A 57,671-nucleotide genomic window follows, 5' to 3' on the forward strand; every position below is an offset into this window, starting at 1 on the left:
TCACTGTCGTTCTCAAAATCGGTGGAGCTGCATGACAAGGTCATCGGGCATTATCTGAACATAAAACACTATCAGTAAGTTGGAGTCATTACCAAGGTAATGATGATTGCACTGCCACTTTATATGGCTTTGAGCAAAGCAAAGTTATGTATGGTGGCTGGAGTTATGAAGCGCACCGTGGTCTGTGGAAAATTAGACTCGGTCATGCAGAATAATTTCTGTTCGACGATACAGTCGAACCGCAGACATCTATTTTAATTCCCCCCTGGTTTCCGTACTGGGCAGTTTTAGCGCCATCCCTCCACGAAGAACGGCACAGTTGATCGCTGTGCCGATGACTGATAGCAGCATGTACCTTTTCTTTCCAGATAGAAATTTGGGTTAAGCAGATGATGATGCTGTAGGGCGAGCAAACGTGAGAAAATGCTGATAAATCACACTGCTCGCAAAACACCCTAAAAGGCGAAATTACAACCAGTGAATCCATAGCAAATGACATAATTCTCCCTGCGGCGAGGATCTTTTTTCCTAATCTGAGAAATATCGCCTAACGTCTGATAGTACAATGCGCTTACTTGTAGTAAAAAGAATGCCGGTAAATATTCCATTGCCTGGCATTCATTCGTTTACGTGAGATTATTCTCAGGTTAGCTGATACCTAAAGGCAGGGAAACCATCATGGCGGCAGTTTGCCTGGGGATAGTGAGATCGTGTTAACTACCATATCACTACTGCAGATGCTGTGAGTTGAGTATGTTTGTTACTGTTTATATAAAAAATTTAATGCACGCGTAAACAAAGTGTTAATGCAATTGTCTCAATGATGCACTACATTTTTTTAAGGGGCACCGCATCAGGAGATGCTTATGTTTCTTGCACTGCTAATAATCGGCATCATTATCATATTTGTCCTGCTAGTTGTACTGATTGTCCGATCAAGAATGAAAGATATGGATGATGATTATTGAGTCTCACGTTTCGTATAAGCAAACGGAGATCTTTAGCGAAGCGCTTATATAATACACAGGGTGCAAACACACTATGATGGTTGGTTATAAATCAAAATAGTAAACCACCAGATATCATGGTTAATGAGGCAAAAGTAAGTCGGAGCAAGTGCTAAATTGGGGCAACTCACGTTAATTGAGTGAAATTTGCGCACTACTGTAAAAAACGGGAACCCTTCGGTTCCCGTTGATGACTCCCCAAACGTGGGATGACATTGCAGGCTCTGCTACCCGTACACTATTATCTCGGCGATACCGGTTAGACTGCGTCGGCAGAAACGTTCATATAACAATAGTATCTGAACACCAGAACAAACTAATTCTCTGAGGACTCCACGGGGGTACTGATAATAACCTTATTTCTACCCGACCTTTTAGCTTCATACAGTGCCAGGTCCGCTTTACGTAGGACGGCATAAACATCATTATCGTTATCGCTGAATCCAGCCACCCCAAGGGAGATAGTCACCTTATCCGTATATGGGAAGTCAGCATGTTCAACACCATCCCTGATATGCTCAGCTATCGCAGCCGCATCTGACAATCCGGTATAAGGTAATAAAACGACGAACTCCTCGCCACCGAATCGACAAACGACGTGACCACTCAAGCAAAGATCGCGGAGTTTATCACTGAATGCAACGAGTACCGCATCCCCACCATCATGACCATATTTGTCATTTATTTTTTTAAAGTGGTCGATATCAATGGCAATAACGCAATGTTCATCAGAGTGACGATACTGTTTAAGTGAGGTACTGAATCCTTTACGATTATACAGCTTCGTCAACGGGTCTTTCATCGCTTCATCACTGAGCGCACTCACCCGGCGAGCCATAATTTGCAGATGCAAACTGAGTGCATCCTTAAGACGTTCTGCTTCTTTATACCAGACTTTGATATTTGCCAGCTTCTTCAGCGTCGACTCACCATCTTCGGCACGCGTACATTCGGCAAGTTTCTCCAGAGGAGTCGAGATCCTGGTAGCAAAAACGGTAACAACCGTGATTGTTAATACGATAATGGCCAGCGTAAACCAGAATGCGTTAATCACTGTTTCTAATAGAATTCTGGAAACACCCTCAGATGTGCCAGAAATAATAATTTTCCAGTCAGCCTGCTTTAGGCTAGCATAACCGACAAGACGGCCACCGCTCTTGCTATCACCAAAGAAATGCCCGCTCTGTTCTTTGATAATTTTCTCAAGATAATCAGGAATTGAGTTAAAGTTAGCGCCAATCAAGGTTGGTTCACGATTGAAAATCACCTTACCATCATCGTTGATGACACTCACATCGGTACCCTTCTCATAGAAGTGCATACTGAGTATATCACTCAGCATACTTTCTTTTTGAAGATAGATAGTCCCACCGATATAGCCGATATACTCCCCGGAATTGCCAAATAATGGTTGAGAAATAAAAACAACATAATTACCCGCCGCCGAAACAAACGGTTCTGAGATGAAACTTTTTTTCTCGTCAATGGCCTGAATACTGGCATCAGAATGCAGTTTCACGCCAACAAGATTTAGGCTCTCAGGAGATGCCGCTGCAATAATGGCATCTGAATTCACAATAACCACTGAGTTAAAAAAGCCTGACTGGAGCCGGAGGCGTTCCGCTTCATTCTTCAAGTGCTCAATATTAGTGAGTGTTTTTATTTGAGCAGCGCTATAGGCAAGTTCTCGTTGCGCGGTCACAAGATACCTGTCCGTCGTATCGGCCAATTTACGGGCATAGGCAAGATTGTTATCCAGCAGCCGGTCTTCGATATTTCCCTTCTGGAAGAGAGTCAACGCGCTCAGCAGCAGCATTGATGTAAACAGGATTCCGCCGACCGACAACATCAACATCAGAGTGCGCAGATGCAATTTATTCCTGAGCATAAATCCCCACGCTCGCGATAAAATACTTCATTCAACCATTCCTGGAGTCAGGCCACAAGCAGCTAAAGTATACCAGCCAACGACTTAGCATATTAAAGCTGCATAATACCCTTCTTACCACAGAAAAGTATGACCATAATAATAAAAAGCCATTGGTATTCGTTCTTCTGGCAAGTTTCTGCCAATATATTTCGATAACCGTTCGAATTCTAATAATAAAAAACGGGAACCATCAGGCTCCCGTTTATCACATAACCCAAATTATGGATTACATGTTTGCGATGATCGCGTCACCAAACTCTGAACATTTCAGCAGTTTAGCGCCTTCCATCAGACGTTCGAAGTCATAGGTCACGGTCTTAGCGGCGATGGCGCCTTCGGTGCCTTTAACAATCAGGTCTGCGGCTTCGAACCACTGCATATGGCGCAGCATCATCTCAGCGGACAGGATGATAGAACCTGGGTTCACTTTATCCTGACCTGCGTACTTCGGTGCAGTACCGTGGGTCGCTTCGAACAGCGCACACTCGTCACCAATGTTGGCGCCTGGTGCGATACCGATACCACCAACCTGAGCGGCCAGCGCATCGGAAATGTAGTCACCGTTCAGGTTCATACAAGCGATAACATCATATTCGGCTGGACGCAGCAGGATCTGCTGCAGGAACGCATCGGCGATCACATCTTTAATGATGATCTCTTTGCCGGTATTTGGGTTCTTGATTTTCTGCCATGGGCCGCCATCAATCAGCTCGCCGCCGAATTCGTCGCGAATCAACTGGTAGCCCCAGTCTTTGAACGCGCCTTCGGTGAACTTCATGATGTTGCCTTTGTGCACCAGAGTCAGAGAGTCACGGTCGTTGGTGATAGCGTATTCGATTGCCGCACGCACCAGACGCTTAGTCCCTTCTTCAGAACACGGTTTGATACCGATACCACAATGTTCAGGGAAGCGAATTTTCTTCACGCCCATCTCATCGCGCAGGAATTTGATCACTTTCTCAGCGTCAGCGGAGTCAGCTTTCCATTCGATACCTGCGTAGATGTCTTCAGAGTTTTCGCGGAAGATAACCATATCGGTCAGTTCTGGGTGTTTCACCGGGCTTGGGGTGCCCTGGTAGTAACGAACCGGACGCAGACAAACATACAGATCCAGCTCCTGACGCAGCGCAACGTTCAGAGAACGAATGCCGCCGCCAACTGGCGTGGTCAGAGGGCCTTTGATTGCAACGCGGTAGTCACGGATGAGATCCAGCGTTTCGGTTGGCAGCCAAACGTCTTGGCCATAAACTTGAGTAGATTTTTCCCCGGTGTAAATTTCCATCCAGGAAATTTTACGCTCGCCTTTGTAGGCTTTCTCAACAGCGGCATCAACCACTTTAAGCATTGCCGGAGTCACGTCAACGCCGATACCGTCGCCTTCAATAAATGGGATAATCGGATTGTGTGGCACATTCAGCTTGCCGTCTTTCAGGGTGATTTTTTGACCTTCCGCCGGAACAACTACTTTGCTTTCCATTCACCTCTCCTTCGAGCGCTACTGGTGTGCTCGTCATCCTTTACGCCACAGGTTCTTGCCGCTACTACGCCCACTCCACTTAGCCTGGAGATGCACTGTCTTACCGTCTTCCTGTAACACAAAGAGTTAGAGCATTTTTGTTAATGTTTTGTAATAAGCCTGTCAATACTACCTGATTGTTTGACGCCATGAAAGACTCTCGTTATTAGGCTATAATGCGCGAATCTATAAAGCCTGAAAATACTATGATTAAGACTTCATTTAGAAAAAACCAGCTTGAGCGATTCAGCTCACGACAAGCAACCAAACAACGTAAAGATAACCACGTAAAACGCGTTATCTTATTTAATAAACCCTATGATGTTTTGCCGCAATTTACCGATGAAGCGGGCCGCAGTACTTTGAAAGATTTTATTTCCGTGCAAAATGTGTACGCTGCGGGGCGTCTCGACAGGGATAGCGAAGGTCTGTTGGTGTTAACAAATGATGGCGCACTGCAGGCAAGACTGACGCAGCCGGGCAAACGGACGGGGAAAATCTACTACGTTCAGGTCGAGGGCGAACCTAGCGCCGAAGCGATGGATGCCCTGCGTAACGGCGTCACGTTAAACGACGGCCCGACTCTGCCAGCAGGGATTGAGCGCGTAGAGGAACCGGAATGGCTGTGGCCGCGTAATCCACCGATTCGTGAGCGCAAATCTATTCCCACCGCGTGGCTGAAAGTGACCTTGTACGAAGGCCGCAACCGTCAGGTCCGGCGTATGACCGCCCATGTCGGCTACCCTACTCTGCGCCTGATTCGTTACGCGATGGGTGACTACACGCTGGATAATCTGAAAAATGGCGAATGGCGTGATGCGGATTAATGAGCGTGGGTAACATCCACCCACGCTCATCGTGCATTAAGAGATGTCTGGCACAATGATGCTCTTATATTTTTCCAGTATCGGCGAGTTCGCATCCGATGGATTCTGCAATTGCCACAGGTTGCGGCTGAGTCCATCGTTAACCAGATAGATAACACCGGTTTCGATAGCTGACATCAAACAGAGCATGACCGGCTCGTTAACCGTGTAACCAACTTCGCCTTCCAGTAAACGCTGGTAGTCGATATAGCGGAATACCCCAGCCTGGAATTCATAGGAAAGAATCGTTTTGCTGGTGTTAACGGATGAAAGCACCTCGCCGGTACTGACGTTGACCACGCGCAGGTTCACCGCTATTTGATCGAGCTGGTACTGCGTGCTGGCCCCGATACCGAAGTAACGCGCGCCTGCCCCACCGGATTTGACGTTGCTTTCGTAACCAATAATCGAACCTTCAATCAGAATATTCGCCGCCACCAGTGAAGGGAGCTGCCCTCTGTTGTTATCCGAAACCGTGCCATTTTCCTGGGCCGCACGGATAATTTTTCGTTCATTCAGCAGGTTTTGCAGCCCCTGGCGTTCCAGCGGCGTAAACCAGTTTGAATCTTTTAACGCTGAAACCAACATCGCCGTGGCGCTTTGCGGGACTGAGGTTGAAAAGTTACTGGCGGGATAGGGCTTAAACTGCCCAGTCTCATCCTGAATGTTATAGACCGAAACGAACAGTTTCCCCTTCGGTGACGGAAGATGCGTTAAGTCCTGATAGCTCTGCGACCGAGGTAATAGCGTCGGCTTTGCTGCCTGTTTAGGGGGAGAGGTAATGCAGCCCGTGAGCATAAACAGGCTAACGAAAATGACCACTACGCCAGTTATATTTTTCATGTCCGCTTCTCGCCACTGATTAATTTGATGAAATACTGCTCAGGCCGCTGACCTGAATGGTGGACGATTTCCCTGTCGCTCGGTCAAGAATGTTCATCATCAATTGACCATCGGTATTGGTGATATCGACGATAAAATCTTTAGTCACCAGACGGCCAGGTTTACCGGTGGAAATATTGCCCATTAAACTGCCAAGAAGCTGCGACTGAATAGCCGAGGTAAAGTTGTCCAGCGCCGAGGTTGTCGAGGATCCGCTCCCCCAGTCATAGGCGTCAGGGTCTTTATATGAGTTTTGCGCATTGGCTTCCGAAAGCAGAAATGCACCGTTATTCGGGTTGCCGCCAAAATTCGGGTTAATAAACTGGAAAGTCATATTCCCAGCCTGAGCTGCGGTAGATAAAAAACCGATGCCAAGAATCAAAGAAAGCACTTTCATCGTACACTCCTAGAACTCATCGCTGGTTAAGTCGCCGGTATTTAATAACGCTTTGTTAATCACACGTTTTTGTAGCCCCTCGTATACAGACGCCAACGCGATATTAACCTGTTTATTAAAGTCATTTTTACTGGGGAATAAGAACGTTTGATACAATAAGTCCTGGTCGACTTTGATTGTTATCCAGCTCCCCCATCTTGCGCTGGGCCGTTCATTAATCGTAATTGAACCAGGGTATTCCTCCTCCCAGTGAGCAGTGAATGCTCGATAGAAGTCATGGCCAACGCGGGTGATGGTATTATCCGTCACGAGCCCTGGCACTTCTATTTCTGCTGAATAACTGGCGTGCGACGCCAGTAGCATCATTAATGACGCTATTACTACCTTCAGATATTTCATAATTATCGTCTAAGGTTATCGTTCGCCCAGGTCACCGCTTGGGTCCTGTTTTTTACTGCAATTTTTCGAAATAGATTATATAGATGGGTTTTTACTGTATTTTCACTAATAAATAGCAAGCGAGCTATTTCAATGTTTGACGCACCCATTCTGAGTTTATTGAGAATATCTTTTTCTCGTTGCGTCAGGCCGCTGGTATCATCGTGATAACGGTAACTACCGGACTGATTAATAAGGTAACTGGTGAGATCGTGTGGGAAATGACAACCGCCTACCCGGACGTTGCGGATACCTTCGATTAAGGTGTGTTCATCGACCGAAAGGTAAAATACTGCGCTAATGCCGGGCCAGGATTCAACTTCATGAAATTGATAGTCTTCCGGCATATTGATCAACAGAACCTTGACCCTATCGCGCAATCGCCTCAGTTCGGTTTGCCATAACATCGTTCTTTTTTTATCTGTTTCACTCAAATCAAAAAGCACCAAAATACGTTCTGCATTAACGTTATCCAGCGTTTTTTGAATATTTTGTACTTTTGTATTAATCGTCAAAGATGTTTTGAGTTGATGTACCAGCGCCGTCGCCTGCAATGACGGTCTGGATATTAACATCAGAATATCACTATTCACCGCTTCTATTTCTTTCGGCATTATGAAACTCCATCCCGCTTGCTGCCTGGAACACGGCCTCTTTCTGATATGCACAAAATAGGCATATCAGAAAGAGCCGCTATCCTGTGTAGTTGCTGATTAATAAGTATGACAATAAAGGTATGAAGGGCACGAGTTGTGCGCTTGTTTCCTAAGTGCTGCAATACTGTTCAATCTAGACATTGCCATTTTTATCGCAAGGGTTATTTGTGTTTCAAAATGTAACAAGAAAGTATCAGTATGTTTCAAGCTATTCTTTATTACCCTCTGTTTTTTATGGAAAATATCTTAAAAAGACTTTACGTAAAATTAGATATTAACTACGTATTTACTCCTAATTCTAATCAGAGTATGTCAACCACAGACAATCAGCTTCAGCTGTGTAAATTCTTTGTGCCAGAATTTTGCTTATGTCATACAAGTTTAACTTATGCTGTAAAGTTTCCGGTACTGACCATCTGAATGGCTTAGTTGCCTATTGAAGATCCTGCGAGCCCTGCATGCCGCCCACGCTCTCAACCCTGAACTCTCATACTTTTTGTTGAGAGGATATTTAAAAATACGCCATCCAGGCGAAAAACACCTTTACGCCCCTCAGACATACTCAATCCATAAATCAGATTCATGCCATGACCAACTAATTGGTTATAGCCTGGCTGATTTAACTCCTGACTTTAACCATCGGTTAAATCTAGGTGCGACTATGAAACAGTGTTTTTTAATATTATCCATATTGGGATACTCGTGTTTTGCTACCGCGGGTGGGGATTTAGCTGGTTCTGAATTTTCAGGACTGGATAAATTCAACAAGAGCTACGATATGATTGCTATTACTGGTCAACGGGGCAACGATAATACTGCATCCATTAATCAGTCTGGCACTCATATTTATGGCTCAATATCTCAAGTTGGTGGGCATAACTATGCGGCATTAAGCCAAAGTGGTTTTAATAATCGCGCAGATATTGCTCAGTACGGTGATGGTAATAGTGCAACGGTTAACCAAACGGGGATGAATAACTCCGCCACATTAGTGCAGGTGGGTACGGGCAACCAAACTGATATTAACCAAACCGGTTTTGAAAACTATGCGGAAATTGTGAATAAGGGTAAAGGCAATCTCACGCAGATTAATCAAACTGGCACAAACCGCGCAGCGGCTGTTGTGCAAAACTCGGCAGGAATGGCAATTCGTATTACCCAAAATTAGTGTTTTAACTGATTACCAATCTCTAAACCTATGGGGTATCTCATGAAAACGTGGAAAATTGTTATTTTGTCATCATTGTTAGTTTCTGGTTATGCCGCCGCAACTAATCCAGGCTCTTACCACCACACTACTGGTGTCGGTTTAACTGAATATCCATCGCTGAAAGACCCAAATAAGCCACTTATCCCACAACCCGGGGAGTGGGATGCAGCAGTGCATGTCTATCAGTCAGGTAACAGCAACGGCTCCAGTGTTGATCAGTTTCAATCTAAAGGTTCCGTAGTCCATGTTCACCAGTATGGCAATAACGGCGGTTCGACAGTAAACCAAGCTGCAACCAAGAGCCTTATCAAGCTCGATCAGCATGGTTCAGGCAACCAATCTGTCGCTGGGCAGACGGGTACCGAAAACTCCATTGCAATTACTCAATCTGGTGGACCTAACTGGTCAACGGCAAACCAGTCGGGTATGGATAATGCTATCACCGTGACACAAAGCGGTGACAACAATGGTTCAAACATTACCCAGTCCGGGAAAAATAGCTCTGTCGATGTGATTCAAACAGGTTATAGAAGCGGTTCAACCGTTAATCAGTACCAAACTGATGGTTCAATGGTACTGGTGAAACAGAGCGGCGGTTATAACAATAGTCTGGTGAATCAGAGCTACAATAACGCTCTCACCGTTGTGGAACAATCCGGCAACTCTAACTGGTCGAACGTTAATCAGCATTAATACTCTTATAGCCGGATGAGTCATCATCCGGCTTATTTTGCCCCTAATAAGAGATTTCCCACTATGCACCTGCTCCTTATTGCCGCCGCCCTCAGTAATCAACTGTGGTTTGAAGCCCAGCCGCAGGCCGACTCGGTTGTTATCACCCCGATGGCCTCACTCGCTGCCGATTGCGACTGTCAGTTAACCATCAACGTGGTGCATCAAGGCCAGTCCGGCACCAGCAACAGCAGCCAGAGCGGCAGCGTCAAACTTAAAGGCCAGCAGCCTCAGGCGCTCGCCAGCATGCGACTCGATATTCCCCAGGGCGAATGGGCGCAAATCACCGTCACGCTGAGCAACAGCAGCGGCGTCATTTTGCAGCAAAGCTGGAGTTCACCGACGCGAGTTTGATTTTCCCCTCTTCTTCTTTATATCCTTGTCACCTACTCGCCTGATAAGGATGCCGCATGTTTAAGCCGCACGTCACCGTCGCCTGCGTAGTTCACGCCGAAGGCAAATTTCTGGTTGTTGAAGAAACCATCAACGGCAAGGCCCTGTGGAACCAACCCGCAGGCCATTTAGAAGCCGATGAAACTCTCGTGCAGGCCGCCGAACGCGAGCTGTGGGAAGAGACCGGCATTCGCGCCACGCCGCAGCATTTCATTCGCCTGCATCAGTGGATTGCCCCGGACAAAACGCCGTTCCTGCGCTTCCTTTTTGTCATCGAGCTTGGCGAAATGTGCGCCACCGAGCCCCACGATAGCGATATCGATCGCTGCCTGTGGGTGAGCGCAGAAGAGATTCTCAACGCTGACAACCTGCGTTCAGCGCTGGTTGCCGAGAGCATTCGTTGCTATCAACACGAACCTCGCTACCCGCTGTCTCTACTCGGCGAATTTAACTGGCCGTTTACAGAGGGTGTCAAGTAAAAGGCTGCGTGATAGAATATGCCGCCTTGAAGTCCAATGTCGTGAGTATTCCAATGTCAGAAAGCCAGAAAAAAGTGATCGTCGGCATGTCCGGCGGTGTAGATTCCTCCGTTTCCGCCTACCTGTTACTGCAACAGGGCTATAAGGTGGAGGGCCTGTTCATGAAGAACTGGGAGGAAGACGACGGCGAGGAATACTGCACGGCTGCCGCTGACCTTGCCGATGCGCAGGCGGTGTGCGATAAGCTCGGCATTGAGCTGCACACGGTGAACTTTGCCGCCGAATACTGGGATAACGTGTTTGAACTCTTCCTTGAGGAGTACAAAGCAGGCCGTACGCCAAACCCGGATATCCTGTGTAATAAAGAGATCAAATTTAAAGCCTTCCTTGAATTTGCCGCTGAAGACCTGGGCGCTGACTACATCGCTACCGGCCACTACGTGCGCCGTGCCGATGTCAACGGTAAAAGCCAGCTTCTGCGTGGCCTCGACGGTAATAAAGACCAGAGTTACTTTCTTTATACCTTAGGCCACGATCAGGTCGCGCAAAGCCTGTTCCCGGTAGGCGAACTCGAAAAGCCGCAGGTGCGTAAAATCGCCGAAGAGCTGGATCTCATCACCGCGAAGAAAAAAGACTCCACCGGTATTTGTTTTATCGGTGAGCGTAAATTCCGCGAGTTCCTCGGCCGCTACCTGCCCGCGCAGCCCGGCAAGATTATGACCGTCGATGGTGAAGAGATCGGCACCCATCAGGGGCTGATGTACCATACTCTGGGCCAGCGTAAAGGTCTGGGCATCGGCGGAACGAAAGAAGGTAGCGAAGATCCATGGTACGTGGTGGATAAAGACGTTGAGAACAACATTCTGGTTGTCGCTCAGGGTCACGATCATCCGCGCCTGATGTCCGTTGGGCTGATTGCTCAGCAGCTACATTGGGTTGACCGCGTACCGGTAACGGGCACTTTCCGCTGCACCGTCAAAACCCGCTACCGTCAAACCGATATCCCGTGCACAGTTACCGCGCTGGATGCAGAACGTATTGAGGTTCGTTTTGACGAACCTGTTGCCGCCGTAACCCCAGGTCAATCCGCCGTGTTCTATAACGGCGAAATCTGTTTGGGTGGCGGCGTCATTGAGCAGCGCCTACCGCTGCCGGTAGAGTAACCATAATTAGCAACGTGACCTTCGCCGCGGCCAAGGTTTAACGTAGCCTATCAGAAGCCACTACTTCTGATAGGCGCCAACAAGGAGTGAGCGTGGCGAAGAATTATTATGACATCACCCTGGCGCTGGCGGGCATTTGCCAGTCGGCCCGTCTGGTGCAGCAACTGGCCCATCAGGGGCACTGTGACGGCGACGCGCTCCACGTTTCGCTTAACAGCGTTATCGATCTCAACCCGGACTCCGCGCTGGGCGTTTTCGGTGGCAGTGAAGCCAATCTTCGTCTCGGCCTCGAAACTTTACTCGGCGTACTTAATGCCAGCAGCCGTCAGGGCCTGAATGCCGAACTCACCCGCTATACGCTGAGTTTAATGGTGCTGGAACGTAAACTGTCTGCCGCGAAAGGGGCAATGGACACGCTCGGTAATCGTATTAATGGTTTACAACGTCAGCTTGACCATTTCGACCTGCAGTCAGAAACGCTGCTTAGCGCGATGGCCGGTATTTATGTCGATGTGATTAGCCCGCTCGGTCCTCGTATTCAGGTGACCGGCACCCCTGCCGTGCTGCAAAGCCCGCAGGTTCAGGCGAAAGTTCGTGCCTCGTTATTGGCGGGTATCCGCGCCGCGGTGCTGTGGCACCAGGTTGGCGGCGGACGTCTCCAGCTGATGTTTTCTCGTAATCGCCTGACCACTCAGGCAAAACAAATTCTTGCTCATTTAACCCCGGAGTTATGATCTATGGAATTATCCTCACTGACCGCCGTTTCCCCTGTCGATGGACGCTACGGCGATAAAGTCAGCGCGCTGCGCGGGATTTTCAGCGAATATGGTTTGCTGAAATTCCGTGTACAAGTCGAAGTACGCTGGCTGCAAAAGCTGGCCGCACACGCAGCCGTCAAGGAAGTTCCTGCTTTTGCTGCCGACGCAAACGGTTACCTTGATAGCATCGTGGCAAACTTCAATGAAGAAGACGCCGCGCGCATTAAAACTATCGAGCGCACCACCAACCACGATGTGAAGGCAGTCGAATATTTCCTGAAAGAAAAAGTCGCGTCCGTGCCAGAGCTGCACGCCGTGTCCGAATTTATCCACTTCGCCTGCACCTCCGAGGACATCAACAACCTGTCCCACGCGCTGATGCTGAAAGCGGCTCGCGAAGAGGTGGTGCTGCCGTACTGGCGTAAAGTGATTGATGCGATTAAAGACCTTGCCGTCCAGTATCGCGATATCCCGCTGCTTTCCCGTACCCACGGTCAGCCGGCGACGCCATCCACTATTGGTAAAGAGATGGCGAACGTCGCCTACCGTATGGAGCGCCAGTTCCGTCAACTGGGCCAGGTGGAAATTCTGGGTAAGATCAACGGCGCGGTTGGCAACTACAATGCCCACATCGCCGCCTATCCGGACGTTGACTGGCATCAGTTCAGCGAAGAGTTCGTGACCTCTTTAGGGATCCAGTGGAACCCGTACACCACGCAGATCGAGCCGCACGACTATATTGCCGAGCTGTTTGACTGCATCGCCCGCTTCAACACCATTCTCATCGACTTCGATCGTGATGTTTGGGGTTACGTTGCGCTGAACCACTTCAAGCAAAAGACCATTGCTGGCGAAATCGGCTCTTCGACCATGCCGCATAAGGTCAACCCAATCGACTTCGAAAACTCAGAAGGCAACCTGGGCCTATCCAACGCAATGCTTCAGCATCTGGCCAGCAAACTGCCGGTTTCCCGCTGGCAGCGCGACCTGACTGACTCCACCGTACTGCGCAACCTGGGCGTGGGTATCGGCTATGCACTGATCGCCTACCAATCTACTCTGAAAGGCGTCAGCAAACTGGAAGTGAACCGCGACCGTCTGCTAGACGAGCTGGATCATAACTGGGAAGTTCTGGCTGAGCCGATTCAGACCGTGATGCGCCGCTACGGCATTGAGAAGCCTTACGAGAAACTCAAAGAACTGACCCGCGGTAAACGCGTTGATGCCGAAGGCATGAAGCAGTTTATCGATGGTCTGGCACTGCCGGAAGACGAGAAAACCCGCCTGAAAGAGATGACCCCGGCGAACTATATTGGCCGCGCCATCACCATGGTCGACGAGCTGAAATAACCTGCCCTTTCCCCTCCTTCTTCCATAAGGAGGGGACTTTCCTGCCGATTTAGTTAATGTTTATCTCCACAACGCCATAATCAGCGTTAATATATTCATGTCATTAATTTAATGGAGAAACAGCATGCGCGTACTCGTCGTGGAGGATAACGCTCTGTTACGTCATCACCTGAAAGTGCAGCTGCAGGAAATGGGCCACCAGGTCGATGCCGCGGAAGATGCGAAAGAAGCCGATTACTATCTGGGTGAGCACATTCCCGATATCGCCATTGTCGATTTGGGCCTGCCCGATGAAGACGGTCTATCGCTGATTCGTCGCTGGCGCAGCCACGATATTTCGCTGCCGATCCTGGTACTGACGGCCCGTGAAAGCTGGCAGGATAAGGTAGAAGTATTGAGCGCTGGTGCCGACGACTACGTCACCAAACCATTCCATATTGAAGAAGTTTCCGCCCGTATGCAGGCGCTGATGCGTCGCAACAGCGGCCATGCTTCGCAGGTGATTTCCCTGCCGCCCTTCCAGGTTGACCTGTCGCGCCGCGAACTCTCTATAAATGAAGAGGTGATTAAACTCACCGCCTTCGAATACACCATTATGGAGACGCTTATCCGCAACAACGGCAAGGTGGTGAGTAAAGACGCCCTGATGCTCCAGCTGTATCCTGACGCCGAGCTGCGTGAAAGCCACACCATCGACGTGCTGATGGGCCGTCTGCGTAAGAAAATTCAGACCCAATATCCGCACGACGTCATTATCACCGTGCGAGGCCAGGGCTACCTGTTCGAACTACGAGAATGAAAAATATCCGTCGGCATATCCTGCCGCTTTCACTGCGTATGCGTTTCCTGTTGGCAACGGCTGCGGTGGTTATTGTGCTGTCGCTGTCCTATGGGATGGTGGCGCTGGTCGGCTATAGCGTCAGCTTCGATAAGACGACGTTTCGCCTGCTACGCGGTGAAAGTAACCTGTTCTATACCCTGGCCAAGTGGGATAACAACGTCCTGAGTGTCGATATTCCCGATAATCTCAACCGGCAAAGCCCGACGGTCGCTCTTATCTATGACGCTCAGGGTAAGCTGCTGTGGCAGCAAAAAGATCTTCCCTGGCTGGTCAACCGAATCCAGCCGGAGTGGCTCAAAGGCAATGGTTTCTATGAGATTGAAGCCGATGTCAGTTCCACCAGTTCACTGCTGCGCAACGATCATGAGATGCAAAAACAGCTCAACGAAATGCGCCAGGATGATGATGATGCCGAGATGACTCACTCGGTGGCGGTCAATAGCTACCCGGCCACCAGCCTGATGCCGGCCATGGTTATTGTGGTCATCGACACCATTCCTATCGAGCTTAAACGCTCCTATATGGTCTGGAGCTGGTTTTCCTACGTGCTGGCCGCTAACCTATTGCTGGTTATCCCGCTACTGTGGATTGCGGCGCACTGGAGCCTGCGCCCCATCGCCGCGCTCTCGCGGGAAATTCGCGAGCTGGAAGATCATCATCGCGAGCATCTGAACCCCGATACCACCCGCGAGCTAACAAGCCTGGTGCGAAATTTGAACCGGCTATTAAAGAGCGAGCGCGAGCGTTATGACAAATACCGTACCACGCTAACCGACCTGACCCACAGTCTGAAAACGCCGCTGGCGGTGCTGCAAAGCTCGCTACGATCTCTGCGCAGCGAAAAGATGACCGTCAGCGAAGCTGAGCCGGTTATGCTCGAACAAATTAGCCGCATTTCACAGCAGATTGGCTACTATCTCCACCGCGCCAGCATGCGCACCGACAGCACGCTGGTCAGTCGTGAACTGCATCCCGTAGCGCCGCTGCTCGACAGCCTGATCTCGGCGCTCAATAAGGTCTATCAGCGTAAAGGCGTTAATATCACGCTGGATATTTCCCCGGAAATTACTTTCGTCGGCGAGAAGAATGACTTTATGGAAGTGATGGGCAATCTGCTGGATAACGCCTGTAAGTACTGCCTCGAGTTCGTTGAAGTCTCCGCGCGTCTGAGTGACGACTATCTGCATGTTATCGTCGAAGATGATGGCCCTGGGATCCCGCAAAGCAAGCGCGATATCGTTTTTGATCGCGGCCAGCGCGCCGATACGCTGCGCCCCGGACAGGGTGTAGGGCTTGCGGTTGCCCGTGAGATCGTTGAACAGTATGACGGACAAATCATTACCCGCGATAGCCTGCTCGGCGGAGCCAAAATGGAAGTCATTTTTGGCCATCAGGATCTTGAGGGTCACGAAGGGTAAATAATGTTTCCGTAGCAGAGTAGTTTTGTGAATACGATGTATAATCCGGACATACATCTGCTGCGGAAATATCAATATGGAATATCACTTAACGCTAAACTGGCCTGATTTTATGGCGCGCTACTGGCAAAAACGTCCGGTGGTGCTCAAACGCGGCTTCGCCAATTTTATTGATCCCATTTCACCGGATGAGCTGGCAGGTCTGGCGATGGAAAACGAAGTCGATAGCCGCCTGGTCAGCCACCTTGACGGTGAATGGCAGGTGAAACATGGGCCGTTCGAAAGCTATGATCATCTGGGCGAAAGCAACTGGTCGCTGCTGGTGCAGGCCGTTGATCACTGGCACGAACCGTCTAGCGCGCTGATGCGTCCTTTCCGCTCCCTCCCCGACTGGCGCCTCGACGATCTGATGATCTCCTTCTCGGTTCCGGGCGGCGGCGTAGGCCCGCATCTCGATCAATACGATGTCTTTATTATTCAGGGTACCGGCCGCCGTCGCTGGCGCGTGGGCGAGAAAACCGCGCTCAAGCAACACTGCCCGCATCCGGATCTGTTACAGGTCGCGCCATTTGAGGCCATCATCGATGAAGAGATGGAGCCCGGCGACATTCTTTATATTCCACCTGGATTCCCGCACGAAGGCTATGCGCTGGAAAACTCGCTCAACTATTCAGTGGGCTTCCGTTCACCGAACAGCCGCGAGTTGATCAGCGGTTTTGCCGACTACGTTTTACAGCGCGATCTGGGCAATGTGCACTACAGCGACCCGGACGTGCCTTCGCGCGATCACCCGGCGGATCTGTTACCGGAAGAAGTGGAAAATCTGCGCGGCATGATGCTGGACCTGATTAACCAGCCGGAACATTTCCAGCAATGGCTGGGGGAATTTATCAGCCAGTCTCGTCATGAGCTGGATATCGCGCCGCCGGAGCCGCCGTATCAGCCAGATGAAATCTATGACGCGCTACAACAAGGCGACATGCTGCAACGTTTGGGCGGCCTACGGGTGATTCGTATCGGCGATGATTTCTTTGTCAACGGCGAGAAAGTGGATTCTCCGCATCGTCAGGCACTGGATGCCATGGCGGGAAGTATCATGCTGGAGAGTGAACATTTCGGTGAGGCGCTGGACGATCCGTCCTTCCTCGCAATGCTGGCCGCGCTGGTCAACAGCGGGTACTGGTTCTTCGCTGAGTAATCTCGATAATCCCCGGGTTTCCCCGGGGATTTTTTATTAGCCGCGCTTAGCGGTTAATTCGGCAATGCGTACAATCACCTGCACCGCTTTTTCCATCCCTTCCAGAGTCACAAACTCGTGCTTGCCATGGTAGTTATAGCCGCCGGTGAAAATGTTCGGGCACGGTAATCCCATAAACGACAGCTGTGCACCGTCGGTGCCGCCGCGAATTGGTTTCATGTCCGGCTCAATGCCGCAGTCGCGCATCGCCTGCTGAGCGATATCCAGAATATAAGGATGATCGGCCACCTTTTCGCGCATATTGTAATAGCTGTCTTCGATAATCAGCTCAATATAGCAATCCGGATGCAGCCCTTTACCGACCTTCTTGGCAATCTCCATCATCTTGCGCTTGCGGGCTTCAAACTGCTTACGGTCAAAGTCACGCACGATGTAGTGCATCTCTGCGCGGTCCACCGAACCTTTAATGCTGGTCAGATGATAGAAGCCTTCGTAGCCTTCGGTGTTTTCCGGGCTTTCCTCGGCAGGCACTTCCGCATGGATACGGGCCGCCAGCGACAGGGCGTTAACCATCACCCCTTTGGCAGTCCCCGGATGCACATTATTTCCGACGATCTTAATGGTCACGGAAGCGGCGTTGAAGTTCTCAAACTCAAGTTCACCCACGCCACCGCCATCCACGGTATAGGCCCACTGGGCGTTAAACGCGGCAACATCAAAATGCTTCGCGCCTTTACCGACCTCTTCATCCGGCGTGAAAGCCACGCGAATGTCGCCGTGCGGGATATTTTTCTCTTTCAGCACCGTCAGCGCAGTCATGATCTCCGCGATACCGGCTTTATCGTCGGCACCGAGCAGCGTTTTGCCATCGGTAGTGATAAGCGTTTGCCCCAGCAGTTGGTGCAGTACCGGGAACATCACCGGGGACAGAACTTCGTCACCGATACCCAGCGCGATATCTCCGCCACGATAGTTCTCAACAATTTGCGGGTTGACGTTTTTACCGCTGAAATCCGGTGCGGTATCGACATGGGAAATAAAGCCAATCGCCGGGATATCACCACCGCTGACGTTAGCCGGCAGCGTCGCCATCACCGTACCCTTCTCGCTCAGGGTAACATTGACCAGCCCCATCGTTTCTAATTGCTCTTTGAGCAGGTGCAACAGCTTCCACTGCCCTTCTGTACTCGGCACCTGACGCACGCCAGGTTTCGATTGCGTGTCCAGAGAAACGTACTGCAAAAAACGTTCAAGCAATTTATCCATGTAGCCACCCTCTCTTTTTGTGACAACATTATCAAGAAGCGAGAAAAGACAAATATTGCGTCAGGTCACTTTTAATCCGGCAAAGGTAACTTTTTTTCGCTAAACGGTATCTAATAGCCGGATATACATACACGTAGCTTAGACAAGGATTGGCGATTGGCTATCGTTTGCCGTAGAATGCCAGCCCTTATTAATACATTTCAGACCTCTAAACGTCTAAAGGTGGATAACCACAAACCCCGCGTCGATAAGTGATACTGGACGCGTTTACATGGGACAGAGCAATAAATTGAATACACAATCGCGTTCGCGGTCACCGCTGGTGCAACTGGTGGGGATTCGCAAGGACTTCGATGGTAAAACGGTCATCTCCGATCTTGATTTGACCATCAATAACGGTGAATTTCTTACGCTGCTTGGCCCCTCCGGCTGCGGTAAAACCACCGTTCTGCGCCTTATTGCCGGGTTGGAAAACGTCGATACCGGGCAAATTCATCTGGAAAATGAGGACATCACCCAGGTTCCCGCCGAGGACCGCCATGTCAATACTGTATTCCAGAGCTACGCGCTTTTCCCCCACATGACCGTGTATGACAACGTCGCTTTCGGTCTGCGCATGCAAAAGACTCCCGCCAGCGAAATCCCTGCGCGCGTCCATGACGCCCTGCGCATGGTGCAATTAGAAGAGTTCGCCCAGCGTAAGCCACATCAGCTTTCCGGCGGCCAGCAACAGCGTGTCGCCATTGCCCGCGCGGTGGTCAATAAGCCCAGCCTGCTGTTATTGGACGAGTCTCTTTCCGCACTAGACTACAAGTTGCGCAAGCAGATGCAAAACGAACTGAAAGCGTTGCAGCGTAAGCTGGGCATTACCTTTGTCTTCGTGACCCACGATCAGGAAGAAGCGTTAACCATGTCCGACCGAATCGTGGTGATGCGCGACGGCAAAATCGAGCAGGACGGCACGCCGCGTGAAATTTACGAAGAGCCTAAAAACCTGTTTGTCGCCAGCTTCATTGGCGAGATCAATATCTTTAATGCCACCGTCATTGAACGTCTCGACGAACGCCGCGTTCACGCCCACGTCGAAGGCCGGGAATGCACTATCGACGTCAATTTCCCGGTGACGCCAGGGCAAAAACTCAACGTTCTGCTGCGCCCGGAAGATCTTCGCGTTGATGAAATTCATGATGGCGTCGAAGCCGAAGGTCTGATTGGCTACGTTCGTGAACGTAACTATAAAGGTATGACGCTCGAGTCGGTCGTCGAGCTGGAGAACGGCAAAATGGTGCTGGTCAGCGAATTCTTCAACGAAGATGATCCTGATTTTGACCACTCTCTGGACCAAAAAATGGCGATTAACTGGGTAGAAAGCTGGGAGGTTGTACTGGCTGATGAAGAGCACAAGTAAGTTCCAGAATGTGGTGATTGCCACCATCGTCGGTTGGCTTGTGCTGTTTGTGTTCCTGCCCAACCTGATGATTATCGTCACCAGTTTCCTGACCCGCGATGATGCCAACTTCGTCCAGATGGTCTTTAGCCTGGACAACTACGCCAGGCTGCTCGATCCGCTGTATGCCGAGGTGCTGCTGCACTCGCTGAATATGGCGCTGATTGCCACGCTGGCGTGCTTGATTCTGGGCTATCCGTTTGCCTGGTTCCTGGCACGTCTGCCGCATAACGTGCGCCCGCTGCTGCTGTTTTTGCTGATTGTTCCCTTCTGGACCAACTCGCTCATTCGCATCTACGGACTGAAAATTTTCCTCAGTACCAAGGGCTATCTCAACGAATTCCTGCTGTGGTCAGGCGTTATTGAAACGCCTCTGCGTATTATGTTCACCCCGGCGGCGGTGATTATCGGGCTGGTCTACATCCTGCTGCCGTTTATGGTCATGCCGCTGTACTCAAGCATTGAGAAGCTCGATAAACCACTGCTGGAAGCGGCGAAAGATCTGGGCGCCAATAAGTTTCAAACCTTTATCCGCATCATCATTCCGATGACCATGCCGGGAATTATTGCGGGCTGCCTGCTGGTGATGCTGCCGGCGATGGGTTTGTTCTACGTCTCAGACCTGATGGGCGGCGCCAAGAATCTGCTTATCGGTAACGTGATTAAGAGTCAGTTCCTGAATATTCGCGACTGGCCGTTTGGTGCCGCCACTAGCATTACGCTGACGGTGGTCATGGGCCTGCTGATGCTGGTCTACTGGCGCGCCTCGCGTCTGCTGAACAAAAAGGTGGAGCTGGAATGATCGGTAAACTGCTGCGCGGCGGTTTTATGTCCGCCATTTATGCCTACCTCTATATCCCGATTATCATTTTGATCGTCAACTCGTTTAACAGTTCGCGTTTCGGGATCAACTGGCAAGGCTTTACCACCAAATGGTACGGCCTGCTGATGAACAACGACAGCCTGCTGCAGGCGGCTCAGCACTCGCTAACGATGGCGATTTTCTCCGCTACCGCCGCTACGCTTATCGGTTCGTTAACCGCCGTGGCGCTGTATCGCTACCGCTTTCGCGGTAAACCGTTCGTCAGCGGTATGTTATTTGTGGTGATGATGTCGCCGGACATTGTGATGGCTATCTCCCTGCTGGTGCTGTTTATGCTGCTGGGTATCCAGCTTGGCTTCTGGTCGCTGCTGTTCTCGCATATCACCTTCTGCCTGCCGTTTGTGGTGGTCACCGTCTATTCACGGCTGAAGGGTTTTGACGTGCGGATGCTGGAAGCGGCAAAAGACCTCGGCGCCAGCGAAGTCACCATTTTACGCAAAATCATTCTACCGCTGGCGATGCCCGCCGTCGCCGCCGGTTGGCTGCTGAGCTTTACCCTGTCGATGGATGACGTGGTGGTATCGTCCTTTGTCACCGGGCCGAGCTATGAGATCCTGCCGCTTAAAATTTACTCGATGGTCAAAGTCGGCGTCTCGCCGGAAGTGAACGCTCTGGCCACCATTCTGTTGGTGCTGTCGCTGGTGATGGTGATTGCCAGCCAGCTTATTGCACGTGATAAAACCAAAAGCCTGCAGATCAGGCACTAACTCAGGGGACGTTAAATGATGAAATGGTCACGCCACCTGCTCGCGGCAGGTGCTTTAGCACTCGGTATGGGTGCGGCCCACGCGGACGATAGTAAAACGCTCTATTTCTACAACTGGACGGAATATGTGCCGCCAGGACTGCTGGAACAGTTCACCAAAGAGACCGGCATCAAGGTTATCTATTCGACCTACGAGTCGAACGAAACCATGTATGCCAAGCTCAAGACATACAAAGACGGCGCTTACGATTTGGTCGTGCCGTCGACCTACTTTGTCGACAAGATGCGCAAAGAAGGCATGATTCAGAAGATCGACAAAACGCAGCTGAGCAATTTCAAAAATCTCGACCCCGAAATGCTCAACAAGCCGTTCGATCCTAACAATGATTACTCGATCCCCTACATCTGGGGCGCAACGGCTATCGGCGTCAACAGTGATGAGATTGACCCGAAAACCGTCACCAGTTGGGCCGATCTGTGGAAAGCGGAATATAAAGGCAGCCTGCTGTTAACCGACGACGCGCGCGAAGTGTTCCAGATTGCCCTGCGTAAGCTCGGATACTCCGGCAACACCACCAATCCCAAAGAGATTGAAGCCGCCTATAACGAGCTGAAAAAGCTGATGCCAAACGTGGCGGCGTTTAACTCCGACAACCCGGCGAACCCGTACATGGAAGGTGAAGTCAATCTGGGGATGGTGTGGAACGGTTCGGCCTACGTCGCTCGTCAGGCCGGTACGCCGCTGGAAATCGTGTGGCCGAAAGAAGGCGGAATCTTCTGGATGGATAGTCTGTCCATTCCGGCTAACGCCAAAAATAAAGAAGGCGCGTTAAAGCTGATTAACTTCCTGTTACGCCCGGATGTGGCTAAACAGGTCGCGGAAACCGTCGGCTACCCGACGCCGAACCTTGCTGCGCGTAAACTGTTAAGCCCGGAAGTCGCTAACGACAAGTCGCTCTACCCGGATGCGGAAATCGTGAATAAAGGCGAGTGGCAGAACGATGTTGGTAGCACCAGCACGCTGTATGAAGAGTATTACCAGAAGTTGAAAGCCGGGCGTTAAGTTAGTAAACGTGGGGCGTTGGGGCGATGTTTGTGAGTTAGACGAAAAGTTTGACTTTACAGCCGGTTGCGCTCCTGATTTATCTCTCGCCCTATAATCTGAATGGCGCAAGGAGCGCGCAGGGGGCGGACAATTGCCTCCGCCCCCTGCACCCCCGCGCTCTGGCGGCAGAATCGCCGCTACGCGGTACCCTCAGCTTATGCCTTCCGGCTTTCGGGTCGGGCGCGAGGTAACATCCCTGTAAAACCGCGCCCTCAGCCCACATCCCTGTGGGCTGCCCCGGCCTTCAGGCAACGCCTCGGCGATTCAGACGCCACCTATGCCGCTTCCGTTTTTTAGCTAAAAACAAAAATCGAAGTCGCTGGAACCGATGAGTCCCCGCTTGAAATCGGTGAGCCGGAGAATGGAAGACAAGGTCAGGCCGCCAGGGATGGCGGACTGAGGCGAACCGAGACACGACAAAATTGCCGGGAGCAATTTTGAACAACGCTTGCGTTGGCCCGAAGGGCGAGTTCCAGGGATGGGACGAGTAGCGTCGAGTTGAGCCGTGCCGCGGGCTGGAGTTCGCAGGCGAACGCAGTGCGAAGCACCGATTTCGCCGCGGGGCCGCGGGGATTGCAAAGGGGGGCGCGGCGCCCCCCTTAGCCCGTTCACGGGTATTAATGTCTCATCTTCTGCCAAACATCAAGTGAACGGAATATCGCACTTAACTGACAAGTATTGGGCACATAATCCCTGCCCTTTACTTTACCAACGCGCTAACTCACAGCTCTTTGAGCAACTTCTCAACGTATGCAGGCACAACTTCGCTTGCCGGACCATAATGCTTCTCTTCAAACTCGCTGCCTACCAGGCTTGGTTCAAGGTTCAGCTCAACGGTATGCGCACCGTGTAGCTTCGCCTCATGAACAAAACCGGCCGCCGGATAGACGTGACCGGAAGTCCCGATAGCGATGAAAATATCCGCCATCGACAGCGCCAGATAGATGTGGTCCATCTCAAACGGCATCTCGCCAAACCAGACGATATGCGGTCGCAGAGGTGCCGGGAACTGACAGCAGTGACAACGTTCATCAATCGGCATGTCGCCCGTCCAGTCAAAGACCTGGCCGCTGTGCGTACAGCGCACTTTCAGCAACTCGCCGTGCATATGCAGCACGTCACTGTTACCCGCACGTTCGTGCAGATTATCGATATTTTGCGTCACCAGCATAAAATTATCGCCGAGCGCCTCTTCCAGACGCGCCAGCGCCAGGTGAGCAGCGTTGGGAGCAATTTCCGGCTGCTGTAACTGACGGCGACGTTCATTATAGAATTTCTGCACCAGCGCGGGATCGCGCGCGTAACCTTCCGGCGTCGCGACGTCCTCAACTTTATGCTCTTCCCATAACCCATCAGCCGCACGGAAGGTGCGAATCCCTGACTCCGCCGAAATCCCGGCGCCCGTTAACACAAGCACTCTTGGTTTATCCATTTGCTCTGACATAGCCCTATCCGCGAAAAAGGTTCGCTGGCGCAGACGTTGGCGCAACTGACGTTTATTCCGACGAAAACGGCTCAATCGATGTAAGCGGCGCGACTGCATATCTACTCCATGTTAGTTAGTAAGATGAAGGAACGCAGCGCCGCGCATCCCTCCTGCATCACCATGACGCGCGCGTTCAATACGCGGCGGACGGGCTACAGGTAACAAATGGCGCGGTAAGCGGTGCGCAAGTCCATCGGCGATCGCTGTAAAATTAGACAATCCTCCGCCAAGCACCAGCAAATCCGGGTCGACGATGGTCAGTATGTTGCCGAGGCACACGGCCAGCAGATCCAGGTAACGCTCGACGTGTTCACGGGCGTTTTGATCTCCCTGTTCCCAAAGGGCAACAATTTCCGGCGAGGTGAGCGATTGCTGGTAAAAGTGGTTATACAACCAGGCAAAACCGCGACCGGATAAATAGTTTTCAATACAACCGAGCTGACCGCAACCGCAGCGGGTTAGCGGAAAATCACGCCCCACCACTTCGAGCGCATCAACCGGCAGACGAATATGACCAAACTCGCCGGTAATATAGCTGTGACCGGTAATCGATTTACCGTTTTGCACAATGCCGCCACCCACGCCGGTACCCAGAATCAACCCCATGACCAGCGGGTATTGGGTAAACTCGTCATCCCAGGCTTCTGAGATGGCAAAACAGTTGGCGTCATTATCGAGGCGGACATCGCGCTCCAGCAAACGGCTCAGATCGGCACGCAACGGCTGACCGCTGGCTGCCGGGACGTTGGCGGCATACAGCAGGCCACCTTCAGTTTCCGGCATGCCGGGGATACCAATGCCGACGCTGCCCCGACAATTAAAGCGCTCATCGGCCTCAACTACCAGTCCGATCACGGCCTCAAGAAAACGTTCATAGCTCTCTTTTGGCGTAGGTATTCGTTTTTCCCACTGAAGCTGGCGCGATGAATCAAATACGCCAAGTGCGATTTTGCTGCCGCCAATGTCAAATCCATAATGCATCATTGTCAATTCCTCTCATACTCGTCGTCTTTCAAGCTGCAGGTGCGCTGGCTTCACTTGTCTGCCATCTTCCTGCAACTCAAAATTCATAGAGTAATCTGACGCGCGCACCAGCAAAGCCGCACGGTCAGGACGTCAAATTACTGGCCACTTAGCACCCTCGCAGGGTCAATACGGCTGGCGCGGCGGGCGGGATACCAGCTTGCCAGCAGACTCAGCAACAGCGCTGTGACCAGCACATAAACGACATCCAGCCAGTGCAATTCAGACGGCAGGAAGTCGATAAAATAAATGTCACCAGATAAAAACTGATGACCAATAAGTTTTTCAATCACGTTAATAATGCCGGTCAGATAAAGGGAGCCAAGCACCCCGATAACCACCCCGCATACGCTGCCCAACAGGCCAGATAATAAACCATACCACACGAAAATCGCGCGGATCAGCCCGTCTTTTGCGCCCAATGTGCGCAGCACCGCAATATCGCTACTTTTGTCTTTCACCGCCATCACCAGCGTGGAGACGATGTTAAAACAGGCCACGCCGATAACCAGCACCATTGCCAGATACATGATGGCGCGAATCATCTGAATATCGCGGTACATATAGCCGTAAGTGCCAATCCAGCTTTTGATATAGACGTAGTTATTGGTGACTTCACCTGCGTCGCGCACCAGCTTATTGGCGTTAAACACGTCCTGCACCTTGATGGCGATACCGGAGATACTGTCCCCCATATCGAGATACTGTTGGGCATCCTGCATCGGGATCATGGCAAAACTATGATCGAGCTGGCCGCTTAGCTGCAAAATTCCGGTCACGTGCAGACGCACACGTTTAGGCTGCAGCAGCTTATGCTCCGGGTTGGAGTTGGGGATCATGATGGAAACCCAATCTCCGGCCTTCACTTTCAGCGCATCTGCAACTCCTTTGCCGAGGATAACCTGCTGCTCACCGGCCTTGAAATTGGCCCACGCATTGGCCTGCACAAAGCTCGGCAGCGCACTCAGCTTGCTTTCCTGCTGCGGATCAACCCCTTTCACCTGAATGGCGCGCAGATTGCTGCCGCTTTCCACAAGCCCGGTAAAGTTGATGTACGGCGCGGCGGCTTCAATCCCCTTCACCGCTTCGACTTTTGGCAGCACCGCGCGCCAGTTGTTCCACGGTTGATTCACCGCTTCGATTTCACCGTGCGGCACCACCGCCAGAATACGGTTGTTCAGCTCGCGCTCGAAGCCGTTCATGGCGCTCAGGCCGAGGATCAGCACCGCCACCCCCAGCGCAATACCAACAGTAGAAATAACGGAAATCAGCGACACCATTCCGCCGCGTCGACGCCCGCGGCTAAAGCGCAGGCCAATCAGTAACGATAGCGACGGAGCCATTACTGTGCTCCCATCAGGGTTAGTTGATCGCTTAAGCGACCGTCACGCATCTCCAGCTGGCGGCCCATCCGTTTGGCAAGCTGCAGATCGTGAGTCACCACTAAAAAGGCGGTGCCCTGCGATTGGTTCAGCTCGCCGAGCAGCTTGAAGATGCTGTCGGCATTTTTAGCATCGAGGTTGCCGGTCGGTTCATCCGCCAGCACCAGACGCGGGTTATTCACCAGCGCACGGGCGATAGCCACACGTTGACGCTCGCCGCCGGACAGCTCAGAAGGACGGTGGCTGGCACGATGGTCGAGCCCTACCGCTTTGAGCATTTCCAGCGCGCGGCTGTTGATCTCGGCCGGTTTCTTTTTACCAATTAGCAGCGGCATAGCCACGTTTTCCAACGCGGTGAAATCCGGCAGCAAATGGTGGAACTGGTAGATAAAGCCGAGCTTCTGATTGCGCAGCTCGGCTTTCGCCGCTGAAGAGAGCGAACTCATCGGCTGGCCGCTGAAAATCACATCGCCAGAAGTTGGTGTATCCAGGCCACCCAGCAGATGCAGAAGCGTACTTTTCCCCGAACCGGAGGTGCCGACGATAGCCATCATCTCGCCTTCGGCAATACTGAAGCTGACATCGTGCAGAACATCAGTTTGCACGGTGCCTTCCTGATAGCGTTTGCACAGGTTGTCGCATTGCAACAGGATCTTATTCATAACGTAAAGCCTCAGCGGGTTGAGTGGCGGCAGCGCGCCAGGAAGGGTACAGCGTAGACAGCAGCGCCAGGGCCATCGCCACCAGCGCAATCACGATAACCTGCAGCGGCTCAATGGCGACCGGCAGCGCCGCGCCGTCGAGGAACGCACCGATTATCGGCATTAAATTATTAAGCTGGCTGGCGAGCAGCACGCCAAGCACCGCGCCCAGCAGAGCGCCGATGATCCCGGCGCTGGCGCCTTGCACCATAAAGACGGTGAGGATCTGTCTTGGCGTCAGCCCCTGCGTTTGCAGAATCGCCACCTCTCCCTGCTTCTCCATCACCATCAGCCCCAGCGAGGTGATGATGTTAAACGCCGCCACGGCGACGATCAGGCTTAGCAGCAGGCCCATCATGTTCTTTTCCATGCGCACGGCCTGGAACAGCTCGCCTTTACGCTCGCGCCAGTCCTGCCATTTGGTGCCTTCCGGCAGAGTTTGCTGACTTAAGGTGTCAACCTGGAGCGGTTTATCCAGCCACAGACGCCAGCCGGTAATGTTGCCCAGCGGGTAGAGCATCAGGCGCGAGGCGTCCTGAATGTTGACCAGCATCTGGTAGCCGTCAACTTCACTATTGGCCGCGAAGGTACCGATTATCGTAAACAGACGCTGGCTTGGCAGACGTCCCATCGGCGTAAACTGACTGGCAGACGGCACCATGACGCGAATTTGATCGCCACGGTTCACGCCCAGCTGCCCGGCAAGCTGTTCACCGATGATCACGTTGTACTTCCCGGCCACAAGGTCGGTCTGTTTGACGTTCACCAGATACGGGGTTAGCGGATCTTTTTGCGCCGGATCGATGCCCAGCATCACGCCAACCGAGACGCTGCGCGCGCTTTGCAGCACCACATCGCCGGTGGTTAGCGGTGCCACGCGGGTCACGCCCTGCAGTTTGATACTCGCTTCAGGATATTTTTGCGGGTTCAACGAGCCATGTTCAGCGCTCAGAATGGCCTGCGGCATCAGCCCCAGGATGTTGTTTTGCAGCTCGCGTTCAAAGCCGTTCATCACCGAAAGAACGGTGACTAGCGCCATTACGCCAAGCGTAATGCCGATGGTCGACAGCCAGGAAACAAAGCGACCGAAGCGGTCCGCTGCCCGCCCGCGCATATAGCGCAGGCCAATAAATAGTGCGACAGGTTGGTACATGTAATCCGTCTGGTTGCTGATAGCAGAAGCACGAGTATATAAGCGAAAGCGGGATGGGTAAATGACTGAACCGTAAGCCAAGCCTGACATTCCGCTGACGGAACAACACCGAACATTGAATTTTCCATCGCAACGGTCAATAGTGTTGTTTTCCCTTTAATCGCGAATTCATGATGATCCGCAGCTTAAATCCTCTGTTGTTACCCGCAGGCGCCCTGTTGCTGGCGCTGTTTCTGATCTACACCGGCGTCAGCGCCACCGAGAAGGTGACGTGGATTATGGAAGTCACACCGGTGATTATCATTGTGCCATTGCTGCTGCTGACGGCCAAACGCTACCCGCTGACTCCCCTGCTCTACGCGATGATTTTCTTTCACGCCATTATTCTGATGGTTGGCGGACAGTACACTTACGCCAAAGTGCCGATTGGTTTTGATGTACAGGCGTGGCTGGATCTCAGCCGTAACCCGTACGATAAATTGGGCCACTTCTTCCAGGGGCTGGTTCCGGCGCTGGCGGCGCGGGAAATTCTCGCCCGTGGACAATTTGTTCGTGGCCGTAAGATGCTGGCGTTTTTGGTGTGCTGCGTGGCATTGGCCATTAGCGCCACCTATGAACTTATCGAATGGTGGGCGGCACTGGCGATGGGACAAGGCGCGGATGATTTCCTCGGCACCCAGGGCGATCCGTGGGATACCCAGTCGGATATGTTCTGCGCCCTGCTCGGCGCGTTGACAACGGTCATTTTTCTGGCGGGCGTGCATTGTCGGCAGTTAAAGCGTTACGGCCTGATAAGCGCCTGATTGCTTTCTCCGGCCGACACGCTGTCCGTGTTGGCCGGAGAGATTACCTCAACCGCTATCCTCGACGCAGCTTGATAATCAGAATCGGCAAGGCAAACAACAACGTTAACAGATTCGCCATACTGACCGCCGTATCTTCAATCATCACGCCGTATATCAGCCACATCACTAATCCGCACACAAACATCACGTACATCAGCCCGGATATTCCCTGGGTGTTGCGGGTGGAGATAACCTTAATCGCCTGCGGCAAAAAAGAGAGCGTTGTCAGGCTTGCGGCCAGATAACCAATTAGCGGGATCCATTCCATGGTTAAGCCTTCACTTCGCTCACCGCCGCGACGGGCGCAAGCTGCGCGTCGGTCGCCAGCGTCGGTTGCGGTACTTTGCGATACTTATCCAACAGATGAATTTGAATCTTACGCAGCATATCGCCGTTCAACCGGTAGTAGCGGAAGTAGAGCGCCAGGGTAATGGCGAAGAACAGCGTGGGCAGAGCAATCATAATAAACTGCATTCCGAGCACCGTTTCCACCGACTGAACGCCATTCGGCACGTAGCCAATCACCCCCAATACCACCGCGATAAAGAACGCCGCAAATGCCGACCCTCCTTTCACCACCATGGTTTGCACCGCATAGGCGATACTTTCGCAGCGCACATTAAACTTGTACTCACCGTAGTCGACGGTATCGGCCACCATAATCACCTGCAGCACCCAAAACAGTGCGGTACCAATATTGAGGAGTACGCCTGCCACGCAAATGAGCAAGAGATTGTGGAAGCCCGTCAGCGCCATCATCAGCAGCACACCGGCGCTCAGTATCGGCATCACCGATGCCCCAGACCACAGGATTCGCCGCGATAGCGCTTTTGCCAGCCTTGGGAAGAGCACTAGCGTCAGTAGGTTTGCTGCACCGGCGTACGACAGGTAGTACGGGAAAAGATCCGCATCACCCACGACATAGGTGAAGTAGTAGATAGCAAAGCCGGTGATGATATTCGACGCCACGTTATAGGCCAGCGCCATGCCCAACAGACACGAGAGCTGATCGTTTTTGTAGATCAAGGCGAGAATCGATTTTAGCGATAAGCGCGAGCTGTCCGCGGTGGCCTCGCTGTCGGAAGAGAAGACTTCATGCACGTTTCTCAACGTGACAATCGTCGAGACAATAAAGAATGCAATCAGCACCAGCGTGAACATCTGGAACCCGAACCCGCGATCCGCACCGCCCACGTAGTTCACAAAGGGCAGCGTGACTCCGGCAGTCACAAACCCAGCCAGGCTGGCAAAAAAGCGTGGGAATGGCACCAGTTGTTCACGTTCATGCTTATCGAGAGTGATAGTCGGCACCAGCGACCAGAACGGAATATCCATGATGGTGTAGGTCATGCCCCACAGAATGTAGGTCACACAAACGAAGACTATTTGCGCCGTCCCTTCAAATAGATGGGCGCTGAACAGTAAAAACAGCACCACAGAGTTGGCCAGCGTGCCAAGCAGAATCCATGGTTTAAACTTACCCCACCGCGAACGGGTGGCATTGACTATCCACCCCATCACCGGATCGTTGATGGCGTTCCAGATTTTAGCCACCAGAAATAACGTCCCGACCACACCGACCGATAGACCGACAACATCGGTGTAGTAATACATCAGATACATATAAACGATGCCGATCGCGAAATCCTTACCAAATGCACCGAACCCGTAACTTAGTTTTGTTTTCAGAGAGATGCTCATAGGGTACCGGGTCACTGTTACCAGCGCCCGCCTGCTGTTATGTGCGAGGTAAAACGCCGGATACACCGCCCGGCGTCGTTGGGTATTAACGCTGCAGCCAGGTCGGTAGCCAGTCGCCGTGAGCGGCGATCAGGTCATCCACCAGCGCGTAAATCTCCTCAATGCCAAGTACCGCCGCGGTGTGCGGGTCCATCATCGTGGCGTGATACACCCGGCTACGGCTTTCGGTCAGAATGGCCTCCGTCAGCAGCGTCTGGACGTTAATATTGGTCTGCATCATCGCCGCCAGATGCGAAGGGATCGTCCCGACCTTAGTTGGTTGAATACCATTGGCATCCACCAGACAGGCCACTTCAACGCAGCTGCCCTGCGGTAGGTTATCGATAAGCCCGTCGTTACGTACGTTACCGTAAATCACGCTCGGTTCACCGGTCCAGATGGCGTTCATGATGGTACTGGCGTATTCACGCGACGGTTTGATATCGATTCGCTCTGCGGTTTTGTACTCTTCCAGCTCTTTATTCCAGTTCGCCAGCTGTTCAACGCAGCGTTTCGGATATTCATCCAGCGGCACTTTATAGCGCGCAATCAGATCTTCGCGTCCCGGCTTGATAAACCACGGGGTGTATTCGGCAAAATGCTCAGAGGACTCGGTAACAAAGTAGCCCAGCTTTTTGAACATCTCGTAGCGTACGATATTCTCGCAGCGATCGTTGCCATGGACATTTGGCTTCGGCGCCTGCCCTGATTCATAGGCCGCCAACAGTTCCGGATAAAGATTCACATAGCTGCCATCGGCCGTTTTACGTTCCAGCTCAAGATAAAAAGCCATGTGGTTAATTCCCGCGCTGCGGTAACGTAGCGTGGCAGGATCGATATCCAGGTCACGCGCCAGCTCCTCCGCGGTCCCCTGTACCGAGTGGCACAGCCCCACCTGTTTGATATGCGGGTAGCGGGCATACATGGCCCAGGTATTCATCGCCATCGGGTTAACGTAGTTCAGCATGGTGGCATCCGGGCAGACTTCCGTCATATCGTCACAGATTTGCCAAAGATGCGGAATGGTACGCAGCGCACGCATAATGCCGCCAGGGCCAAGGGTATCAGCGATGGTTTGTTCCAGCCCGTGGCGTTTACAAACTTCAAAATCGGTGACGGTACAAGGTTCATAGCCGCCAATCTGGAAGGCGACGACGACAAAATCTGCATCCTGCAGCGCCGCTTTCTGGTTGGTATGGCAGGTGATATGGCCCGATGCGCCGGCGGAATCCATCAATTTACGCACCACAATGTGCGACTCTTCCAGCCGCTTTTCATCAATATCCATCAGCGCAATATGCGCCGACTTTAACGCCTCGCGATGAAAAACATCGCCGAGAATATTTTTGACGAAAATAGTAGAACCCGCGCCGATAAAGGTAATCTTTGGTGCTGTCATCATGACTCTCCAGAACAGTAGTGAACACGTTCATGGTGGCACGGTGCCTGGCGAAAAACTTCCAGCTTCCCTGAGGAGCATTCCCATAAACTCAGATCCTATGCTGATCTCATTCCGATCTGAGCTTTTGGGATAAAATCACCAGAAAAGCAGAGTATCCGGCCTCACTTTCGCTCTAATATGAATAACAGGTGTTGGATATGTGTCCGTATTCGCGCTCTGCCGACGCCAAAGCTGGCATGATTCTGACAATTCAGGAAATGGAGTCACGATGAGTACCGAGCCGATAACCTTTCTGCCGCCCGACCCGCATATGTGCAATGGCGATGAAAAGCAGACCCGCAGCCCGCTGTCGCTCTATTCCGAATATCAACGCATGGATATTGAGCTACGCCGACCGCATGTTATGCCCACCAGCCACTGGCACGGTCAGGTAGAGGTCAACGTGCCGTTCGACGGCGACGTGGAGTATTTGATCAACAATGAAGTGGTGCAGATTAAACAAGGGCATATCTCCCTGTTCTGGGCCTGTACCCCGCATCAACTCACGCGTATCGGGCATTGCCAGCAGATGGCGATTTTCAACCTGCCGATGCATCTTTTTCTCTCCTGGCCACTGGATCGGGAGTTGATTAACCATGTCACCCACGGGATGGTGATTAAATCATTAGCAACCCAGCAGCTCAGCACCTTTGAAGTCCTGCGCTGGCAGCAAGAGATGAGCAGCCCGAATGAGCAAATTCGCCAGTTGGCGATCGATGAAATCGGCCTGATGCTCAAGCGTTTTAGTCTGTCAGGCTGGCAGCCGATTCTGCTCAACAAAACCTCACGTACCCATAAAAACAGCGTCTCGCGCCACGCGCAGTTTTACGTCAGCCAGATGCTGGGATTTATTGCCGATAACTACGATCAGGCGCTGACCATCAACGACGTCGCCGAGCACGTCAAACTCAACGCCAACTACGCGATGGGTATTTTCCAGCGGGTCATGCAATTGACATTAAAACAGTACATTACGGCGATGCGGATAAACCACGTGCGCGCCCTGTTAAGCGATACCGATAAAACCATTCTCGACGTGGCGATGACCGCCGGGTTCCGCTCCAGCAGCCGTTTTTACAGTACATTCAGCAAGCTGGTTGGTATGTCGCCGCAGCAGTATCGCAAGCTGAGCCAGCAGCGCAGACAGTTAATCTGATAGCGCATCGCAATTTTCAGCGGTTGCACTCCCGCCGTCATCACGGATAATAAGATCATAAAATTGATATCATTACCGTGTATATACCCACTCATTCATGCCGCCTCCAGGCGGCAAGCGAACGAACACACACGGTTTTTTCTGGAGAACGTGCGCTGATCATGCCTGAACATGTCCGTTATGCCCTACCGACCAAACCCGGCGAACAGCGCCTGCTTGGCGAACTGACCGGCGCCGCCTGCGCGACGCTGGTGGCAGAGATAGCAGAGCAACATTCCGGCCCGGTGGTTTTAATCGCCCCGGATATGCAAAACGCCCTGCGTTTACACGACGAAATCAGCCAGTTCACCGACAACCTGGTGATGAACCTTGCCGACTGGGAAACGCTGCCGTACGACAGCTTCTCCCCGCATCAGGACATCATCTCCTCGCGCCTGTCCACGCTCTATCAGCTGCCATCCATGAAGCGCGGCGTGCTGATCGTCCCGGTCAGCACCTTAATGCAGCGCGTTTGCCCGCACAGTTTCCTGCACGGCCATGCGCTGGTGATGAAAAAAGGCCAGCAACTGTCGCGTGACGCACTGCGCATGCAGCTTGACAGCGCCGGGTATCGTCACGTCGATCAGGTTATGGAGCACGGCGAATACGCCACCCGCGGCGCGCTGCTTGATCTTTATCCGATGGGTAGCGAGCAGCCGTACCGTCTGGACTTTTTCGATGATGAAATAGACAGCCTGCGCGTCTTTGACGTCGACAGCCAGCGCACGCTCGAAGAAGTTACCGCCATCAATCTGCTGCCAGCGCATGAGTTTCCGACCGACAAAACGGCCATTGAACTGTTCCGCAGCCAGTGGCGCGACCAATTTGACGTTAAGCGCGACGCCGAGCATGTCTACCAGCAGGTGAGTAAAGGCACGCTGCCTGCCGGCATCGAATACTGGCAGCCGCTGTTCTTTAGCGAACCGCTGCCGCCACTGTTCAGCTACTTCCCGGCGAACACCTTGCTGGTGAATACCGGTGATATCGAAGCCAGCGCCAACCGCTTCCAGGCCGACGCGCAGGCGCGTTTCGAGAATCGCGGCGTTGACCCGATGCGTCCGCTGTTGGCCCCAGACCGCCTGTGGCTACGCGTTGACGAGCTCAACGGCGAGCTGAAAAAATGGCCGCGCGTGCAGCTCAAAACCGAGCACCTGGCGAAAAAAGCGGCCCACGTTAACCTCGGCTTCCAGCCGCTGCCGGATCTCTCGGTGCAGGCGCAGAACAAATCGCCGCTGGAGAACCTGCGTAAATTCATTGAGGGCTTCAGCGGCCCGGTGATTTTCTCGGTCGAAAGTGAGGGCCGTCGCGAAGCGCTGGGTGAACTGCTGGCGCGTATTAAGCTGGCGCCAAAGCGCATTCAGCGCCTTGATGAAGCCGTTGATAACCAGCGCTATCTGATGCTTGGCGCGGCGGAACACGGGTTTATCGATACCCAGCATAACCGGGCGCTGATTTGCGAAAGCGATCTGCTCGGGGAGCGCGTGGCCCGTCGCCGCCAGGACGCCCGGCGGACCATCAACCCGGATACCTTAATCCGCAACCTGGCAGAGCTACACATCGGCCAGCCGGTGGTGCATCTTGAGCACGGCGTTGGCCGCTATGCGGGAATGACCACGCTCGAAGCGGGCGGCATTACCGCGGAATATTTGATGCTGATGTATGCCAACGACGCCAAGCTGTACGTGCCGGTGTCGTCGCTGCATTTGATCAGCCGCTACGCCGGCGGCGCGGATGAAAGTGCCCCACTGCATAAACTGGGCGGCGACGCCTGGTCGCGGGCTCGGCAGAAAGCCGCCGAAAAGGTGCGCGATGTCGCGGCCGAACTGCTGGATATCTACGCCCAGCGCGCGGCGAAGTCCGGCTTTGCCTTCAAGCACGATCGCGAGCAGTATCAACTGTTCTGTGACAGCTTCCCGTTTGAAACCACGCCGGATCAGGCGCAGGCGATCAACGCCGTGCTGAGCGATATGTGCCAGCCGCTGGCGATGGACCGTCTGGTGTGCGGCGACGTCGGCTTTGGTAAAACCGAAGTGGCGATGCGCGCCGCCTTCCTTGCGGTGGAAAACCACAAACAGGTGGCTGTGCTGGTGCCAACCACCCTGCTGGCGCAGCAGCACTATGACAACTTCCGTGACCGCTTCGCCAACTGGCCGGTGCGCATCGAGATGCTATCGCGTTTTCGTAGCGCCAAAGAGCAAACACAAATCCTGCAGGAAGTTGCCGAGGGCAAAATCGACATTCTGATTGGCACCCACAAGCTGCTGCAAAGCGACGTGAAGCTGCGCGATCTGGGCCTGCTGATTGTCGATGAGGAGCACCGCTTTGGTGTTCGTCATAAAGAACGCATCAAAGCGATGCGCGCCGATGTCGATATTCTGACCCTCACCGCCACCCCGATTCCACGTACGCTGAATATGGCGATGAGCGGAATGCGCGATCTGTCGATCATCGCCACCCCTCCAGCGCGTCGTCTGGCGGTGAAAACCTTCGTCCGCGAATACGACAGCCTGGTGGTACGCGAAGCGATTCTGCGTGAAACCCTGCGCGGCGGCCAGGTGTACTACCTGTTCAACGATGTCGAAAACATTCAGAAAACCGCCGATAAGCTGGCGGAACTGGTGCCGGAAGCGCGAATTGCCATCGGCCACGGTCAGATGCGCGAGCGCGAACTCGAGCGGGTGATGAATGATTTCCACCACCAGCGCTTCAACGTGCTGGTGTGTACCACCATCATCGAAACCGGGATCGATATTCCAACCGCCAACACTATTATCATCGAGCGCGCCGACCACTTCGGCCTTGCCCAGCTACACCAGCTACGCGGCCGCGTAGGCCGTTCGCACCACCAGGCCTACGCCTGGCTGCTGACGCCGCATCCAAAAGCGATGACTACCGATGCGCAAAAACGTCTGGAAGCCATCGCCTCGCTGGAAGATTTAGGCGCGGGCTTTGCGCTGGCGACTCACGATCTGGAGATTCGCGGCGCGGGCGAACTGCTGGGCGAAGGCCAGAGCGGGCAGATGGAGTCCGTCGGCTTCTCGCTGTATATGGAGATGCTGGAAAACGCCGTCGATGCGCTGAAAGAGGGGCGCGAGCCGTCGCTGGAAGATCTCACCAACCAGCAAACGGAAGTCGAGCTCCGTATGCCGTCGCTGCTGCCGGATGATTATATTCCGGACGTTAATACCCGCCTGTCGTTCTATAAACGTATCGCCAGCGCCAAAGGTGAGAATGAGCTTGATGAAATCAAGGTTGAGCTGATTGACCGCTTTGGCCTGCTGCCTGATGCGGCGCGTAATCTGCTGGATATCGCCCGTCTACGCCAACAGGCGCAAAAGCTGGGGATCCGCAAGCTGGAAGGCAACGAGAAAGGCGGCGTGGTTGAGTTTGCCGAGAAGAATCACGTTAACCCGTCGTGGCTGATTGGCCTGCTGCAAAAACAGCCGCAGCACTATCGCCTTGATGGCCCGACGCGGCTGAAGTTCTTCCAGGATCTGAGCGAACGCAAAACCCGCATGGACTGGGTTCGTCAGTTTATGCGCCAGCTTGAAGAGAATGCCCTCGCCTGACCCCGTTCCCGGCAGCACCCGCTGCCGGGATTTTTCCCATCCACCGTTTCTCTTAGTACTCCCAGCGCAGCGTCATGCCCAACACCAGCGGGCTGGCGTCGAGCTCATCTGGATGCACAAACGGCGTACCGGCAAAGAAATCGTAGTTGGTTTTCCACAGCACCCCGCGCAGCCCGGCCACGCCGCCCGCCAGATAGGTGGTGGAATAAATCTCGCTACCCTGTCCGCTGACCCGACCAATATCCATCCCCAGATAAAACTGCGCCGCCAGTGAAGGCAGATTCAGGTTGAGATCGTTGCGCAGGAACCAGCCGCTGTCAGCCTGCAACGTGGTATCACCGTCAAAACCGCGCACCGTCCAGCGATTGCCGATGGAAAGCTGGTCGGGAAGATTGAGCTTATCCGGCGTTATCTGCTGGCTGTAGTGCGGATGCCAGCTCAATGAACGATTGAACAGCGAGAACGGCACGTTGGCCTCAACGTCAATATTGATAAGCCGCGAGCCCTCGTCGGCATTGCCAGTTTGCTCTTCCACCGACTGTTCCGCCCCCAGCCAGCTGGTGTTGCGCTGGAACGAGACTTTGGTATCAATGACCGCCTTACCCGGATAAGCCGTATGCTCAAGGGTAGCGCGCCACGAGGCCATGTCGTGTGCCTGGACGAGAATTTCCGTATCGTTAAGGTCATATTCGTCGTCGCGCTTCAGCACCTGGAGGCTGGCCTGTAATTTCTGATAGCCGCTGCGAAACAGCATGCGGTTAAGCGTGGCGCTAAGATTTCGTTCATCGCCGCTGTATTCATAGGTATTGCTGCCATCCACCACCCGCTGGGTGTACTTGTCGCGGCTGGCGTAGAGATCCAGCGACCACCAGCCGAACGGCACCGAATAATAGGCGGTACCGTACTTTGAATTTTTATCCCCCTGGTTTTGCAGTCCGCCGCCCGCCGAGAGATAAATCAGGTCGTCGAGGGTAGTGATATTATCCAGATACAGCGTGCCGCCGCCCTGATAGCGCCCGGTGTATTTGCTCCCCGCATCATCCACCCACGCGCCGAGGCGCCAGAGTTTCGCCTGCTGGCGTGACATCTCGATATCGCTTTCGCCGTCGTGCGCACCCGGTTTCAGCTTAATACTCGCTGTTGTTCCCGGCACCCGCTGGAGGTTTTCCAGCCCCTGCTCCAGCGCGCGAAGTGACATCAAATCGCCCGAGGAGAGCGGCAGCGTATTGCCAAAATGCACGTTCTGCTGGCTGCCATCGCGCCACTGAATTTCTCCAACCTTGCCGGGCTGGAGCCGTAAATGCAGTTCGCCGGTGCGCAGATCCTGGTTGGGAATTGCCACGCGGCTGGTAATGTAGCCGCCGGCAATAATCTGGTTTTGCACCGCACGCGCCAGCAGATTAACTCCTTTCGCCCCCAGGCAGCGGCCCTGTGCCTGCTTAAGCAGCGATTTCAACGGCAGCCACTGCGGCAGCGCCGGGCGATTATCAATCACCACCCGGTTGAGGGTAAAACAGGGCGTTTCCTGCGGAAAGTCCAGCTCGCCGGGGCGCAGCGTGCTTTTGCTCGCCATCACTTCGGTGCCCTGCGGCGTAAGCTGCGTTTGACGGGCTTTCTGATTGTCGGTTTGGCTTGTAGAGGGATGGATGACCGGGCCGCTGTCAGCCATGACGTGGGGGCAAAACGGAATAAAAATGGAATAGCAGACAAAAGCCACAAGCTGACGTCGCATAGTGGGGAGATCCCTTGCTCTTATAAAGTCAGAATAAAAACTGGCCACCTTCCCGGTGGCCAGTGAGATGTATATTAACGATTAAAAGGATCAATAGGAATGTTTGGTATACGCACCATAAATAGACCCTTTATTACTCATTTTGTTGACATAAAACGTCGTATTGTTAGCGTATACAACGCCAGTCTGTTTTATATTGATAGCGTCAGATTTCATTACGCCATTATTTTCCGTATAAAATTCACCTGCATTATCAATACGTTTTACGGCTTCAACGCTAAAGCTATTAGCACCATAAATATATCCCCCTTTATTGTTTTCAATAGTTGCTGAGGCGTACATATTGAGATTGCCAATAGTTGTGATATCACCGTTATTAGAAATATCTTTGCCGGTTAAAGAAATATTTTTAGTGGTCGTAATTATGCCATCATTGGACAACTCATCGGCGGCATTAACGGTAATATTGCCGGCAGATGACTCTACAACGCCGCCATTGTCGGTGTAAAAATCATCGCTCGCATTAATCGCGATATCCCCGGTGGCCATCAGGCTCCCATTCCCAATATCAATGTCATTGCCGGTGATATTGATACTATTGCCGGAGATAGTACCGCGGTCGTTATCAAGGTTATCGGCCTTGATCGTAACCTCCGCGCCGTTAATGACTCCGCCGCTATTCTTATCGTAACAATTTGCCGTGTTATCCAGCTTGTTGACGACCAATTGCAGGGAACCGTCGCTGCTAAGCTTACCGTCGGTATTGGTCAGCGTCTTGGTATTGACTAACAGCGAGTGGGTGGTGGCGACTTCACCACCCTCGTTATCAAAAGCGTGTCCGGCATAAATGCTGGCATCCGCGGCGGTGATTTTGCCGTGATTGTCGATATCGTCCACATCCACCTGCAGACTATTATTGGCCTGAACGGAGCCGCCATTGCTGACTTTTTTCGCCGTCGCGGAGATATCCTGGCCATAGATGCTACCGCTGTTATTCAGTGAGTCAGTATTCAGCGTCAGGGTGCTGTTGCTGGCAATCCAGCTGCTGTTATCGATTTCATCGGCAGTTATGCTTACCGCGCCGTTACCGGAGATCCCCTGCCCGGCGTTATCCAGCGACTGGCCGTGGGTATCGATAGTGAGGGTGCCGTTGGAGACGATGGCACCGTCGACGTTGTTATCGATATTCCCGCTGTTAATGGTCAGCGCGCGCTCGGCCTGCAGTGTGCCGTGGTCGTTATCGAGGGTATTTTTGTGTGTATCAATCGCCACTTCACCACCGGCAATCAGGCCGTTATTCTCCAGCTTGCCCTTAGTGCTCAGCGAAAGGGTATCGCTGGCAGAGATAGTGCCGTTATTGCGCACGCCCACGCCGTCTTCAGTGCCGATAAGCTGAATTTTATTGGCGTACATGCCGCCGAGGCTGGAGACATCCACCGCCAGAGACGGTTTGCTGAACACAGAAGACGAAATACCGCGGGTCGCCAGGGTCGCGTAATCGACGTGATTACTGCCGGTGACGATGCGCAGATCCTGCGCCTGCAGCTGGGCGTTGACCTTCACCGAACGGGAGATAATGTCGGTATAGCCGGTGCTGCGGTCATCCATTCCCTTACCGGTGATCACCACCTGGCCGTCGTTAACATTAAAGCCGGTCAGCTCGCCGTTGCTCATTTCGGCGGTCCCTGTCACCAGCGTGGAGCGGCTGGCGTTAATAAACCCGCAGCCGTCGCAGGAAATGCCTGACGGGTTGGCAATGACCACCGCCGCCTGCTGCCCGGCCACTTCGACCATGCCGTTTAGCTGACTCGGGTCGCGGGAGTTTACTTCGTTAAGAATCACCGTGGCGCTGCCGCCCGACATATTGCTGTTACCCGCAATATCGCCGCCAAGCGTGGTGCTGCTGCCGGTGGAACTGTTGTTAAGAATCACGCCGGTCGGGTCTACGTCGAACTGGGTAAAGGTGTTATGGGAAACGCCTCCTGAACTGGCGCCGCTAATATTCACCACCGTCGCCCCGGTGTCCGCAATCGTGACTTTGGTGTCAGGCGATTTGCGGCCATCAACCACCACGGCGGCGCTCGCCTGGGCGATAGCACCAAGCCCCAGCCCCACGGCAAGGGACATGGCACTCAGTTTAAAAAGGGTCTTTCCTGCTTTTAACGTTTTCATCGCTGTTCCTTATAGATGAGGGGTAAATTTTGCTTAGTCATAGCTAATATTGAAGGTCGCCGAGGCCTGGAAATCCCCCGGCTGCACCGGTGTACCGTCGCTAACCAACTGTGCCTGCATAGGCATCTCGCGGTGGTTAACCGTGCCGGTGTAGGGGAACGTCAGCACGCTGGCGCCGTCCGGCGACAGCGGATTGTCCTGGGTATCGGTAATTTTGACCCCGACGCCCGCGGCGCTGCCGCTCTGCTGGCCCAGCAGCGTGGCGTTGTTGCTATCCACTCTGGTGGAGGTCATCTTGACGTAGACGTTGTTCAGGGTGGCGCTACAGTTATCGACGACCAGAGTAAAGGGCACCTTGTCGGTGCTGTCGCCGGAGAGCTGCTGCGGGGTGATACCGTCGCCGAGATTGATGACCGCAGAAGGGTTGCCGTCAACGCTGATATGGGTATCGCAGGTCGGCGTTTTCGGTACCAGATGAACATCGAAATAGTAGGAAATACCATGTTTTGCAGATGAACCGAACCGCATAGAAAACAATCCATAACGACTACCGGCGTAATCGCCATCGAAAGGAAACGGCTGCCATGAAGGAAGCTGCCAGAAATAGACATTAAGCTTAAAATTCATCCCCGATTTCCTGGAACCAATCGCCTTCATGTCATCCCAAGGGTGACCATCCTGGTTTATCCAGGTGGCCGTGCTGCCAGCAACAATCGGAATCGTGTCCCCGGAATGCCCCTGGCACTCACCGGACTCATCACCCCCCTGACAGATAATTTCCATGGAGTAGGCAATGCCTGGCATATCCTGATTAACCAGATACAGCGTGCGGCCGCTCGAATCAGTACCGGCAATCCCGCTGGCTGGCACGTTACTCATCCCGAAGACAGTAACGCTGTTGTCGCCAGAACTGTCTGAGCACTCCAGATCGTCATCGTTATCGAACAGATCAATGGTCTTCATCCCCAGCAGCACATCGCTTGCCGGGGCTCCGGTGATGCTATCGAACATCCCCGTAACGTCACCCATATTGAGGGTCTTCCCCGCCCCATATTTATTGAGATAACTGTTACTCATATAGCAGTCATTCACCTTCGCCTGCGCGCCTGCGAGGTGAAATACAAACAGCCCAACGCCCAGCACGGATATCAGCATTCGGCGGATTAACCCCATCCTGTTTAAACAACTCACCGCATTTCTCCTTTGCATTACTGATACTCCACGTCGACCATCAACACCGCCGACACCAGCCCGGCGCTGACGCTGCCGATTTTTTGATAGCGCACGTCAAAGGCGTAGCTTTGGCGATAGTCGCTCTCGGTGGTGGGTACCACCACATCGGAGGTGCCATCGCTTTTCAGCACGTTTTGCTGGCCGTCATGCCAGAACACCACCACCCCTACGCCCTGCGCACCATTGCTCTGCGCAGGCAGATCGTTGGCAAATACCTGCTTAAAATCCGCAGGACTCACGCCGCTGACGGGCTGGATTGAAAAGTGCAGCGCAGATAGCTGATCGACGTTGTCGCACTCGTTGACCGCCACGTTAAAGGAGGCCTGCGAGCCGAAATCCGTTGGGGTCTGGGGATCATCTTCGAGGGTGCGCACCTCGACGGTGGGTAACACTACCGTGGCGGGCTCAACCTGAATGGCACAGTGGTCATCAAGCAAATTGGCCGTAATGGTCATATCCAGCGCCTGGCTCGCCGCCGCAGGGCGGCAGACAGTCAGCAACAGCATGCCGATGAGCGATATCGCGCTCGTTTTTCTGGCAGCGGCAATCATCTTAAGGCTCCCGTTATTGGTAATTGACGGTAAACGTGACCGGCGCGCTGAAACTGCCGCTGTGCAGGTCGGCGCTGGTTTTTCCTGGCGCGACCACCAGACGGGTGGAAAACGGCATATCGGCGCTGGCGTTGGGGTCAAAGGTTTGCGCGGAAGAGAGCGTGTCGCTACAGTTCAGCAGCATCCCGCTGCCGTCAGCATCACGGTAAATTTCAGCGGCGGCGCCGGTCGCATCCCCAGCCCCGCCGAAGGTGACGCCGTTGCAAAGCCCATTGGCACCGGCGGATGCCTGCACCGTGGCGCTGCTTACTCCCTGGCAATGGCTGAAGCTTACCGAGAAGTTTTGCCAGGCATTTCCCTGCTGCACCTGGCTTTTATAGACGTCGCCAAAGGCCAGCGTGCCGTCGGTAAGAAGTGCGCCGCCGCTGGTTTTCAGCTCTGCCTGACAGGTCCCCGCCACCACGGTAGAGGTAAAGTTGACCTGGACATCATCAATCGCCCAGCTGGTTGGGGCATAAAGCGCCGTCAGTAAGGCAGCGGAGAGCGTCAGCGATAAAGTACGAGAAAGTACTGCCAAATTTCGGTTCATGGGCTGCATCGTCCGCTAGTTGTAATCGAAGTGAAAAACGGCCGTCGCCTGCACGTTGCCCGCTTTGGCAAGGGCGGGATCAACGGTGGCGGTAATCCTGGCGATCAGCGGAACCTGTACGGACTGGGTAAAATTGTCTTTAACAAGTTCCTGCCAGCCAAAGGTGCCATAGTCGATTTTTTGATTAAGGGTCAGCGGCGTATCCGGGCTGTCGGCCCGGCTGAGCGAAATACCCAGCCCCTGTGCGGCCTGTAGACCTTCTGCCTTGTTGAGCAGCATGTTGCCTGCCTGAGGAGCGACATCGGCTTCAATGGTGGTGAAAAAGTTCGGCGTGCCTGCTGCCGGGCATTCGGTCGCCTGCAGACTAAAACCGGCTGTCGCCGCGCTGTCGCCGCGCTGTCGCCGCTGACGATCGCATCCATTGAGACCTCTCCGGCGCTGTCGCCAATCACCACCGTCTGGTTTTTACCGTCTCCGCTGCCGCCGACCACGTTAACCACGCAGGTGGTGTCAGCCACGGTGGCGGTGAAGGTCACATCAATATTGCCGCCAACCACTGGCTCAGCCTCAACGGGTGATGAACACAGGCCGCAGGTCAGGAGCAGGCTGGTTATCGATAATGCGAAAGACTTCATTTGACACTCCCTGCTTGTGGCTTCGCCACGGCATGCATCTGGCAGCGCTGACCGGAAAGAACGATAGTCTTCGCCGCCTTTTGCGGATCGGCAGGAATGCTGTACCTCACGGCGCACATATCAGAAGAGCTGGCCCCCCAAACCACCTGCAGCGTGCCGGTATCGGCGATACCGCGAACATAGGCGTAGCCGGACTGGCCGACGTTACCAACCTCGTCGCCCTTCTCATTGCGCACCGATGCGCCGAGCGGAATATCTCCGCCATCGTCGCGCGCCAACATCAGCAGTACCGACTGCCCCTGATCGGTTTCGAAGTTAACGCCAACCACTGCACCACTGGTCGGGACAACGGTGGTGCTGGTGCTTTTTATCTCCACGTCGTTCTCCAGACCATCGATATTCAGACCAACCTGGTTTTCCCGGTACGGCGACAGATAGGTCGACATGCCATAACCGGAACGGCCAATCTCGCCATCACCCATCGTCAGCTTCGCCCCTTCTGCACCCTCGGCATGCACCAGCGCAATCGCGCTATCGCTGCCGATACTGTCGGGTGCGAAGGTAACGCCGCCGGAGTGCACAATCACCCCACCGCTGTTACTCAACGAATACTGGCTCCCCTCGCCGTCGGTCACCGATGCCGACGCATTGAGTGGGCCGTAAGGGCCATTCCATGTCAGATAAGTGCCCACCGACGAAGAGCTTGAACTGTCACCGCCGCCGAATCCTGTGGCTGCGTTGACGCTATAGCTAAACTTGTTGTCTTCCGTCGCGCCGCTGGCGTTGGTATTAAGCTGAGTGCTGCCGTGGCCGCTATTGCTGATGCCACCGCTGAGCATGTTGAAGCCTGCGGGGTTGTGGTTATCGTGGGTAAAGGCGCTGAACGGCACGGAAAAGTTGAGGTAGACGCTGTCGTCTTTTTGGCCTTCGTTGTCATAGCTGCGCTGAGCTGAGACGCTATAGCTAACCGCTTTCCAGCTGTTGCTGTAACCGGCCGAATACTGTTGGGTATCGGCGTAGCCGCCCCAGTAGGTTTGCCAGGTACCCGACAAATAGAATGAGCCATGATCCTCGCCATCCCAACGCAGCGGCTGACTGATGTTCAGTTGGAGCTGATCGCGCAGGCGCTGGTAGTGGCTCAGATCCTCAATCGTACCGTCGCGCAGATCGTCGTTGAGCGATGCAGCATCTTTTAGGGTCAGATATCCCCGCGTCGAGAAGCGATAGGCCGCGAGGCTAAACGACGTTTGCGTCGCCGACAGCAGACTGCTGTAGGTGAGACGGTAGCTCTCTCCGGATTCGCTATTGTGCCCATCATCATCAAACTCAGCGCGTGAATGAGTAATATCCGCCGCCAGCGCGCCGAAAGGCGTGTTAAATGCCAGCCCGCCAAGGGCAGCGAGATAGTTTTGGTCGCTGCCCTGCAGCCCGCCATAGCCAGTGATGATATCGCTCATGCCGTAGTAGCCGTTGAACTGCGCCACCTTTGGCTTGTGGTTCAGTGAATTATCATGAAGCTCCCCGGCAGCCACTTCCCAGCGACCATGACCACGACGCATCAACTGCGGAACCGAGGAGTAAGCCACGACAAAGGTTGTTTTGCTGCCATCGGCCTCTTCGACCGTAACGTCCAGATCGTTACCGTAGCCGCTGGGGACCACATCCGTCAGGGTAAAGGGGCCAGGTGGTACCGTCGTCTGGTAGATAGTCGAGCCGTTTTGTTTCACCGTGACTTTGGCGTTGCTGTTTGCCACCCCGCGGATAAGCGGCGCGTAGTTATTCACGCTGGAGGAGTACATCCGTGTGTCGGTGTACATTCGCAGGCCGCGAATTTTCAAGGTATCAAAAGCATCGCCCTTGGTGCTGGAATCCCCCAGGATCATCTGCGCACGCAGCGCCGCAATATCGCGCTGCAGGTAAATATCCTGGCTGTCGTATTCCGTTTTACCGCTATCGCTATCCCAGTTGAGCGAACCGCGCGCGCGTAACCGCCATGGGCCAAGGTTGGCACCATAGGAAAGCCCGGCGTAAGCCGTGTCGGAATCATTGCTGCTGCTGATCCGATGGTAGTAGTTGGTGTCGTAGGCGAGCAACAATGCCGGCATACCGTTATCCCAACGCGATGGGGGGACCGTACCGTTCGGAATGTGCTGTAAGAAAATCTGCGGAACGACAATATCCAGCCGAAGGTTAAGTGGATCGTAGTTGACCGAAGAGCCCGGGAAATAGCGGGCTAAGTCATCGAGACACTTCTCTTCGGAGGGAATGGGCGTAACCGCTTTGCTGCTGTCTATTTCGAGGCGCTCAAGCAGCGAAGGCATCAGGCACGGCTCAGCCTGTACCGTACCGTTATCCTGAAAGTGAAGACTCTGTTCATTAAGGAACGGCTTATTATTAAGATAAACCAGGACCTGATAATCACCCGGCGCGACAGGATTGCCTTTCGCATAACGGGAAGTATCAATTTTATTACTGCCCATTAGAAAGTTGCTGTTAAACTCCACCTCTTCCTGCGCCGAGGACAGAATCGGATAACAGGCGAGTGTAATAAGCAGGAGCCGCCAGCGGGACGTCGTGCAATCCATGTTCTATTTCCCATGAGCCAGATGAACAACGATGAATTATTTAATTTTCTGATTGTTATCCAGCGTATTTCCCAGATCACCGATGGCGACATAGTGTATTTCCGCTGACCCAGGTACAGACTTCAGCGAATTAATGGTCAGGGTCTCTTTAGCAAGCGGTGGGATCATTTTTGGCGTAACGGCCCACTGCATGGCCCCTGATTTAACTTCCGCCCGAGTGAGCGAAACGTAATAAGGCGAAGTATTATTGACAATCAGTGCGGGTTTGCCATTTTCACTGCCCCATTGCCACTGGAGTTTCTCGGCTGCTTCACTCGCCGAACCGGATAAATTATCCGGCCGCCAGAACAGCTTAATTCGAGTACGCAGTGCCACCTGCAGCGTACTGGCATTGGCCGCCGTTTTTGATTTCGCGGGTATTTCCAGCATACTGAGCCAATACACGGATTCACGATCCTGCGGGAAATGGTTATTCAACGCAGTAATTTTGATGGTCTGCTCACGCCCTGGATCGAGACGCCCAACGGGCGGCGTAACCATAAACGGTAAATTGAGTTTATCCGGCGACTGAGATTCGCGCCCATCGTCAATCCAGGTCTGGACAAGCACTGGTCCAGTGCCACGGTTGGTCGCTTTGATCGTTTTTTCATGCGCTGACTGGGCGTAAATCACACGAGTGGATGACAGCACCACGCCGGATTGCGCGGAGAAAGAGAGAAGAAATAACCCGCAGAAACCCGCGGCAATAAGGGTTTTACCGGTAAACAACGACATAAGCACTTCCTTGCTGAACTCAAACGTTGCGATCGTTTAAACTCTGCCATCTGCGGTAGCAGACGGCAGAGCGTCGTGTTTATTAGATATAATCTACAGTGAAGGTCACCATACTATTAACCACGCCAGGACCGACTTTGGTGGTATCAGTCGCCACATACGCTGCATTCATAGCCAGCTTACCTGCACCATCAGTGAGAGTGACATCCAGCGAATCCGCATCCAGCTTCAGCACGGTAGAATCAGCTGATTCCAGAGCAACCTGCACGCCTGGCGCGCCTTGGTTTTCCGGTTTCGTCGAGTTGTTCAGGTAGCCAGTCATTGCATCAATATCGGTGCCCTGTGATACAAATTTAACGGTGCCTGTTTTTACTGCAACCGGGCATCCCGTAAATTCAATAGCGAAAGGGGTGGCATAATATGGAGTGCTATTTGCGACAAACTTTGCCGTCTCGATTGTATCCAGAACAACCGCTGCGCCATTATTGACAGCAATCTGACAGGTTCCGGAAGTCACAGTACCACGCACAGTAATTGTGCTAAGATCCTGGCCGTAGGTTACGGCTTCTTCCGCCAGTGCAGAACCGGAAGCAACTAAAGCCGCAAGCATAGACATCCCAAATAATACTTTCTTCATTTCTAATAACTCCTGTTAATAAAAAAATAATTCCATCTGAAAACGTTCGCCATTAAAAAAACAAACCAAACGCGTTCTGCGAATCTTGCCTAAATAAGAAACTAATTAACCAGATCAATTAATAAAGTTAATTTCTCAAATTAAACAATCTTCAGCGGCATAAAAGTAGACCCAGTATTAAAACGCGTCCAATTGTTAATAACGATCGATGATGCGGTTATCGATCGTTTACGACGATCAATCAATAAATAATATCATTCCATAAATTACATTAATAATGTCCACAAAGAGAATTATTCGGAGGTAAATATCCAGGATGAGACTCATTAAAACAACCTATCTTGTGCAAACAAGAAAAAAACATTGCTCTCCGAATCTCGTTGTGAAAGAAAAGAAAAAAAATAAAAAATCAATATATTATTGTTATAGCCATCTCGTTTTTAATATATTTACCCTAATGATAGACCGCAGATTATTATTGATATTTAGATAAAGATGCCGCCAAAGTCGATCCTGTATCAGTTGTTCAGAGCCCCAAAGCCTTCCCCCAGGTCGTAGGCAAAGAGCCACTAACGGCAAAATCTCAGTCCGTATCCGTATTCCTCTCTCTTCCATAGGGTCTTTTTCTTTGCCTCTCTCCACTTTGACGGTGTGCTGATTAATTAAACGACCCGATTTTTAATCGTGTATCGGTCGCCCCTTGTGTTTATGAACTGAAAAGCTATTTCATTCCCATGAAATCCGTCGCTTACCTCTGTTTACATTTTAATAAAAATGCGTATATTTCTCATTTGCATTCACAACAATGCATTTGCATGTGGCAAATCTCGACCGGGACCGCAGAGTTCCGGAGAAAAATAACTATCATTGATAAGGACTTACCATGTCTTTCACTTCCACCACCCGGGATGGTCGCCTCGCGCCGTCGCTGATTGCTATGGGTATCGCCCTGGCACTCTACCCTCAGCTCGGCCAGGCCGCTGATAACACCGAAGAGACTATCGTTGTCGAAGGATCCTCAGGCTCCAGCAGCGACACGCAGCAGCAGGACTACAGCGTTAAAGCCACCACTGCGGGCACCAAAATGCAGATGATCCAGCGCGATATTCCGCAGTCCGTGAGTATCACCAGCGAGCAGCGCATGCAGGATCAGCAGCTGCAAACCCTGGGCGATGTGATGAACAATACCATCGGCATCACCAGCAGCCAGGCCGACTCCGACCGTACCAGCTACTACTCTCGCGGTTTCCAGATTGATAACTATATGGTCGATGGTATTCCGACCTATTTTGAATCTCGCTGGAATCTGGGCGATGCGCTCTCTGATACCGCGCTATTTGAACGTGTGGAAGTGGTACGCGGGGCAAACGGATTGATGACCGGAACCGGGAACCCTTCGGCCTCTATCAACATGGTCCGCAAACATGCCACCAGTCAGGAATTTAAAGGCAACCTGTCCGCCGAATATGGCTCATGGAATAAACAACGTTACGTCGCCGACCTGCAAAGCCCGCTGACCGAAGACGGAAAAGTGCGCGCGCGTATTGTGGCCGGTTATCAAAACAATGACTCCTGGCTTGACCGTTACAACAACGACAAAACCTTCTTCTCCGGTATTCTTGATGCCGACCTCGGCGATACCACCAGCCTTTCCGTGGGCTATGAGTATCAACGTATCGACATCAACAGCCCGACCTGGGGCGGCCTGCCTCGCTGGAATACCGATGGCAGCACCAACCATTACGATCGTGCGCACAGCACTTCGCCGGATTGGGCCTACAACGATAAAGACATCAATAAAGTCTTCATGTCTCTGACCCAGCGCTTTGCCGATACCTGGCAGGCCACGCTGAACGCCACCCACTCCGAGGTGAAGTTCGACAGTAAAATGATGTATATCGATGCCTATGTGAACAAGGCCAACGGTTCACTGGTTGGCCCGTACGGCAGCTACGGCCCTGACTATGAATACGTCGGCGGAACCGGCTGGAACAGCGGTAAGCGGAAAGTGGATGCACTGGATCTGTACGCCGACGGTAGCTATGACCTGTTCGGTCGCCAGCATAACCTGATGCTCGGCGGCAGCTACAGCAAACAGAACAATCGCTACTTCAGCTCGTGGGATAACGTCTTCCCGGATGCCATCGGCAACTTTAATAACTTCAACAGTGCCAGCTTCCCGGAAACCAACTGGAATCCGCAAAGCCTGGCGCAAGACGACACGACGCGGATGAAGTCGCTGTACGCCGCGACGCGCATCACGCTGGCCGATCCACTGCATCTGATTGTTGGCGCGCGCTACACCAACTGGAGCGTCGGCACGCTGACCTACAATATGGAGCAGAACCACACTACGCCGTATGCGGGCCTGGTGTTGGATATCAACGATAACTGGTCCACCTACGCCAGCTATACCTCCATCTTCCAGCCACAGAATGAGCGTAGTAGTTCGGGGCAATACCTGAAGCCGATTACCGGTAACAACTATGAAGTGGGTCTGAAATCCGATTGGATGGACAGCCGCCTGACCACCAGCCTTGCGGTATTCCGTATTGAGCAGGACAACCTGGCGCAGTCTACCGGCGTACCGATTTCAGGCAGCAATGGCGAAACCGCCTATGCCACCGCGGACGGTACCGTCAGTAAAGGCGTCGAGTTTGAGATTAACGGCGCGCTGACCGATAACTGGCAGATGACCTTTGGCGCCACCCGCTATGTTGCTGAAGATAACGAAGGCAACGCGATTAACCCGAACCTGCCGCGCACCACCATGAAGCTGTTTACCCGCTATCGCCTGCCAGCAATGCCTGAGCTGACCGTTGGCGGCGGCGTTAACTGGCAGAACCGCGTGTATAAAGATACCGTGACCTCATTTGGTACCTTCCGCGCCGAACAGGGCAGCTACGCGTTAGTCGACTTGTTCACCCGCTACCAGTTCACCAAAAACTTCTCCGTGCAGGGTAACCTCAATAACCTGTTCGACAAAACCTACGATACCAATATCGACGGGTCGATTGTCTATGGAGAACCGCGTAACGTCAGCGTGACCGCCAGCTATCAGTTCTGATTTAGGTCGCAATTACGCCAAAGGAGCCTACGGGCTCCTTTTTTGTGTGCCTGATACCGTATTCCCCGGGCACAGGTTATGTGTGCCTGGTGTAGCCCATCCAGGCGGAGCGCCGCCGGGTATGGAGCCTATGTTACAAACATAAAAAAACGGCTCCCTGTTATGGGAGCCGTTATGGTGCGTTCAACCTCCCCTTAACGGTTCGGCTTTGAACGCATCGCGCTTTTCTTTATTGCGCCATGGCTGTCTGGCTTATGCCAGAATCTCGCGAACAAAGGCTTCAATTTCTTTGTTCTGGCAGTTCTCGAAGAAACACTGCTGGAAGCGCTGGCCGGAAACGGCGGTTTTCACCAGTTCCGGGTCAATCGCACGCAGGGTATCCAGATAGTTTTCTTTTACGACAGCGGCTTTCACCTGGTTCAGGATGCCCGCGTTACGGACCTGAGGTTCTTTACGCTCTGGCGGATAACCTTCGCCGTTACGACCGGTGAAGGCTTTTTCGAACATGTAACGGACGTTCAGTTCAGCACCCCAGCCAAAGCCTTTCGCGAAGGCCAGAGACAGCGCGTTACCGTTGTTAATCTGTGCGAACAGGAAAGCATCCGCTGGATCCAGGCAGTAACCACAAACCACGCCTGGGTGGATGTTCAGAGACATTAGCGCGCCCTGGCCGGTACCGCAGCCGGTCACAACGAAGTCTACCGCTTTCGAGTTCAGCAGGATGCTGGCCATGATGCCCAGGTGGATGTAAGTCAGATGATGATCGTTTTCATCAGACATACCCACGTTATAGACCGGGAAGCCTTTTTCATCGGCCACGGCTTTTAACTCATGATGAATAGTCGCGTTTTTGCTGGCCTGGCTATTTTCCATCATCAGTGCAATTTTCATTCTTTCCTCTCCTGAAAGCTACGCGGGCTCGCCCGCAATCGTTCGATTACATTACGCTAACCTTACTACCTGACAAACGCACTTTCAAATTTTATGAAAAAACGTTTTGATTTTTACCAATGCGGTCACACTTTTGCCATTCACCTAATTGATAAATCATTACATAAACGCTTAATTATTTACTGTCTACTGGCCAAATGGTCGATTAGACTAAGGCTGGGATAGAAGAGTCCCTGCTTTTTATACGCTATTAAATGGATAGAATAGTCATCGCAAAGGAACTGACTTGTGACACAGGACTGCCGATTTTTTCGACACGGGCTGGGTCTCCTTGTTCTACTGACCCTGTTACTCGTTTGCACGACCCGCTCTCTTGCCGCACCTCCACAGAAAGAAACGTCTGCCGCCCCCATCCCGGTTTGGGTGCTTGATGCCGACAGTTTTGAATTCTGGCGCGATAGCCGCGGGCAATATCATGGTTTTTACACTGAGCTTCTGCACGCCATTAATTCACGCTACGGTTATAATCTGACGCTGCGCCCTATCGACAGCACTACCTTCGCGCAACGTTTTCATCACCATGATTACGGCCTTTACGCCAGCGTGTTACAAACCAAAACTCACCTACATAACGCTATTTTATCGGCACGTGTGTTTGAAAATTCTCTCGTCGCTGCCAGCATTACGCGCCAGGCAGAATCCATCCATGACCTTGAGAATACGCGGGTCATCTTCCGCCGCAGCGACCATACGCAGGAAATTATCCAGCAGGCATATCCCGCGCTGAAATTTCTGAAAGTTATCGAAGTCGATAGCAGCAAAGAGGCGCTGCAGATTCTGCGCAGCGGCGGCGCGGATTTCTATATCAATGAAGACCGGGAAATTGGTAATCCACAGTATTATTACACCCTCTCTCGGCCATTCAGCACCCTGCGCACCAACGCCGCCTTTGGACTGAGCCACGAACTTCTCTATTTACGCGACAATATCAATCAGTTGATTAACGAGTGGCAGCAAAGCGGCAAACTCAAGGCGCTGGAGGAACAATGCCAGATAGAGTTCCTCCGTCATCATTTGACCATCACCAACGAAGAGCGCGCCTGGCTACAGGAAAATCACCTATCCCTCTGGCTGCCCAAGAATGAGAGTTTCGCCCCAATTATCTGGAAGGACGATCAGGGCTATCATGGCAGCGCCATCAGTTTGGTGAACGACCTGCGTGAACTGCTGAATATCAACGTCGACGTGCAGTTCGTCGATAACTATATGATACGAATGCAGAATGAAAACTGGCCCATCCATCTTGCTGATATTTTTGATGTGCGCAACGGCGCGCAAATGGAAGGGTTGGTTGGACCGCTGGCAAATTGGTATAACGCGTATTACAACAAAGTCGGGCAACCTTTTATTGTTGATGAAGAACAGGTGCGCCACCAGCGTATTGGAGTCATCAGCGGCTCATTCGCCGCCTCTTATCTGCGCCAACGGTTTGGTACCGACGTCACGCTGATATCCCGCGCGTCCATTGATGAGTTGCTGGACGCCATTGATAGTAATGCCATCGACTATATCCTCGGCGATTTATCGTCGCTTGAGCAGGCGCTACGCGGGAGCGATCTGTTTCGCGGGGCGCTGAAGGTTGCCGGGCTGACCCATTCCAGCTACCAGATTGGTACCTGGGTAAGCACCAACCATCCCCTGCATGCGCTACTGACGCAGGTGCATCTCATATCCAGCTATCATCATCAAATCATCCCGCCTGCCAGCACCGCCACGTCGACTTCACTGAGTAAAAATGCATTACAGATAATCAGCGCCGGGCTTTTGGCATTGCTGGTATTTATTCTCAGTATGATGCTAATGATGTGGCGGCATATGAATAAAAATCGCGCGATAAACCGCAGCATCGTCGAGGCGATGGAGACGATTAATCATGTGCACGATGATGAAACCGGCTGTCATATCCGTCGGGTGGCGGCCTACTGCGGCCTGCTGGCACGCCATCTCAAATTACCGCCGAAAACCGTGTGCGCCATCGAAACCTATGCCTCGCTCCACGATATTGGCAAGATTGCCGTGCCCGAGCATATTCTGCGTAAAAATGGCAAACTCACCGATGATGAATTTAAGCAGATTCAGCAGCATACCGTAAAAGGCTGGCGCATTATTCAAGGCCTGGCGCTGGGGTCCATCGCCGAAAATATAATCCACTACCATCATGAAAAATGGGATGGTTCAGGTTATCCAGAAGGGCTGGCCGGTGAGAATATTCCGCTGGAGGCTCGCATTCTGGCGATTGCCGACGTCTACGATGCCTTACGCCAAAAACGCGTCTATAAACCCGGCTTCACACATGAAGGCGCCTATGAAATCATCATCCGCAACTCAGGCAGCCATTTTGATCCAACGCTGGTCAAACTCTTTTCCCAGCTGCAGCTACAGTTCCAGGCGATTTATGACTCACAAATGGATTAACCCACGGATATAGCGACTATTCAAAGGATTGCCTACAAGAAGGGAGGCTAGAATGAGGTTACGACAGATTGCGCAGAGCGAATTGATGAAAAGCCTCATTCTTATCCCCTTCCTGCTGGCACTTTCCGCATGTTCGATTCCCCGTGCGGCAAGCGTAAGTGAAGTCGATGCCAATAGCGGTATCGTCCGCCTGACATACGGCCAGGCCATTTTGCAAAATGCCAAAACCGACGACTATATTGCCCGTTCTGAAGCTAACAAAGCCTGCCAGCAGATGGGCTACGCCACCGCGTTTGCCTATGGTCAACCGATTACCACCTGCACAACCACCAGCGGTGCGCTGTGTCTTAACGAACATGTGACGTTGCAGTATCAGTGCCGGGGCATCGCCAACGTACCGGTGTCTGCTGCTTATTATTAATTCTTCCCGCCGGTTAGTTCCGGCGTTATTTATTGTGGGTATTAATTTATCGTTATATTTATGCCAATGAGTTTTATTCCCATTCGTATTATTAAATAAATAATTTTATATTTACCTTTTGCAAATAATTTAATAACAAATTATAGTTTCGCGGTAATTAACTTGTAACGTATTTTTCAGGAGCGAAACTATGCTTAAAGCGCCAATGATCGAGAAATTAAACGAACAAATGAATCTCGAACTCTATTCTTCGCTGCTGTATCAACAGATGAGCGCCTGGTGCAGTTTCAACAGCTTTGAAGGTGCAGCGGCCTTTTTGCGCCGTCATGCGCAAGAAGAGATGACGCACATGCAGCGCCTGTTCGATTATCTGACCGATACCGGCAGCCTGCCGCGCATCAACACCGTGCCAACGCCGGTTGCTGAATATGCGTCACTGGATGAGTTATTCCGCGTCACCTACGAACATGAGCAGCTGATCACCAGCAAAATCAATGAACTGGCTCATGCAGCAATGACGAATCAGGACTACCCGACCTTTAACTTCCTGCAATGGTACGTGGCTGAGCAGCATGAAGAAGAAAAACTGTTTAAATCCGTTATCGATAAGCTGACGCTGGCGGGCAAAAGCGGTGAAGGGTTGTACTTTATTGATAAAGAGCTGGCAACGCTCGATACGCAAAATTAATTATCGGGCAGCGGCGTTAAACGCCGCTGCCGATTAATGCCGACAAATTTTACTTTCGGCGGTATTAAAACCAGATTCCTGCGGAATAAATTTTCCTTTCTTATGCAGAAATGCCACCAGCTCGGCGGCACTCATATTCTCTGCAGAACAGGTATGAAAACGCGCCTGTTCACCAAAGCGTGCATGAATAGCCGTTTCAAGACTTTCCATACTGTATTGCTCACCCGACGCCAACATCATGTTCAGCACTTCATGACCGTGAATAGAGTCCATTTTTCCTCCCGTAATAAAGCACCACCATAACGTGCATTTATATTATATGTTTTGCGCTAGCGCAGCTTTCTCTCGCACAGTAAAAATCGTAAACATAACTATACACACACTGTAATTCAGATTTGACGAAATCATTACTTTCACATACTCTGCGCGGCATCTTTCGTTGTGATTATGTCGTGAAGTAGAGGAAAGCGTGAGAAACCGTACCCTGGGGAGTATTTTAATCGTAGCTGGCACCACAATCGGCGCAGGAATGTTGGCGATGCCGCTGGCTTCTGCGGGCGTTGGCTTTGGCGTTACGCTGGTGCTGTTGATTGGGCTGTGGGCATTAATGTGCTACACCGCCCTGCTGCTGCTGGAAGTTTATCAGCACGTTCCTGCTGACACCGGGTTAGGTTCGCTGGCGCTGCGTTATCTGGGGCGCTACGGACAGTGGGTCACCGGGTTTAGCATGATGTTCCTGATGTACGCGCTGACGGCTGCCTATATTAGCGGCGCGGGCGAGCTGCTGGCCTCAAGCCTTAGCCAGTGGTTAAGCGTCGATATGCCGCCGTCCCTGGGGGTACTGCTGTTCACCGCCGTTGGTGGTCTGGTTATCTGTATCGGTACTTCGCTGGTCGATCTCTTCAACCGCTTCCTGTTCAGCGCCAAAATCATCTTTTTGATCGTCATGCTGGTGCTGCTGCTGCCGCATATCCACAAAATCAACCTGCTGACGCTACCGCTGGAGCAAGGGCTGGCGCTTTCCGCCATTCCGGTTATCTTCACCTCGTTTGGTTTCCACGGCAGCGTACCGAGCATCGTCAGCTATATGAATGGCGATGTACGCAAGCTGCGTCGGGTATTCGTCATCGGGAGCGCCATTCCGCTGGTGGCCTATCTATTCTGGCAGCTAGCGACGCTTGGCAGCATTGACGCTCCGGTATTCGGTTCGCTGATGGCGCAGCACAGCGGCTTAAACGGCCTGCTGATGGCGATCCGCGAAGTCGTCGCCTCGCCGCACGTTGAGCTGGCGGTGCATCTGTTTGCTGACCTGGCGCTGGCAACCTCATTCCTCGGCGTAGCACTTGGGCTTTTTGATTATCTGGCCGACCTGTTCCAGCGTAAAAATAGCGTGCGCGGGCGTCTGCAGACCGGGGCCATTACCTTCCTGCCGCCGCTGGCCTTTGCCCTGTTCTACCCGCGTGGTTTTGTGATGGCGCTAGGCTACGCTGGCGTCGCCCTGGCCGTTCTGGCGCTGATTATTCCTTCGCTGCTCACTCTTCAAAGCCGTAAGCATCACCCAACTGGCGGCTATCGCGTGGCAGGAGGCAAGCCGATGCTGTGGCTGGTATTTGCCTGCGGGATAGCGGTAATTATTATTCAGGCGGGTATTGCTACCGGGTTGTTGCCGGCAGTGGGTTAAAGACGGTGCGGAAACATCATCAGTTCGTCTTGATGATGTTTCCGGCTAACGCAATTCTTTGAGGCTTATCATAATTACGAAAAATACCCGTAGCCGCTAGTTATTCAACTTAGCTGCATCATTTATCCCCTTCTCCATCGATTCACAGCACTCTCCCGCTCGTACTAATAATAATTATTCACTACCGGCGAAAAAACGTTCGTTTATCACTGCACTTTTTTAGTGCAATGCGGATGCGAAACTTTAAATAAATGTTAAATTTAAGCCATGCAGTGAGTCACTCTGCATACCACGGCTAACTAAGAATAAATTACTTACAAGACTAAGGTTTATCATGGATAAGTTATCTTATGCTTCCGATAGT

The 57,671-nt window shown here is 52.6% G+C and carries 50 protein-coding genes and 1 pseudogene (1 of these 51 running past the window's edge); 25 read left to right on the forward strand and 26 right to left on the reverse strand.

Annotated features, from left to right (window positions below):
* Positions 1-78, forward strand: a 78-nt coding sequence (locus ABOC97_RS18425) for an IS1 family transposase (RefSeq protein ID WP_001401901.1), incomplete at its 5' end; no start/stop codon positions are given.
* A 1,245-nt stretch (positions 79-1,323) separates the two neighbouring features.
* On the opposite strand, the gene ABOC97_RS18430 is transcribed toward ABOC97_RS18425, so the two are convergent.
* Positions 1,324-2,895 carry a sensor domain-containing diguanylate cyclase gene (locus tag ABOC97_RS18430; RefSeq protein ID WP_349600543.1) on the reverse strand — a complete coding sequence of 524 codons (1,572 nt, stop codon included), beginning with the start codon at positions 2,893-2,895 and terminating at the stop codon, positions 1,324-1,326.
* 268 nt (positions 2,896-3,163) lie between these two features.
* Positions 3,164-4,414: an NADP-dependent isocitrate dehydrogenase gene (gene icd, locus ABOC97_RS18435; protein WP_061280293.1), complete on the reverse strand. Its 1,251-nt coding sequence runs from the start codon at positions 4,412-4,414 to the stop codon at positions 3,164-3,166.
* A gap of 215 nt (positions 4,415-4,629) precedes the next feature.
* On the opposite strand from icd, the gene rluE reads away from it, so the two are divergent.
* Entirely contained in the window at positions 4,630-5,280 is a 651-nt protein-coding gene (rluE, locus tag ABOC97_RS18440; protein WP_349600547.1) for a 23S rRNA pseudouridine(2457) synthase RluE, read from the forward strand.
* Between the two features lie 36 nt (positions 5,281-5,316).
* Here the strand turns inward: rluE and csgG are convergent, their stop codons facing one another.
* From csgG to csgD, 4 genes are read right to left on the reverse strand one after another with little or no spacing between them, the layout of a single operon-like run.
* Positions 5,317-6,162, reverse strand: coding sequence for a curli production assembly/transport protein CsgG (gene csgG / locus ABOC97_RS18445; protein WP_234508621.1), 846 nt, complete (start codon positions 6,160-6,162; stop codon positions 5,317-5,319).
* Positions 6,163-6,181: 19 nt separating this feature from the next.
* On the reverse strand, positions 6,182-6,598 hold the full coding sequence (csgF, locus tag ABOC97_RS18450) for a curli production assembly/transport protein CsgF (protein ID WP_234508623.1): 417 nt from the start codon (positions 6,596-6,598) through the stop codon (positions 6,182-6,184).
* Between the two features lie 9 nt (positions 6,599-6,607).
* The gene (gene csgE, locus ABOC97_RS18455; protein WP_349600720.1) at positions 6,608-7,000 is read right to left on the reverse strand and encodes a curli production assembly/transport protein CsgE; all 393 of its coding nucleotides are present in this window, start codon (positions 6,998-7,000) and stop codon (positions 6,608-6,610) included.
* A complete protein-coding gene (csgD, locus tag ABOC97_RS18460) occupies positions 7,000-7,650 on the reverse strand; it encodes a biofilm master transcriptional regulator CsgD (RefSeq protein ID WP_349600551.1) in 651 nt (216 codons plus the stop codon). The genes csgE and csgD overlap by 1 nt, the downstream gene beginning before the upstream one ends.
* A gap of 703 nt (positions 7,651-8,353) precedes the next feature.
* Here csgD and ABOC97_RS18465 point away from each other — a divergent pair.
* The 10 genes from ABOC97_RS18465 (at position 8,354) to ABOC97_RS18510 (ending at position 17,234) form a co-directional block, all read left to right on the forward strand.
* Positions 8,354-8,860 (forward strand): curlin, encoded by a 507-nt coding sequence (locus ABOC97_RS18465; RefSeq protein WP_349600554.1) that lies wholly within the window; start codon positions 8,354-8,356, stop codon positions 8,858-8,860.
* Positions 8,861-8,902: 42 nt separating this feature from the next.
* Positions 8,903-9,595: a hypothetical protein gene (locus ABOC97_RS18470; protein ID WP_349600557.1), complete on the forward strand. Its 693-nt coding sequence runs from the start codon at positions 8,903-8,905 to the stop codon at positions 9,593-9,595.
* Between the two features lie 63 nt (positions 9,596-9,658).
* Complete coding sequence (gene csgC / locus ABOC97_RS18475; RefSeq protein WP_349600560.1) at positions 9,659-9,988, forward strand: curli assembly chaperone CsgC; 330 nt, start codon at positions 9,659-9,661, stop codon at positions 9,986-9,988.
* 56 nt (positions 9,989-10,044) lie between these two features.
* Positions 10,045-10,506, forward strand: coding sequence for an NUDIX hydrolase (locus tag ABOC97_RS18480; RefSeq protein WP_349600562.1), 462 nt, complete (start codon positions 10,045-10,047; stop codon positions 10,504-10,506).
* Positions 10,507-10,559: 53 nt separating this feature from the next.
* Positions 10,560-11,669: a tRNA 2-thiouridine(34) synthase MnmA gene (gene mnmA, locus ABOC97_RS18485; protein ID WP_234508388.1), complete on the forward strand. Its 1,110-nt coding sequence runs from the start codon at positions 10,560-10,562 to the stop codon at positions 11,667-11,669.
* Between the two features lie 92 nt (positions 11,670-11,761).
* On the forward strand, positions 11,762-12,403 hold the full coding sequence (gene hflD / locus ABOC97_RS18490) for a high frequency lysogenization protein HflD (protein WP_349600565.1): 642 nt from the start codon (positions 11,762-11,764) through the stop codon (positions 12,401-12,403).
* Positions 12,404-12,406: 3 nt separating this feature from the next.
* Complete coding sequence (purB, locus tag ABOC97_RS18495) at positions 12,407-13,777, forward strand: adenylosuccinate lyase (protein WP_349600568.1); 1,371 nt, start codon at positions 12,407-12,409, stop codon at positions 13,775-13,777.
* A 124-nt stretch (positions 13,778-13,901) separates the two neighbouring features.
* Positions 13,902-14,576 (forward strand): two-component system response regulator PhoP, encoded by a 675-nt coding sequence (gene phoP / locus ABOC97_RS18500; protein ID WP_234508393.1) that lies wholly within the window; start codon positions 13,902-13,904, stop codon positions 14,574-14,576.
* Positions 14,573-16,036, forward strand: a complete 1,464-nt coding sequence (phoQ, locus tag ABOC97_RS18505) for a two-component system sensor histidine kinase PhoQ (protein ID WP_234508396.1) — start codon at positions 14,573-14,575, stop codon at positions 16,034-16,036. Before phoP ends, phoQ begins: the two co-directional genes overlap by 4 nt.
* A gap of 76 nt (positions 16,037-16,112) precedes the next feature.
* Positions 16,113-17,234: a ribosomal protein uL16 3-hydroxylase gene (locus ABOC97_RS18510; protein ID WP_349600572.1), complete on the forward strand. Its 1,122-nt coding sequence runs from the start codon at positions 16,113-16,115 to the stop codon at positions 17,232-17,234.
* Between the two features lie 36 nt (positions 17,235-17,270).
* On the opposite strand, the gene pepT is transcribed toward ABOC97_RS18510, so the two are convergent.
* Positions 17,271-18,500 carry a peptidase T gene (pepT, locus tag ABOC97_RS18515; RefSeq protein ID WP_349600575.1) on the reverse strand — a complete coding sequence of 410 codons (1,230 nt, stop codon included), beginning with the start codon at positions 18,498-18,500 and terminating at the stop codon, positions 17,271-17,273.
* A gap of 271 nt (positions 18,501-18,771) precedes the next feature.
* Here pepT and potA point away from each other — a divergent pair, with 271 nt between their 5' ends.
* The 4 genes from potA to potD are packed head-to-tail and all read left to right on the forward strand — an operon-like array spanning position 18,772 to position 22,599.
* Complete coding sequence (potA, locus tag ABOC97_RS18520; RefSeq protein ID WP_349600577.1) at positions 18,772-19,908, forward strand: spermidine/putrescine ABC transporter ATP-binding protein PotA; 1,137 nt, start codon at positions 18,772-18,774, stop codon at positions 19,906-19,908.
* Positions 19,892-20,749: a spermidine/putrescine ABC transporter permease PotB gene (gene potB / locus ABOC97_RS18525; protein WP_234508404.1), complete on the forward strand. Its 858-nt coding sequence runs from the start codon at positions 19,892-19,894 to the stop codon at positions 20,747-20,749. The genes potA and potB overlap by 17 nt, the downstream gene beginning before the upstream one ends.
* A complete protein-coding gene (gene potC, locus ABOC97_RS18530; protein ID WP_349600581.1) occupies positions 20,746-21,537 on the forward strand; it encodes a spermidine/putrescine ABC transporter permease PotC in 792 nt (263 codons plus the stop codon). Before potB ends, potC begins: the two co-directional genes overlap by 4 nt.
* A 15-nt stretch (positions 21,538-21,552) precedes the next feature.
* Positions 21,553-22,599: a spermidine/putrescine ABC transporter substrate-binding protein PotD gene (gene potD, locus ABOC97_RS18535; protein WP_349600583.1), complete on the forward strand. Its 1,047-nt coding sequence runs from the start codon at positions 21,553-21,555 to the stop codon at positions 22,597-22,599.
* Between the two features lie 763 nt (positions 22,600-23,362).
* Here potD and cobB read toward each other — a convergent pair.
* The 5 genes from cobB to lolC all read right to left on the reverse strand — a co-directional run bounded on the left by cobB (position 23,363) and on the right by lolC (position 28,386).
* Positions 23,363-24,184: a Sir2 family NAD+-dependent deacetylase gene (gene cobB / locus ABOC97_RS18540; protein WP_349600586.1), complete on the reverse strand. Its 822-nt coding sequence runs from the start codon at positions 24,182-24,184 to the stop codon at positions 23,363-23,365.
* A 12-nt stretch (positions 24,185-24,196) separates the two neighbouring features.
* Positions 24,197-25,108, reverse strand: a complete 912-nt coding sequence (gene nagK / locus ABOC97_RS18545; RefSeq protein ID WP_349600723.1) for an N-acetylglucosamine kinase — start codon at positions 25,106-25,108, stop codon at positions 24,197-24,199.
* Positions 25,109-25,248: 140 nt separating this feature from the next.
* Entirely contained in the window at positions 25,249-26,493 is a 1,245-nt protein-coding gene (gene lolE, locus ABOC97_RS18550; RefSeq protein ID WP_349600589.1) for a lipoprotein-releasing ABC transporter permease subunit LolE, read from the reverse strand.
* Entirely contained in the window at positions 26,493-27,194 is a 702-nt protein-coding gene (gene lolD, locus ABOC97_RS18555) for a lipoprotein-releasing ABC transporter ATP-binding protein LolD (RefSeq protein WP_112202245.1), read from the reverse strand. Before lolD ends, lolE begins: the two co-directional genes overlap by 1 nt.
* A complete protein-coding gene (gene lolC / locus ABOC97_RS18560; protein WP_349600591.1) occupies positions 27,187-28,386 on the reverse strand; it encodes a lipoprotein-releasing ABC transporter permease subunit LolC in 1,200 nt (399 codons plus the stop codon). Before lolC ends, lolD begins: the two co-directional genes overlap by 8 nt.
* A 173-nt stretch (positions 28,387-28,559) precedes the next feature.
* Between lolC and ABOC97_RS18565 the strand changes: the two genes are divergently transcribed.
* On the forward strand, positions 28,560-29,189 hold the full coding sequence (locus tag ABOC97_RS18565; RefSeq protein WP_349600726.1) for a DUF2238 domain-containing protein: 630 nt from the start codon (positions 28,560-28,562) through the stop codon (positions 29,187-29,189).
* 55 nt (positions 29,190-29,244) lie between these two features.
* Here ABOC97_RS18565 and ABOC97_RS18570 read toward each other — a convergent pair whose 3' ends face one another.
* From ABOC97_RS18570 to melA, 3 genes are all read right to left on the reverse strand, one after another.
* Positions 29,245-29,499, reverse strand: coding sequence for a SemiSWEET transporter (locus tag ABOC97_RS18570; protein WP_349600594.1), 255 nt, complete (start codon positions 29,497-29,499; stop codon positions 29,245-29,247).
* Between the two features lie 2 nt (positions 29,500-29,501).
* On the reverse strand, positions 29,502-30,932 hold the full coding sequence (gene melB / locus ABOC97_RS18575) for a melibiose:sodium transporter MelB (RefSeq protein WP_349600597.1): 1,431 nt from the start codon (positions 30,930-30,932) through the stop codon (positions 29,502-29,504).
* 85 nt (positions 30,933-31,017) lie between these two features.
* On the reverse strand, positions 31,018-32,373 hold the full coding sequence (melA, locus tag ABOC97_RS18580; protein ID WP_349600600.1) for an alpha-glucosidase/alpha-galactosidase: 1,356 nt from the start codon (positions 32,371-32,373) through the stop codon (positions 31,018-31,020).
* Between the two features lie 268 nt (positions 32,374-32,641).
* Here melA and melR point away from each other — a divergent pair, with 268 nt between their 5' ends.
* Entirely contained in the window at positions 32,642-33,568 is a 927-nt protein-coding gene (melR, locus tag ABOC97_RS18585; RefSeq protein ID WP_349600603.1) for a transcriptional regulator MelR, read from the forward strand.
* A 161-nt stretch (positions 33,569-33,729) separates the two neighbouring features.
* Positions 33,730-37,176 carry a transcription-repair coupling factor gene (gene mfd, locus ABOC97_RS18590; protein ID WP_349600606.1) on the forward strand — a complete coding sequence of 1,149 codons (3,447 nt, stop codon included), beginning with the start codon at positions 33,730-33,732 and terminating at the stop codon, positions 37,174-37,176.
* A gap of 52 nt (positions 37,177-37,228) precedes the next feature.
* Here mfd and ABOC97_RS18595 read toward each other — a convergent pair whose 3' ends face one another.
* The 9 genes and pseudogenes from ABOC97_RS18595 to ABOC97_RS18635 form a co-directional block, all read right to left on the reverse strand.
* Positions 37,229-38,908 carry a ShlB/FhaC/HecB family hemolysin secretion/activation protein gene (locus tag ABOC97_RS18595; RefSeq protein WP_349600608.1) on the reverse strand — a complete coding sequence of 560 codons (1,680 nt, stop codon included), beginning with the start codon at positions 38,906-38,908 and terminating at the stop codon, positions 37,229-37,231.
* Positions 38,909-38,998: 90 nt separating this feature from the next.
* The gene (locus ABOC97_RS18600) at positions 38,999-41,080 is read right to left on the reverse strand and encodes a two-partner secretion domain-containing protein (RefSeq protein WP_349600611.1); all 2,082 of its coding nucleotides are present in this window, start codon (positions 41,078-41,080) and stop codon (positions 38,999-39,001) included.
* A 33-nt stretch (positions 41,081-41,113) separates the two neighbouring features.
* Positions 41,114-42,271 carry a fimbrial protein gene (locus ABOC97_RS18605; RefSeq protein ID WP_349600614.1) on the reverse strand — a complete coding sequence of 386 codons (1,158 nt, stop codon included), beginning with the start codon at positions 42,269-42,271 and terminating at the stop codon, positions 41,114-41,116.
* Positions 42,272-42,288: 17 nt separating this feature from the next.
* Positions 42,289-42,864, reverse strand: coding sequence for a fimbrial protein (locus ABOC97_RS18610; protein ID WP_349600616.1), 576 nt, complete (start codon positions 42,862-42,864; stop codon positions 42,289-42,291).
* Between the two features lie 13 nt (positions 42,865-42,877).
* Positions 42,878-43,453 carry a fimbrial protein gene (locus tag ABOC97_RS18615; protein ID WP_349600623.1) on the reverse strand — a complete coding sequence of 192 codons (576 nt, stop codon included), beginning with the start codon at positions 43,451-43,453 and terminating at the stop codon, positions 42,878-42,880.
* Between the two features lie 15 nt (positions 43,454-43,468).
* Positions 43,469-43,840: pseudogene (locus tag ABOC97_RS18620) on the reverse strand (fimbrial protein); the annotation flags it as partial.
* A 244-nt stretch (positions 43,841-44,084) separates the two neighbouring features.
* Entirely contained in the window at positions 44,085-46,673 is a 2,589-nt protein-coding gene (locus ABOC97_RS18625; protein ID WP_349600626.1) for an outer membrane usher protein, read from the reverse strand.
* 36 nt (positions 46,674-46,709) lie between these two features.
* The gene (locus tag ABOC97_RS18630; RefSeq protein ID WP_349600629.1) at positions 46,710-47,447 is read right to left on the reverse strand and encodes a fimbria/pilus periplasmic chaperone; all 738 of its coding nucleotides are present in this window, start codon (positions 47,445-47,447) and stop codon (positions 46,710-46,712) included.
* A gap of 82 nt (positions 47,448-47,529) precedes the next feature.
* Complete coding sequence (locus tag ABOC97_RS18635; RefSeq protein ID WP_349600631.1) at positions 47,530-48,084, reverse strand: fimbrial protein; 555 nt, start codon at positions 48,082-48,084, stop codon at positions 47,530-47,532.
* A gap of 883 nt (positions 48,085-48,967) precedes the next feature.
* Here ABOC97_RS18635 and fhuE point away from each other — a divergent pair.
* Complete coding sequence (fhuE, locus tag ABOC97_RS18640) at positions 48,968-51,151, forward strand: ferric-rhodotorulic acid/ferric-coprogen receptor FhuE (protein ID WP_349600634.1); 2,184 nt, start codon at positions 48,968-48,970, stop codon at positions 51,149-51,151.
* 252 nt (positions 51,152-51,403) lie between these two features.
* Here the strand turns inward: fhuE and ABOC97_RS18645 are convergent, their stop codons facing one another.
* Positions 51,404-52,042, reverse strand: a complete 639-nt coding sequence (locus ABOC97_RS18645; protein WP_234506989.1) for an RpiB/LacA/LacB family sugar-phosphate isomerase — start codon at positions 52,040-52,042, stop codon at positions 51,404-51,406.
* Positions 52,043-52,330: 288 nt separating this feature from the next.
* Here ABOC97_RS18645 and ABOC97_RS18650 point away from each other — a divergent pair, with 288 nt between their 5' ends.
* The 3 genes from ABOC97_RS18650 to ftnA all read left to right on the forward strand — a co-directional run bounded on the left by ABOC97_RS18650 (position 52,331) and on the right by ftnA (position 55,626).
* The gene (locus ABOC97_RS18650) at positions 52,331-54,517 is read left to right on the forward strand and encodes an HD domain-containing phosphohydrolase (RefSeq protein ID WP_349600637.1); all 2,187 of its coding nucleotides are present in this window, start codon (positions 52,331-52,333) and stop codon (positions 54,515-54,517) included.
* Between the two features lie 85 nt (positions 54,518-54,602).
* Complete coding sequence (gene yecR, locus ABOC97_RS18655) at positions 54,603-54,938, forward strand: YecR family lipoprotein (protein ID WP_234507024.1); 336 nt, start codon at positions 54,603-54,605, stop codon at positions 54,936-54,938.
* 190 nt (positions 54,939-55,128) lie between these two features.
* On the forward strand, positions 55,129-55,626 hold the full coding sequence (gene ftnA, locus ABOC97_RS18660; protein ID WP_349600640.1) for a non-heme ferritin: 498 nt from the start codon (positions 55,129-55,131) through the stop codon (positions 55,624-55,626).
* Between the two features lie 33 nt (positions 55,627-55,659).
* On the opposite strand, the gene ABOC97_RS18665 is transcribed toward ftnA, so the two are convergent.
* Positions 55,660-55,899: a YecH family metal-binding protein gene (locus tag ABOC97_RS18665; RefSeq protein WP_349600643.1), complete on the reverse strand. Its 240-nt coding sequence runs from the start codon at positions 55,897-55,899 to the stop codon at positions 55,660-55,662.
* 196 nt (positions 55,900-56,095) lie between these two features.
* Between ABOC97_RS18665 and tyrP the strand changes: the two genes are divergently transcribed.
* Both tyrP and ABOC97_RS18675 read left to right on the forward strand, forming a co-directional pair.
* On the forward strand, positions 56,096-57,307 hold the full coding sequence (tyrP, locus tag ABOC97_RS18670; RefSeq protein WP_349600646.1) for a tyrosine transporter TyrP: 1,212 nt from the start codon (positions 56,096-56,098) through the stop codon (positions 57,305-57,307).
* 334 nt (positions 57,308-57,641) lie between these two features.
* A protein-coding gene (locus tag ABOC97_RS18675; RefSeq protein WP_349600648.1) for a Glu/Leu/Phe/Val family dehydrogenase crosses the window boundary here: on the forward strand, positions 57,642-57,671 show its 5' end (the start). 1,245 nt of this gene lie beyond the right edge of the window; the window shows 30 of its 1,275 coding nt (coding positions 1-30); its start codon is at positions 57,642-57,644; its stop codon lies off the right edge, out of view.

It is taken from the genome of Kluyvera huaxiensis, from assembly GCF_040149365.1.
Classification (GTDB): Bacteria; Pseudomonadota; Gammaproteobacteria; order Enterobacterales; family Enterobacteriaceae; genus Kluyvera; species Kluyvera intermedia_A.

Coding starts and splice junctions, on each gene's coding strand:
- rluE (WP_349600547.1), top strand. CDS start 4,630: ATGCGCGAATCTATAAAGCCTGAAAATACTATGATTAAGACTTCATTT.
- ABOC97_RS18635 (WP_349600631.1), bottom strand. CDS start 48,084: ATGAAGAAAGTATTATTTGGGATGTCTATGCTTGCGGCTTTAGTTGCT.
- ABOC97_RS18565 (WP_349600726.1), top strand. CDS start 28,560: ATGATCCGCAGCTTAAATCCTCTGTTGTTACCCGCAGGCGCCCTGTTG.
- ftnA (WP_349600640.1), top strand. CDS start 55,129: ATGCTTAAAGCGCCAATGATCGAGAAATTAAACGAACAAATGAATCTC.
- csgG (WP_234508621.1), bottom strand. CDS start 6,162: ATGAAAAATATAACTGGCGTAGTGGTCATTTTCGTTAGCCTGTTTATG.
- nagK (WP_349600723.1), bottom strand. CDS start 25,108: ATGCATTATGGATTTGACATTGGCGGCAGCAAAATCGCACTTGGCGTA.
- csgF (WP_234508623.1), bottom strand. CDS start 6,598: ATGAAAGTGCTTTCTTTGATTCTTGGCATCGGTTTTTTATCTACCGCA.
- ABOC97_RS18665 (WP_349600643.1), bottom strand. CDS start 55,899: ATGGACTCTATTCACGGTCATGAAGTGCTGAACATGATGTTGGCGTCG.
- potA (WP_349600577.1), top strand. CDS start 18,772: ATGGGACAGAGCAATAAATTGAATACACAATCGCGTTCGCGGTCACCG.
- fhuE (WP_349600634.1), top strand. CDS start 48,968: ATGTCTTTCACTTCCACCACCCGGGATGGTCGCCTCGCGCCGTCGCTG.
- melA (WP_349600600.1), bottom strand. CDS start 32,373: ATGATGACAGCACCAAAGATTACCTTTATCGGCGCGGGTTCTACTATT.
- lolC (WP_349600591.1), bottom strand. CDS start 28,386: ATGTACCAACCTGTCGCACTATTTATTGGCCTGCGCTATATGCGCGGG.
- ABOC97_RS18630 (WP_349600629.1), bottom strand. CDS start 47,447: ATGTCGTTGTTTACCGGTAAAACCCTTATTGCCGCGGGTTTCTGCGGG.
- lolE (WP_349600589.1), bottom strand. CDS start 26,493: ATGGCTCCGTCGCTATCGTTACTGATTGGCCTGCGCTTTAGCCGCGGG.
- ABOC97_RS18510 (WP_349600572.1), top strand. CDS start 16,113: ATGGAATATCACTTAACGCTAAACTGGCCTGATTTTATGGCGCGCTAC.
- yecR (WP_234507024.1), top strand. CDS start 54,603: ATGAAAAGCCTCATTCTTATCCCCTTCCTGCTGGCACTTTCCGCATGT.
- ABOC97_RS18610 (WP_349600616.1), bottom strand. CDS start 42,864: ATGATTGCCGCTGCCAGAAAAACGAGCGCGATATCGCTCATCGGCATG.
- purB (WP_349600568.1), top strand. CDS start 12,407: ATGGAATTATCCTCACTGACCGCCGTTTCCCCTGTCGATGGACGCTAC.
- csgD (WP_349600551.1), bottom strand. CDS start 7,650: ATGCCGAAAGAAATAGAAGCGGTGAATAGTGATATTCTGATGTTAATA.
- ABOC97_RS18570 (WP_349600594.1), bottom strand. CDS start 29,499: ATGGAATGGATCCCGCTAATTGGTTATCTGGCCGCAAGCCTGACAACG.
- ABOC97_RS18480 (WP_349600562.1), top strand. CDS start 10,045: ATGTTTAAGCCGCACGTCACCGTCGCCTGCGTAGTTCACGCCGAAGGC.
- melR (WP_349600603.1), top strand. CDS start 32,642: ATGAGTACCGAGCCGATAACCTTTCTGCCGCCCGACCCGCATATGTGC.
- potC (WP_349600581.1), top strand. CDS start 20,746: ATGATCGGTAAACTGCTGCGCGGCGGTTTTATGTCCGCCATTTATGCC.
- icd (WP_061280293.1), bottom strand. CDS start 4,414: ATGGAAAGCAAAGTAGTTGTTCCGGCGGAAGGTCAAAAAATCACCCTG.
- potB (WP_234508404.1), top strand. CDS start 19,892: ATGAAGAGCACAAGTAAGTTCCAGAATGTGGTGATTGCCACCATCGTC.
- phoQ (WP_234508396.1), top strand. CDS start 14,573: ATGAAAAATATCCGTCGGCATATCCTGCCGCTTTCACTGCGTATGCGT.
- ABOC97_RS18645 (WP_234506989.1), bottom strand. CDS start 52,042: ATGAAAATTGCACTGATGATGGAAAATAGCCAGGCCAGCAAAAACGCG.
- ABOC97_RS18465 (WP_349600554.1), top strand. CDS start 8,354: ATGAAACAGTGTTTTTTAATATTATCCATATTGGGATACTCGTGTTTT.
- ABOC97_RS18470 (WP_349600557.1), top strand. CDS start 8,903: ATGAAAACGTGGAAAATTGTTATTTTGTCATCATTGTTAGTTTCTGGT.
- mfd (WP_349600606.1), top strand. CDS start 33,730: ATGCCTGAACATGTCCGTTATGCCCTACCGACCAAACCCGGCGAACAG.
- ABOC97_RS18595 (WP_349600608.1), bottom strand. CDS start 38,908: ATGCGACGTCAGCTTGTGGCTTTTGTCTGCTATTCCATTTTTATTCCG.
- ABOC97_RS18615 (WP_349600623.1), bottom strand. CDS start 43,453: ATGAACCGAAATTTGGCAGTACTTTCTCGTACTTTATCGCTGACGCTC.
- mnmA (WP_234508388.1), top strand. CDS start 10,560: ATGTCAGAAAGCCAGAAAAAAGTGATCGTCGGCATGTCCGGCGGTGTA.
- ABOC97_RS18430 (WP_349600543.1), bottom strand. CDS start 2,895: ATGCTCAGGAATAAATTGCATCTGCGCACTCTGATGTTGATGTTGTCG.
- pepT (WP_349600575.1), bottom strand. CDS start 18,500: ATGGATAAATTGCTTGAACGTTTTTTGCAGTACGTTTCTCTGGACACG.
- cobB (WP_349600586.1), bottom strand. CDS start 24,184: ATGCAGTCGCGCCGCTTACATCGATTGAGCCGTTTTCGTCGGAATAAA.
- ABOC97_RS18600 (WP_349600611.1), bottom strand. CDS start 41,080: ATGAAAACGTTAAAAGCAGGAAAGACCCTTTTTAAACTGAGTGCCATG.
- ABOC97_RS18625 (WP_349600626.1), bottom strand. CDS start 46,673: ATGGATTGCACGACGTCCCGCTGGCGGCTCCTGCTTATTACACTCGCC.
- lolD (WP_112202245.1), bottom strand. CDS start 27,194: ATGAATAAGATCCTGTTGCAATGCGACAACCTGTGCAAACGCTATCAG.
- csgC (WP_349600560.1), top strand. CDS start 9,659: ATGCACCTGCTCCTTATTGCCGCCGCCCTCAGTAATCAACTGTGGTTT.
- phoP (WP_234508393.1), top strand. CDS start 13,902: ATGCGCGTACTCGTCGTGGAGGATAACGCTCTGTTACGTCATCACCTG.
- melB (WP_349600597.1), bottom strand. CDS start 30,932: ATGAGCATCTCTCTGAAAACAAAACTAAGTTACGGGTTCGGTGCATTT.
- potD (WP_349600583.1), top strand. CDS start 21,553: ATGATGAAATGGTCACGCCACCTGCTCGCGGCAGGTGCTTTAGCACTC.